This is a genomic window from Microbacterium sp. NPDC064584 (genome assembly GCF_040687315.1).
GTDB lineage: Bacteria > Actinomycetota > Actinomycetes > Actinomycetales > Microbacteriaceae > Microbacterium > Microbacterium lacus.
The window spans coordinates 1-57,671 of sequence record NZ_JBFBMZ010000011.1 but is presented as its reverse complement, the minus strand read 5'-3'; the positions used below and the strand labels follow the sequence as shown (position 1 = coordinate 57,671).

At 69.7% G+C, this 57,671-nt stretch carries 51 protein-coding genes and 1 riboswitch (1 of these 52 running past the window's edge); of the genes, 28 read left to right on the top strand and 23 right to left on the bottom strand.

All coding sequences use genetic code 11. The features are described 5' to 3' along the window. Together AB0P18_RS14870 and AB0P18_RS14865 are read left to right on the top strand one after the other, a co-directional pair. Positions 1–258 carry the end of a DUF1345 domain-containing protein gene (locus tag AB0P18_RS14870; RefSeq protein ID WP_363360675.1) on the top strand. 384 nt of this gene lie to the left of the window's left edge, so only the last 258 of its 642 coding nucleotides appear in the window; the start codon falls outside the window, past its left edge; the stop codon is at positions 256–258. 62 nt (positions 259–320) lie between these two features. Beyond that, a complete protein-coding gene (locus tag AB0P18_RS14865; protein WP_363360674.1) occupies positions 321–2,321 on the top strand; it encodes an ABC transporter ATP-binding protein in 2,001 nt (666 codons plus the stop codon). 9 nt (positions 2,322–2,330) lie between these two features. Here AB0P18_RS14865 and AB0P18_RS14860 read toward each other — a convergent pair whose 3' ends face one another. Genes AB0P18_RS14860 through AB0P18_RS14835 form a run of 6 tightly spaced genes read right to left on the bottom strand, consistent with a single transcriptional unit; the run spans position 2,331 to position 9,058 of the window. Further along, the gene (locus AB0P18_RS14860) at positions 2,331–3,302 is read right to left on the bottom strand and encodes a glycosyltransferase family 2 protein (protein ID WP_363360673.1); all 972 of its coding nucleotides are present in this window, start codon (positions 3,300–3,302) and stop codon (positions 2,331–2,333) included. Then, positions 3,299–4,444 carry a cysteine desulfurase family protein gene (locus AB0P18_RS14855; protein WP_363360721.1) on the bottom strand — a complete coding sequence of 382 codons (1,146 nt, stop codon included), beginning with the start codon at positions 4,442–4,444 and terminating at the stop codon, positions 3,299–3,301. The genes AB0P18_RS14860 and AB0P18_RS14855 overlap by 4 nt, the downstream gene beginning before the upstream one ends. A gap of 2 nt (positions 4,445–4,446) precedes the next feature. Next, positions 4,447–5,298 (bottom strand): carboxylating nicotinate-nucleotide diphosphorylase, encoded by an 852-nt coding sequence (gene nadC / locus AB0P18_RS14850; protein WP_363360672.1) that lies wholly within the window; start codon positions 5,296–5,298, stop codon positions 4,447–4,449. After that, positions 5,298–6,968: an L-aspartate oxidase gene (gene nadB / locus AB0P18_RS14845; RefSeq protein WP_363360671.1), complete on the bottom strand. Its 1,671-nt coding sequence runs from the start codon at positions 6,966–6,968 to the stop codon at positions 5,298–5,300. Before nadB ends, nadC begins: the two co-directional genes overlap by 1 nt. Then, a complete protein-coding gene (nadA, locus tag AB0P18_RS14840; RefSeq protein ID WP_363360670.1) occupies positions 6,965–8,299 on the bottom strand; it encodes a quinolinate synthase NadA in 1,335 nt (444 codons plus the stop codon). Before nadA ends, nadB begins: the two co-directional genes overlap by 4 nt. 27 nt (positions 8,300–8,326) lie before the next feature. Further along, positions 8,327–9,058 carry an NUDIX domain-containing protein gene (locus AB0P18_RS14835; protein WP_363360669.1) on the bottom strand — a complete coding sequence of 244 codons (732 nt, stop codon included), beginning with the start codon at positions 9,056–9,058 and terminating at the stop codon, positions 8,327–8,329. Between the two features lie 132 nt (positions 9,059–9,190). Here AB0P18_RS14835 and AB0P18_RS14830 point away from each other — a divergent pair, with 132 nt between their 5' ends. From AB0P18_RS14830 to gcvP, 4 genes are all read left to right on the top strand, one after another. Then, positions 9,191–10,366, top strand: coding sequence for a MarP family serine protease (locus tag AB0P18_RS14830; protein WP_363360668.1), 1,176 nt, complete (start codon positions 9,191–9,193; stop codon positions 10,364–10,366). Between the two features lie 68 nt (positions 10,367–10,434). Further along, positions 10,435–10,531, top strand: a riboswitch (glycine riboswitch). A gap of 153 nt (positions 10,532–10,684) precedes the next feature. Next, entirely contained in the window at positions 10,685–11,794 is a 1,110-nt protein-coding gene (gene gcvT, locus AB0P18_RS14825; protein ID WP_363360667.1) for a glycine cleavage system aminomethyltransferase GcvT, read from the top strand. Further along, positions 11,791–12,174 (top strand): glycine cleavage system protein GcvH, encoded by a 384-nt coding sequence (gene gcvH, locus AB0P18_RS14820; protein ID WP_344054401.1) that lies wholly within the window; start codon positions 11,791–11,793, stop codon positions 12,172–12,174. The genes gcvT and gcvH overlap by 4 nt, the downstream gene beginning before the upstream one ends. Next, complete coding sequence (gcvP, locus tag AB0P18_RS14815; RefSeq protein ID WP_363360666.1) at positions 12,171–15,095, top strand: aminomethyl-transferring glycine dehydrogenase; 2,925 nt, start codon at positions 12,171–12,173, stop codon at positions 15,093–15,095. The genes gcvH and gcvP overlap by 4 nt, the downstream gene beginning before the upstream one ends. A 101-nt stretch (positions 15,096–15,196) precedes the next feature. On the opposite strand, the gene AB0P18_RS14810 is transcribed toward gcvP, so the two are convergent. Next, the gene (locus AB0P18_RS14810; RefSeq protein WP_363360665.1) at positions 15,197–16,180 is read right to left on the bottom strand and encodes a hypothetical protein; all 984 of its coding nucleotides are present in this window, start codon (positions 16,178–16,180) and stop codon (positions 15,197–15,199) included. 189 nt (positions 16,181–16,369) lie between these two features. Then, complete coding sequence (locus AB0P18_RS14805; protein WP_363360664.1) at positions 16,370–17,224, bottom strand: CPBP family intramembrane glutamic endopeptidase; 855 nt, start codon at positions 17,222–17,224, stop codon at positions 16,370–16,372. Positions 17,225–17,371: 147 nt separating this feature from the next. Here AB0P18_RS14805 and AB0P18_RS14800 point away from each other — a divergent pair, with 147 nt between their 5' ends. From AB0P18_RS14800 to AB0P18_RS14790, 3 genes are all read left to right on the top strand, one after another. Continuing rightward, the gene (locus tag AB0P18_RS14800; protein ID WP_344054393.1) at positions 17,372–19,204 is read left to right on the top strand and encodes an ABC transporter family substrate-binding protein; all 1,833 of its coding nucleotides are present in this window, start codon (positions 17,372–17,374) and stop codon (positions 19,202–19,204) included. Positions 19,205–19,373: 169 nt separating this feature from the next. Next, entirely contained in the window at positions 19,374–20,891 is a 1,518-nt protein-coding gene (locus tag AB0P18_RS14795) for an ABC transporter permease subunit (RefSeq protein ID WP_344054391.1), read from the top strand. Position 20,892: 1 nt separating this feature from the next. Further along, on the top strand, positions 20,893–22,077 hold the full coding sequence (locus AB0P18_RS14790; protein ID WP_363360663.1) for an ABC transporter permease: 1,185 nt from the start codon (positions 20,893–20,895) through the stop codon (positions 22,075–22,077). 11 nt (positions 22,078–22,088) lie between these two features. Here the strand turns inward: AB0P18_RS14790 and AB0P18_RS14785 are convergent, their stop codons facing one another. Further along, positions 22,089–22,697 (bottom strand): PH domain-containing protein, encoded by a 609-nt coding sequence (locus AB0P18_RS14785; RefSeq protein ID WP_363360662.1) that lies wholly within the window; start codon positions 22,695–22,697, stop codon positions 22,089–22,091. Between the two features lie 32 nt (positions 22,698–22,729). On the opposite strand from AB0P18_RS14785, the gene AB0P18_RS14780 reads away from it, so the two are divergent. Both AB0P18_RS14780 and typA read left to right on the top strand, forming a co-directional pair. Further along, complete coding sequence (locus tag AB0P18_RS14780) at positions 22,730–24,535, top strand: ABC transporter ATP-binding protein (protein WP_363360661.1); 1,806 nt, start codon at positions 22,730–22,732, stop codon at positions 24,533–24,535. 101 nt (positions 24,536–24,636) lie between these two features. Beyond that, positions 24,637–26,550: a translational GTPase TypA gene (gene typA, locus AB0P18_RS14775; protein WP_344054383.1), complete on the top strand. Its 1,914-nt coding sequence runs from the start codon at positions 24,637–24,639 to the stop codon at positions 26,548–26,550. A gap of 12 nt (positions 26,551–26,562) precedes the next feature. Here typA and AB0P18_RS14770 read toward each other — a convergent pair whose 3' ends face one another. Beyond that, positions 26,563–27,111 carry an XRE family transcriptional regulator gene (locus tag AB0P18_RS14770; protein ID WP_363360660.1) on the bottom strand — a complete coding sequence of 183 codons (549 nt, stop codon included), beginning with the start codon at positions 27,109–27,111 and terminating at the stop codon, positions 26,563–26,565. A gap of 134 nt (positions 27,112–27,245) precedes the next feature. Between AB0P18_RS14770 and AB0P18_RS14765 the strand changes: the two genes are divergently transcribed. From AB0P18_RS14765 to AB0P18_RS14740, 6 genes are all read left to right on the top strand, one after another. Next, on the top strand, positions 27,246–27,950 hold the full coding sequence (locus tag AB0P18_RS14765) for an AzlC family ABC transporter permease (protein ID WP_363360720.1): 705 nt from the start codon (positions 27,246–27,248) through the stop codon (positions 27,948–27,950). A 13-nt stretch (positions 27,951–27,963) separates the two neighbouring features. Beyond that, positions 27,964–28,278 carry an AzlD domain-containing protein gene (locus AB0P18_RS14760; protein ID WP_363360659.1) on the top strand — a complete coding sequence of 105 codons (315 nt, stop codon included), beginning with the start codon at positions 27,964–27,966 and terminating at the stop codon, positions 28,276–28,278. A 28-nt stretch (positions 28,279–28,306) separates the two neighbouring features. Beyond that, the gene (locus AB0P18_RS14755; protein ID WP_344054377.1) at positions 28,307–28,699 is read left to right on the top strand and encodes a DUF6113 family protein; all 393 of its coding nucleotides are present in this window, start codon (positions 28,307–28,309) and stop codon (positions 28,697–28,699) included. Positions 28,700–28,703: 4 nt separating this feature from the next. Next, positions 28,704–29,024 (top strand): ferredoxin, encoded by a 321-nt coding sequence (fdxA, locus tag AB0P18_RS14750; protein ID WP_344054375.1) that lies wholly within the window; start codon positions 28,704–28,706, stop codon positions 29,022–29,024. A 6-nt stretch (positions 29,025–29,030) separates the two neighbouring features. Continuing rightward, positions 29,031–30,140: a succinyldiaminopimelate transaminase gene (gene dapC / locus AB0P18_RS14745; RefSeq protein WP_363360658.1), complete on the top strand. Its 1,110-nt coding sequence runs from the start codon at positions 29,031–29,033 to the stop codon at positions 30,138–30,140. 214 nt (positions 30,141–30,354) lie between these two features. After that, positions 30,355–31,650, top strand: coding sequence for a citrate synthase (locus AB0P18_RS14740; protein ID WP_344054371.1), 1,296 nt, complete (start codon positions 30,355–30,357; stop codon positions 31,648–31,650). Positions 31,651–31,668: 18 nt separating this feature from the next. Here the strand turns inward: AB0P18_RS14740 and ppk2 are convergent, their stop codons facing one another. Next, entirely contained in the window at positions 31,669–32,565 is an 897-nt protein-coding gene (gene ppk2, locus AB0P18_RS14735) for a polyphosphate kinase 2 (RefSeq protein WP_363360657.1), read from the bottom strand. A 51-nt stretch (positions 32,566–32,616) separates the two neighbouring features. Continuing rightward, entirely contained in the window at positions 32,617–33,573 is a 957-nt protein-coding gene (gene dapD / locus AB0P18_RS14730) for a 2,3,4,5-tetrahydropyridine-2,6-dicarboxylate N-succinyltransferase (protein WP_363360656.1), read from the bottom strand. Between the two features lie 62 nt (positions 33,574–33,635). Here dapD and dapE point away from each other — a divergent pair, with 62 nt between their 5' ends. From dapE to AB0P18_RS14715, 3 genes are all read left to right on the top strand, one after another. Next, the gene (gene dapE / locus AB0P18_RS14725) at positions 33,636–34,712 is read left to right on the top strand and encodes a succinyl-diaminopimelate desuccinylase (protein ID WP_363360655.1); all 1,077 of its coding nucleotides are present in this window, start codon (positions 33,636–33,638) and stop codon (positions 34,710–34,712) included. Beyond that, positions 34,694–35,920: a hypothetical protein gene (locus AB0P18_RS14720; RefSeq protein ID WP_363360654.1), complete on the top strand. Its 1,227-nt coding sequence runs from the start codon at positions 34,694–34,696 to the stop codon at positions 35,918–35,920. Before dapE ends, AB0P18_RS14720 begins: the two co-directional genes overlap by 19 nt. Before the next feature lie 93 nt (positions 35,921–36,013). Continuing rightward, complete coding sequence (locus tag AB0P18_RS14715) at positions 36,014–36,187, top strand: DUF3117 domain-containing protein (RefSeq protein ID WP_067875042.1); 174 nt, start codon at positions 36,014–36,016, stop codon at positions 36,185–36,187. A 48-nt stretch (positions 36,188–36,235) separates the two neighbouring features. On the opposite strand, the gene AB0P18_RS14710 is transcribed toward AB0P18_RS14715, so the two are convergent. Further along, positions 36,236–36,871 carry a class I SAM-dependent methyltransferase gene (locus AB0P18_RS14710; RefSeq protein ID WP_363360653.1) on the bottom strand — a complete coding sequence of 212 codons (636 nt, stop codon included), beginning with the start codon at positions 36,869–36,871 and terminating at the stop codon, positions 36,236–36,238. A 72-nt stretch (positions 36,872–36,943) separates the two neighbouring features. Between AB0P18_RS14710 and AB0P18_RS14705 the strand changes: the two genes are divergently transcribed. Further along, positions 36,944–37,333 carry a Sec-independent protein translocase TatB gene (locus AB0P18_RS14705; RefSeq protein ID WP_363360652.1) on the top strand — a complete coding sequence of 130 codons (390 nt, stop codon included), beginning with the start codon at positions 36,944–36,946 and terminating at the stop codon, positions 37,331–37,333. Between the two features lie 6 nt (positions 37,334–37,339). Here the strand turns inward: AB0P18_RS14705 and AB0P18_RS14700 are convergent, their stop codons facing one another. The 3 genes from AB0P18_RS14700 to AB0P18_RS14690 are packed head-to-tail and all read right to left on the bottom strand — an operon-like array spanning position 37,340 to position 40,355. After that, positions 37,340–38,503, bottom strand: a complete 1,164-nt coding sequence (locus AB0P18_RS14700) for an Mrp/NBP35 family ATP-binding protein (protein WP_363360719.1) — start codon at positions 38,501–38,503, stop codon at positions 37,340–37,342. A gap of 2 nt (positions 38,504–38,505) precedes the next feature. Further along, positions 38,506–39,045: a DUF1003 domain-containing protein gene (locus AB0P18_RS14695; protein ID WP_344054353.1), complete on the bottom strand. Its 540-nt coding sequence runs from the start codon at positions 39,043–39,045 to the stop codon at positions 38,506–38,508. Further along, the gene (locus AB0P18_RS14690) at positions 39,045–40,355 is read right to left on the bottom strand and encodes a CBS domain-containing protein (RefSeq protein WP_344054351.1); all 1,311 of its coding nucleotides are present in this window, start codon (positions 40,353–40,355) and stop codon (positions 39,045–39,047) included. The genes AB0P18_RS14695 and AB0P18_RS14690 overlap by 1 nt, the downstream gene beginning before the upstream one ends. A 72-nt stretch (positions 40,356–40,427) precedes the next feature. Between AB0P18_RS14690 and AB0P18_RS14685 the strand changes: the two genes are divergently transcribed. After that, positions 40,428–41,120, top strand: a complete 693-nt coding sequence (locus AB0P18_RS14685; protein WP_363360651.1) for a general stress protein — start codon at positions 40,428–40,430, stop codon at positions 41,118–41,120. Further along, entirely contained in the window at positions 41,117–41,794 is a 678-nt protein-coding gene (locus AB0P18_RS14680) for an alpha/beta family hydrolase (RefSeq protein WP_363360650.1), read from the top strand. The genes AB0P18_RS14685 and AB0P18_RS14680 overlap by 4 nt, the downstream gene beginning before the upstream one ends. 9 nt (positions 41,795–41,803) lie before the next feature. Here AB0P18_RS14680 and AB0P18_RS14675 read toward each other — a convergent pair whose 3' ends face one another. Genes AB0P18_RS14675 through AB0P18_RS14665 form a run of 3 tightly spaced genes read right to left on the bottom strand, consistent with a single transcriptional unit; the run spans position 41,804 to position 46,068 of the window. Further along, the gene (locus AB0P18_RS14675; protein ID WP_363360649.1) at positions 41,804–43,579 is read right to left on the bottom strand and encodes a gamma-glutamyltransferase; all 1,776 of its coding nucleotides are present in this window, start codon (positions 43,577–43,579) and stop codon (positions 41,804–41,806) included. Continuing rightward, positions 43,576–45,021, bottom strand: coding sequence for an aminopeptidase P family protein (locus tag AB0P18_RS14670; RefSeq protein WP_363360648.1), 1,446 nt, complete (start codon positions 45,019–45,021; stop codon positions 43,576–43,578). The genes AB0P18_RS14675 and AB0P18_RS14670 overlap by 4 nt, the downstream gene beginning before the upstream one ends. Positions 45,022–45,048: 27 nt before the next feature. Continuing rightward, positions 45,049–46,068 carry an endonuclease/exonuclease/phosphatase family protein gene (locus tag AB0P18_RS14665; protein ID WP_344054341.1) on the bottom strand — a complete coding sequence of 340 codons (1,020 nt, stop codon included), beginning with the start codon at positions 46,066–46,068 and terminating at the stop codon, positions 45,049–45,051. Between the two features lie 76 nt (positions 46,069–46,144). Between AB0P18_RS14665 and AB0P18_RS14660 the strand changes: the two genes are divergently transcribed. Further along, on the top strand, positions 46,145–47,008 hold the full coding sequence (locus AB0P18_RS14660; protein WP_363360647.1) for a PHP domain-containing protein: 864 nt from the start codon (positions 46,145–46,147) through the stop codon (positions 47,006–47,008). A gap of 69 nt (positions 47,009–47,077) precedes the next feature. Here the strand turns inward: AB0P18_RS14660 and AB0P18_RS14655 are convergent, their stop codons facing one another. After that, positions 47,078–47,491 (bottom strand): SHOCT domain-containing protein, encoded by a 414-nt coding sequence (locus AB0P18_RS14655; RefSeq protein WP_344054336.1) that lies wholly within the window; start codon positions 47,489–47,491, stop codon positions 47,078–47,080. Between the two features lie 60 nt (positions 47,492–47,551). Then, positions 47,552–49,033 carry a DEAD/DEAH box helicase gene (locus AB0P18_RS14650; RefSeq protein WP_363360646.1) on the bottom strand — a complete coding sequence of 494 codons (1,482 nt, stop codon included), beginning with the start codon at positions 49,031–49,033 and terminating at the stop codon, positions 47,552–47,554. 232 nt (positions 49,034–49,265) lie between these two features. Between AB0P18_RS14650 and AB0P18_RS14645 the strand changes: the two genes are divergently transcribed. Beyond that, on the top strand, positions 49,266–49,979 hold the full coding sequence (locus AB0P18_RS14645; protein ID WP_344054332.1) for a ferritin-like fold-containing protein: 714 nt from the start codon (positions 49,266–49,268) through the stop codon (positions 49,977–49,979). Positions 49,980–49,991: 12 nt separating this feature from the next. Here AB0P18_RS14645 and AB0P18_RS14640 read toward each other — a convergent pair whose 3' ends face one another. Then, positions 49,992–50,282 (bottom strand): hypothetical protein, encoded by a 291-nt coding sequence (locus tag AB0P18_RS14640; RefSeq protein WP_363360645.1) that lies wholly within the window; start codon positions 50,280–50,282, stop codon positions 49,992–49,994. A 2-nt stretch (positions 50,283–50,284) separates the two neighbouring features. Beyond that, positions 50,285–50,509 (bottom strand): DUF3107 domain-containing protein, encoded by a 225-nt coding sequence (locus tag AB0P18_RS14635; protein ID WP_344054328.1) that lies wholly within the window; start codon positions 50,507–50,509, stop codon positions 50,285–50,287. 159 nt (positions 50,510–50,668) lie between these two features. Here AB0P18_RS14635 and AB0P18_RS14630 point away from each other — a divergent pair, with 159 nt between their 5' ends. The 3 genes from AB0P18_RS14630 to AB0P18_RS14620 all read left to right on the top strand — a co-directional run. Then, positions 50,669–53,785: an ATP-dependent DNA helicase gene (locus AB0P18_RS14630; protein ID WP_363360644.1), complete on the top strand. Its 3,117-nt coding sequence runs from the start codon at positions 50,669–50,671 to the stop codon at positions 53,783–53,785. Then, on the top strand, positions 53,782–57,129 hold the full coding sequence (locus tag AB0P18_RS14625) for an ATP-dependent DNA helicase (RefSeq protein WP_363360643.1): 3,348 nt from the start codon (positions 53,782–53,784) through the stop codon (positions 57,127–57,129). Before AB0P18_RS14630 ends, AB0P18_RS14625 begins: the two co-directional genes overlap by 4 nt. A gap of 104 nt (positions 57,130–57,233) precedes the next feature. Next, a partial coding sequence (locus AB0P18_RS14620) for a leucine zipper domain-containing protein (protein ID WP_363360642.1) occupies positions 57,234–57,671 on the top strand: 438 nt, incomplete at its 3' end.

Here is a 57,671-nt window from a genome sequence, read left to right as displayed (position 1 = left end):
GCCGATTACATGCTGCGCGTGGCTCATCTGTACTACGGCGCCCCGGTCGGCGGGATCGACTTCAATCAGGATGATGATCCGTCGTACACCGACTTCGCGTACTTCTCGCTCGGGATCGGCATGGGCTATCAGGTGGGCGACAGCGCGGTGCGGACGAACCAGATCCGTCGGCTCGTGATCGCCCAGTCCCTCCTGGCGTACCTGTTCGGCGCAGTCATCATCGGCACGGTCGTGAACCTCGTGATCGATCTCTCCTAGCGCGATTCCGCCGTGAGCGTTCACGGCCCCGGGCGTCCGGGGCCGAAAGTAGGCTCGAGCCCATGAGCATGGGCGGGGGGCACGGCGGCGGATTCCGCCCGGTCGACATCAGCGCCCAGAAGAAGCTGAACGCCCAGGCGCCGCGCATCCCGAATCTCGGGCGCCGGGTGGTCGCCTTGTTCCGCCCCTACACCGGTCGCCTGATCGTGACGGCCGTGCTCGTGATCGCCGGCGCCGCGATCGCCGTCGTCCCCGCCCTGATCGTGCAGCAGATCTTCGACGAGGCGCTCTTCCCGCCGGGCGGCGCGGGCCCCGACCAGGCGCTCCTGTGGCGGCTCGTGCTCATCATGATCGGCCTGTTCGTGCTGTCCGCCGCCCTCGGGGTCCTGCAGACATGGTTCACCTCCACGATCGGCAACCGGATCACCGGCGACCTGCGGGTCCAGCTCTTCGACCACTTGCAGGCGATGGAGCTCGGCTTCTTCACGCGGACGAAGACCGGTGTGATCCAGTCCCGGCTGCAGAACGACGTCGGCGCGGTCTCCGGCGTGCTCACGAGCACGTTCACCAGCATCCTCGGCAACGTGGTGACGGTCATCGCGTCCCTCGTCGCGATGATCATCATCGACTGGCGCCTGACGATCATCGCGGTGGTCATGATGCCGTTCCTCGTGATCGTGCAGCGCCGGGTCGGCCAGGTGCGCGCGCGCATCGCGGGCGAGACGCAGGAGTCGCTCTCGGAGCTGACGGCGATCACGCAGGAGACACTGAGCGTGTCCGGCATCCTGCTGTCGAAGTCGTTCAACCGTCAGCGCACCGAGTCCGCGCGGTACGGAGCCGAGAACGTCAACCAGGTGCGTCTGCAGGTACGACGCGCGATGAGCGGTCAGGGATTCTTCGCGGTCGTGCAGGTGCTCATGGCGAGCGTGCCCGCGATCATCTACCTCGTGGCCGGGTACCTCATCACCGGCGGCAGCGACGTCATCACCGCGGGGACGATCGTGGCCTTCACGACGGTGCAGGCGCGTCTGCTGATGCCGCTCATGGGGCTCATGCGCGTCTCACTGGACGTGCAGACCTCTGCGGCGATCTTCGCGCGGATCTTCGAGTTCCTCGATCTCGTGCCCGCGATCAGCGACGCGCCCGGCGCGATCCCGGTGCAGGCGGCCCCGGGTCCGGTGGGCCGGGTGGAGTTCCGCGACGTCGTGTTCGCGTATCCGGATGCCGCTGCGCAGGCGCGACCGACCCTGCAGGGCGTGTCCTTCACCGCCGAGCCGGGCCAGCACGTCGCCTTCGTCGGACCCTCGGGGGCGGGCAAGACGACAGTTCTGTATCTGACGCCGCGCATGTACGAGGCGACGGGTGGGGCCGTGCTGTTCGCCGGTGCCGATGTGCGGGCGCTCACGCAGGAGTCGATCATCGACCACGTCGGCATCGTCTCGCAGGAGACCTACCTCTTCCACGCGACGATCCGGGAGAACCTCCTGTACGCGAAGCCGGACGCGACGCAGGAAGACCTCGAGGAGGCCTGCCGCGCAGCGAACATCCACCACATCATCAGCGGGTTCGAGCACGGTTACGACACGATCGTGGGCGAGCGCGGGTACCGACTGTCCGGGGGAGAGAAGCAGCGGATCGCGATCGCGCGGGTCCTGCTGAAGGACCCGCCCGTCCTGTTGCTCGACGAGGCCACCTCGGCCCTGGACACCGTCTCCGAGCGCGTCGTGCAGGAAGCCCTCGATGCGGCCGCGCGGGGCAGGACCACCCTGTCGATCGCCCACCGGCTCTCGACGGTCATCGGGGCCGACCTGATCCACGTGGTCGACGCCGGGCGGATCGTGGAGTCGGGGACCCACGCGTCGCTGCTGGCGGAGGGCGGTCTCTACGCCGAGCTCGCGGCCCAGCAGCTCGCGGCATCCCGGATCCTCGAGATCGAGGCCGACGACGAGCCGGCGCCGCGGCCCGCGCGAAGAGCGGATCGTGCGCCGGACGACCCGGCGACCCTGCCGGCGGACGATCCGGCGGCGGTGCTCACCGGCTCGCTGGCGTTGCCCGAGGCCTGAGCGGGGGCCTCACCAGAGGCGGGCGGCGGAGACGGCGGCGTTCGCCGCGTCGTCCAGGCCCGATGTGGACGCGGCGCCCCGATCCCAGATCTCCCGGGTGAACGCCCCGAGCGTGCGACGGTACGCGGGATCGGGGTGCGCGCGCGCGAGTTCGACGAGGCGCGGGATGTCCATCCGCAGGATCTGCCCGACGCGGGCACGCGCGGCGCGCGGGTGCCCGGTGTCCTCCAGGACGCGGAGGCCGGCATCCATCGCGTCCAGGCAATCGCGCAGCACGTCGAGCTGCGCCTCCCGTTGGGTGATCGACGACCCGTCCGGACGCACCCGCCAGTGCACGAGGACGTCAGGGATCGTGTCGAAGCGTCGCGCCCGAGCGTACATCTGCTGGGCCACGAGCTGATCCTCGTAGAGCCTGCCCTCGGGGAAGCGCAGGTGAGCGCGGTGCCAGAACTCGGTCCGGCTGATCTTCGACCACGCCACGACGTTGGCCGTCGCCTCGGGGTGGTCTTCGATCGTGGTGGCCAGCCGCTCGGGTGCCGTCGCGGCCGCGACCCAAGGCTGAACGGGACCGGGCGTGTACCCGCCGTCGCCGTCAGGGCGCAGGCGCACGTACGCGCCGAGCGCGAAATCGCTGCCGGTCCGCTCCAGGACACCGAGGAGCCGCTCGAGCGCGGAGGGGATCAGCACGTCGTCGGCGTCGAGGAACCCGAGGTACGGCGTCTGTACGAGGTCGAGAGCGCGGTTGCGGGCCGCGCCGAGGCCACCGCGTGCGGGGGCGCGGACGACGCGGAAACGCGGATCCTGCGCGGCGGCGCGGTCGAAGATGTCCGCGGTGGCATCCGAGGAGGCGTCATCGACGAGGATCGCCGACCAGTCCGCGCGGGTCTGCGCCCGGAGCGAGTCCAGTGCGGCGTCAGCGTAGTCCGCGACGTCGAAACCCGGGACGATGACCGTGACCGCCGGCCCGGTGGAAGTGCTCACGCGCCCGATTGTACGGCGGCGACCGAGGCCTGGACGGCCCGCGTCAGCTCGCCGGGGTCGACCCGGGTGTCGTGCCCGAACGTGAAGCGGACGGCGGTCTGGGCGAGCTCGGCGGGAATGCCCATCGCGACGAGCACGTGCGAGGGTTCGTCGCTTCCGGCCGCGCACGCCGATCCGCTGGAGGAGACCACGCCCCGCCGCTCGAGCTCGAGCAGCACGGCCTCACCGCTCGTCCCGGCGAACGTGAAACTCGCGGTCCCGGGAAGCCGGTGCACCCGGTCGCCCGTCAGGGTCGCCGTCGTGACGCCGGCGAGAACGCCGCCGATGAACGCGTCCCGCACACCGCTCACGCGAAGAGCGGATGCCGCCCGGTCGGCTTCGGCCAGTTCCAACGCGGTGGCAAGGCCCACGGCCCCGGCGACGTTCTCGGTTCCGCTGCGCCGGCCGCGCTCCTGCCCGCCGCCGTGCAGGACCGGCTCGATCGGGATGCGGCCGCGGACGGCGAGGAGACCCGTTCCCTTCGGGGCTCCGAGCTTGTGCCCGGCGAGCGAGATCGCGTCGACGCCGAGCGCCGCGGCATCCAGCGGCAGCCACCCCGCGGCCTGCACCGCATCGATGTGCACGGGGACGCCCCGCGCGTGCGCGGCGGCAGCGATCGCCGCGACGTCCTGGACGGTGCCCACCTCGTTGTTCGCGTAGCCCACGCTCACCAATGCGGTGTCCTCCCGGAGCGCGGCCGCGACATCGCCGGGGTCGATCCGCGCAGCACCGTCCACCGGCAGACGGCTGACGGAGGAGCCGTGGATGCGCGCGAGATAGTCGACCGACTCGAGGATCGACTCGTGCTCGATCGCACTCGTGATGACGTGGCTCGCTCCGCGGCGGACGTGCGCGGCGATCGCGATCCCCTTGACGGCCAGGTTGTTCGCCTCGGTGCCGCCCGAGGTGAAGACGATGTCACCCGCCCGCATTCCCAGGATGCGCGCGACCCGGGCGCGGGCGTCGGCCAGAGCGCCCGCGGCCGCCTCACCGACCGTGTGGTGGCTCGAGGGGTTCCCGTACCAGCGGGTCAGGAACGGCATCATCGCCTCGAGCACCTCCGGCCGCACCGGGGTGGTGGCCGCGTTGTCGAGGTACAGCATGCTCACGAGAGGCGAACGTCCAGCGCGAGGTCGAGGGCGCGCGCGGAATGCGTGAGTGCACCGACGGAGATGACGTCCACGCCGGTCTCCGCGATCGCGCGCACGGTCTCCAGGGACACGCCGCCGGAGGCCTCCACGATGACCCTGCCGCCGATCTGCTCGACGCCGCGGCGCAGATCCTCGAGCGAGAAGTTGTCGAGCATGATCGTGCCCACGCCCGCGGCGAGCACCGGCTCGATCTGATCGAGGCGATCGACCTCCACCTCGACGTGCGTCGTGTGCGGCAGGCGCGCGATCGCACCCTGCAGCGCGGCGGTGACGGACATCCCGGTCCGGGTCAGGACGGCGAGGTGGTTGTCCTTCGCCATGACCGCGTCCGAGAGCGAGTAGCGGTGGTTGTGACCGCCGCCGGAGCGGACGGCGTGACGCTCGAAGGCCCGGAGTCCCGGTGTGGTCTTGCGGGTGTCGGCGATGCGCGCGCCGGTGTGGGCGACCTGAGCGACGTAGCTCGCCGTCAGCGTGGCGATGCCCGTCATGCGCTGCGCGAAGTTCAGTCCGACGCGCTCGGCGGTCAGCACTCCGCGTGCGGGTCCGGTGACCACCGCGAGGACCGCACCGCGCTCGAACTCCGCGCCGTCCGCGATCGCGAGGTCCACCTGGATGGCCGGGTCGGTCAACGCGAACGCAGCGGCGAAGACCTCTCCGCCGCTGAAGACGCCGCGCTCCCGCGCGACGAGCTCGGCGACCGCGGTGGAGGCCTCCGGGATGAGCATCTCGCTCGTGATGTCGCCCCAGGGGGCGTCCTCCTCCAGGGCGGCGGAGACGGTGCGCTCGATCGTGGCGCGCGTGAGCATCAGCGGACCGCCTCGGTCGGCGCGGCAGAACTCCACGCATCGGGCGTGATGTCGGCCCCGATCGCGGCCGACGCGGCCGCATCCGACCGATTCCGTGGAGTTTCGTCAGGCTCCGCGCCGTCACGACGGAAGTGCGCGCCGACGGAGGCGGTGCGCGTCGCCGCTGCGGCGACGAGGTGCTGGGCGACCAGCAGCAGGTTCTCGTCCTCGAACTCGGCTTCGGCGGCGGGCGTCCGCTCCGTCGCGCGCCATGCCGCGAGGATCCCCGCCGCGCGGGCGAGGCCTTCGGCGTCCCGCACGAGTCCGGCGTCCTCCCACATGAGCCGCTGCAGGGCGGCCCGCGCGAACGGCGGGGCGTCCGCGGCAGGCGTCGCCTCGATCGGGGCGACCGGCGCGACATGCAGAGCAGGCCACGCTCCGGATGCCGCATCCGCGGCGATCGCATCGCCCGCCCGGGCACCGAACACGGCCCCCTCCAGCAATGAGTTCGAGGCGAGGCGGTTCGCGCCGTGCACGCCCGTGCGCGCCACTTCGCCGACCGCGTAGAGCCCCGCGACGCTCGTGCGTCCGTCGAGGTCGGTCACGACCCCGCCCATCAGGTAGTGCGCCGCGGGCGTCACCGGTATCGGCTGCCGCGCCCAGTCGAGTCCGCGTTCGCGCACGGCCGCGTCGATCGTGGGGAACCGGCGCGCGAGGAATGCCGCCGTCTCCTCCGGAGTAGGTCGCAGATGAGTCGCATCCAGCAGCACGGGGTGCCCGTCCTGACGCTCCATCTGTCGTGCGATCGCGCGGGCGACGACATCCCGAGGAGCGAGCTCACCGTCGGTGTGGGCATCGAATGCGAACCGGCGGCCCGATTCGTCGATCAGCGTCGCCCCTTCGCCGCGGACGGCTTCCGAGACCAGGAAGGACTCGCCGAGAGCGGAGCCACCACCCTCGAGCACCGTCGGGTGGAACTGGAAGAACTCGAGGTCGGCGACGGCAGCCCCGGCGCGCAGCGCGGCGGCGATCCCGTCGCCGGTCGCGACCGGCGGGTTCGTGGTGTGCGCGTACAGCTCGCCCGCGCCGCCGGTGGCGAGGACGACGGCATCCGCGTGCATGCCCTCGCGGACCCCGCGCACGACGGATCGATCGGTCGACGCCGGCACATCGCCGACGAGCAGCTCCACGCCCGCCACGCGTCCGTCGGAGACGATGAGATCGATCAGGAAGGCATGCTCGATCACCCGCACCTCGCTCGCGCGCAGGCGCGCCACGAGCGCCTTCTCGATCGCCGTGCCGGTCGCATCCCCGCCGGAGTGCAGGATGCGCGGGTACGAATGCGCCGCCTCCAGACCCTTCACGAACGCGCCGTCCTCACCGCGGTCGAACGCGACGCCGATGTCGATGAGCTCGCGGATGCGGGCGGGACCCTCGTCGACGAGGACGCGGACAGCCTCGGGATCGCTCAGTCCGGCCCCCGCGGTGAGCGTGTCGCGGATGTGGTCCTCGGCGCGGTCGTCGTCGAACATGACCCCCGCGATGCCGCCCTGCGCGTACCTGGTGTTGGCGTGCTCCAGGACGTCCTTCGTGACCAGGGTCACCTGCACGCCGTGCTGGACGGCGTGCAGGGCCACCGTGAGCCCGGCGATGCCGGAGCCCACCACGACCGCGTGCAGCGGCCCGCTCACGACGCGTTCTCCCACGCGGCCGCGGGCGCGGCCGGAGGCTTGGCGGCCAGCATCCGCTCGAGCGCGACCCGCGCGGGGTCGGCGACGTCCTGCGGCACGGTGATGCGGTTGCGCACCTCCCCGGCGACGAGCCCTTCCAGCACCCAGGCGAGGTACCCGGGGTGGATGCGGTACATCGTCGAGCACGGGCAGACCACCGGGTCCAGGCAGAAGATCGTGTGCTGCGGATTCGCGGCGGCGAGACGCTGCACGAGGTTCACCTCGGTGCCGATCGCGAACGTCGTCGGCTCGGATGCCGCTTCGATCGCGCGGCGGATGTAGTCGGTGGAGCCGGACTCGTCGGCGGCGTCGACGACGGCCATCGGGCATTCCGGATGCACGATCACCCGCACGCCCGGGTGCGCGGCGCGGGCGGCGTCGATCTGATCCACGGTGAAGCGCCGGTGCACCGAGCAGAACCCGTGCCACAGGATCACGCGCGCGTCCTCGATCTCCGCCTCCGTGGCTCCGCCGAGCGGCTTGCGCGGGTTCCACATCGGCATGTGCTCCAGAGGCACTCCCATCGCCTTGGCGGTGTTCCGGCCGAGATGCTGGTCGGGGAAGAAGAGCACGCGGCGCCCGCGGGCGAACGCCCACTCCAGAACCGTCTGGGCGTTGGAGGACGTGCACACGATTCCGCCGTGGCGACCGACGAAGCCCTTGATCGCGGCCGAGGAGTTCATGTACGTCACCGGGATGACCGGAACGAGTCCGTCGGCGTCAGGGGCATCCATATCGCCGTAGATCTCGGCCAGCTGCTCCCAGCACTCCTCCACCTGGTCGATGTCCGCCATGTCCGCCATCGAGCAGCCGGCGGCCAGGTTCGGCAGGATCACGGACTGCTCCGGGCGCGAGAGGAGGTCTGCGGTCTCGGCCATGAAGTGCACGCCGCAGAACACGATGGCCTCGGCATCCGGGTGTTCGAGTGCCGCATTCGCGAGCTGGAAGGAGTCTCCGACGTAGTCCGCATGCCGGATGACCTCCTCGCGCTGATAGAAGTGCCCGAGGATCACGACGCGGTCGCCGAGGATCGTCTTCGCGGCGATGATGCGCGCATCGAGCTCTTCCGGGCTCGCCTCGCGGTACGACGCCGGAAGCTCACCCTGCCGTGGCGCGCCCAGCGGGATCACGTCGCCCATCGACGACCCCGGGCCGTAACCGGGGCGCGCGTCGAACGTCCAGGGTCCGGCGGCGAGGTCCGTGTTGCAGGTCTCGGCCGTGGAGGCTCCGGCGACGATCGCCTGGATCTCGTGGTCGACCGACGGGTCCACGGGTGGGAGGGTGAGGGACATGACGGACTCGATTCGATCTGGGCGGGTTCAGGGGCGGGCGATGAGGGGGCCGCGGTCGGCGAGCTCGACGTCCTGGTTGTAGCGGTACAGCCGAGCAGGTCGGTGGCTGCCTGTGCGGAAGCGGTCGGTCGGGATCAGGGTCTCGGAGTTCTCGACCTGACGGCGGAAGTTCGCCGGGTCCAGTCGGCGGCCGAGGATGGACTCGTACACCTCGCGGAGCTCCGCGAGCGTGAACTCGTCCGGTAGGAGGCCGTGCGCGATCCGGCTGTATCCCGCCTTGTTGCGCAGGCGCCACAGCGCGTAGTCGACGATCTCGGTGTGGTCGAACGCGAGCGGGGGCAGGTGCGCGGCATCCACCCAGGTCACGTTCTCGGCGTCGTACGCGGGGACGGCTTCGTGCGAGGGGATCTCGTCGGGACGCACCAGCGCCCAATAGACGATCGAGATCACGCGCGTGGGGGAGCGGTCGACCGCGCCGAACGCGTAGAGCTGCTCGAGGTAGCTGGGGGCGATGCCGGTCGTCTCGGCGAGCGTCCGTGCGGCGGCGTCGTCCAGGCTCTCGTCCTGGTCGAGCCATCCACCCGGGAGGGCCCACAGGCCCTCGTAAGGATCACGCGTGCGCCGAACGAGCGGGAGGGCGATGACGGGATTCTCCTGTGCGGGATCGCGGCGGAGCGTGAAGATCACGGTCGACACGGCGACACGCGTCACGTCGCTGCTCTGCTCGGACGGCGCAGCGAGGACGACTGTTCGTGTCATGGTGACCATTACCTCCGGATGCGATCTTAGTGTCACTCTGACTCGAAGGGCAAATGGCGCGTCTTCGGCTCGCGCATAGCCGCCGCCCGTACGCTGAACCACCGGTGTGCGCGGATGACGGGAGGGGGAGGGATGCTGATCATCGACATCATCGCGATCGCCCTGCTGATCGTCGCTCTCGTGATCGGGCTGCAGCGCGGAATGTTCGCGAGCCTCGGCACCCTCATCGGCCTCGTGCTCGGCGGGCTCGCGGCGTATTGGCTCGCCCCGATCGTGAACGACGTCTGGCCGTGGCCGGACACGCGCGTCGTGGCCGTCGTCGCTCTCGTGATCCTGCTCGTCGTGGGTCTCTCCTTCGCGGGTGGCCTTGCGGGTGGCGCGATCCGCCGGGGCGTGGACCGCAGCGCGCCGCTGCGCGTGATCGACCGCATCCTCGGCGGAGCCCTCTCGGTCGTCGCGGCGGCCCTGGCCCTGACGATGGTGAGTGCGAGCATCGGAGGGACGGGGACACCAGGCGTCACCTCCGCGCTCGCGTCGTCGCAAGTGCTCCGCACGATCGAGGACCTCACGCCGCGCCCCCTCGCCGAGGCGCTTGCGCAGGCGCGCTCGGTCGTCGTGAACGACGCGCTGCCGATGCTCGGCGAACTGCTGGACCTGGACGTCCAGCCGACGGCCCCTCCGGTCGCGCTGGACGACCCCGTTCTCGCCGAAGCGGCGCAGTCCGTCGCGCGGGTCTCGGGTGTCGCTGCGGCGTGCGGCATGAGTGCGACCGGCTCCGGCTTCGCGGTGACTCCCGACCGCATCGTGACGAACGCCCACGTCGTGGCGGGGATGAGCACGGCTCTCGTCGAGCTGCCGGGCCGCACGGCGCTCGAGGGACGCATCGTCTACTTCGATCCGATCGACGACCTCGCCGTCGTCGCCGTCGACGGACTGGATGCGCGACCCCTCCCGGTCGTGACGCCCCTCGGACCCGGCACGGCCGCCGTCGTGCAGGGGTACCCCTGGGGTGGCCCCTTCGAAGCGGGAAACGCCGAGGTGCTCTCCAGCGGCGCGGTCCTCGTGCCCGACATCTACCGCGATTCGCAGGCCCTGCGCGAGATCTACGGCCTCGCCGCCGAGATCGTCCCGGGCAACTCGGGTGGACCGCTGCTGACCGCGGCCGGCGAGGTGGCCGGCGTGGTGTTCGCCCGTGCGGAGAACGATCCGGAGCGCGGCTACGCGATGACCACGACCGAGCTGCAGCCGGTGCTCGCCGGTGCAGAGGGCTGGACGGACGCCGTCTCCACGGGGCGCTGCACGAGCTGAGGCCGCAACCCCCGCGTGTCGGATGGGGCTCGGGCGCTATGCTGACAGGGCAAGTCAATACCGGCCACACAACCCGGGCGGGAGAGCCTCGACAGATCCTTGTCGGGCACCGAAGGAGCAAGCCTCCCCGCCAATCTCTCAGGTCACGCGTACCGTCCTGGTTCGGCCACTCTGGAAAGCGATCCTCGTGGATCCGCCGACGGTGAAAGTCCCGCATCCGTTCGTCTTCGGATGCCGCGATGAAACTCTCAGGCCCATGACAGAGGGGGAGTTCACAGGTGCCGCCCGGCGCCTGCCCGCCTGCGACCGGGGGAACTCATGACCCAGCCTCGATACACCGTCCTGCGTGAACGACACGAGAGCCTCGGTGCGTCTTTCACCGACTTCGGCGGGTGGGCCATGCCGGTCCGCTACAGCTCGGATCTCGCCGAGCACCACGCGGTGCGCACCGCGGCGGGCCTTTTCGACATCTCGCACATGGCCGAGTTCTTCGTCGACGGACCTGCGGCGGGCGAGTATCTCGATTACGCGCTCGCCGGCCGCCTCTCGACGATGCCCGTCGGCAAAGCGAAGTACTCCCTCGTGCTCGAACCGGGCGGCGGCATCATCGACGACGTGATCGTCTACCGTCTCGCGGAGGATCGCTTCCTGGTCGTGGCGAATGCCGGCAACCGCGAGCCGGTCGCGACCGCCCTCGCCGAGCGCGCGGCGGGCCGTGATGTGCGCGTGGACGACCAGACCGACGCCTACGCACTCATCGCGGTGCAGGGCCCGAACGCCCGCGCCGTGCTCGACGAGGTCGCGGTGACCGAGCTCGCGCATCCGCTCGATGAGCTGAAGTACTACGCGGCGGTCACGGCGACGTTCGAGGGCGCCCCGATGCTGATCGCCCGGACCGGCTACACCGGTGAGGACGGCTACGAACTGCTGATCCCGAACGATCGCGCGGAGCGGCTGTGGGACGCCCTGCTGAGGGTGGGCGCGGCGCACGGTCTGGTTCCTGCCGGTCTCGCCGCGCGCGACACCCTCCGGCTGGAGGCCGGGATGCCCCTGTACGGTCACGAGCTGTCGCGCGACATCGTGCCCGCGCAAGCCGGCCTCGGCCGTGCCGTTGCGCTCGACAAAGAGGACTTCGTCGGCGCCGCCGGCCTCGGTGCCGTCGTGCTTCCCGACGCACCGGTGCTCGTGGGCCTCGTCTCGGAGGGCAAGCGAGCGGGACGCGCGGGCTATGCCGTCACGGATGCCGACGCTCCGGTCGGCGAGATCACGAGCGGGGCGCTCAGCCCGACGCTCGGCCACCCGATCGCGATGGCATTCGTCCCGCAGTCCGTGAGCACCCCCGGTACGCAGCTGTTCATCGACGTGCGCGGGACGCGGATCCCGGCGACCGTCACCACCCTGCCCTTCTACAAGAGGAACGCATCATGACCGATCTCAACGCACTGAAGTACACCGCCGAGCACGAGTGGATCGCACTGGACGGCGACGTCGCGACCGTCGGCATCACGGACTACGCCGCCGACAAACTCGGCGATGTCGTCTTCGTCGAGCTCCCCGGGGTCGACACCGGTGTGTCCGCCGGTCAGGTCGTCGGAGAGATCGAGTCCACGAAGTCGGTCGGTGAGCTCTATGCGCCGCTGACCGGCGACGTCGTCGCCGTGAACGACGCGGCGGTGGACGACCCGTCGCTGGTCAACAGCGACCCTTTCGGTGAGGGCTGGCTCGTGAAGATCCGCGTCGACGCCTCGGCCCCGGCGGAACTGCTCGACCGCGAAGCCTACGTCGCGCTCACGGGCGGGCAGGAGTGAGCACCGCCCTCGACGCGCCCGGTCGCCCCGGCGACTTCGTCCGGCGTCACATCGGGACGGATGCCGCGGCGCAGGCACTCATGCTGAACGCGGTGGGGTACGACAGTGTCGACGCCCTCGTGCAGACCGCGGTGCCGGCATCCATCCACGTGCACCCCCGATCCACGAGCTCGATCCCGGCCGCCGCCACCGAAGCGGAGGCGCTCGCAGAGCTGCGCGAACTCGCCGCGCAGAACCGGGTCGCACGACCCATGATCGGGCTCGGCTACTACGACACGTTCACGCCTTCCGTGATCGCACGCAACGTCCTGGAGAATCCGTCCTGGTACACCGCGTACACGCCGTACCAGCCGGAGATCTCGCAGGGACGCCTGGAAGCGCTCATCAACTTCCAGACGATGGTGACCGACCTCACCGGTCTCGCGACGGCGAACGCATCGATGCTCGACGAGTCGACGGCGGTCGTGGAGGGCATGCTCGTGGCCCGGCGGGCTTCGAAGTCGGCGTCGGACGTCTTCCTGGTCGACGCCGACGCGCTCCCGCAGACCAAGGCGCTCCTGCAGCACCGGGCGGAGGCGGTCGGGATCAGCATCCGGTTCCACGCGTTCGAGCAGTCCGCCGTCCCGGCTGATCTCGACGTCTTCGGCGCGTTCATCCAGTACCCGGGCGCGAGCGGGCGCGTGTGGGACCCGTCCGAGAACGTTGCGGCCGTCAAGGCGCAGGGTGGCCTGGTCGTGATGGCCGCCGACCTGCTCGCCCTCACGCTCCTTCGCTCGCCCGGTGCCCTCGGCGCCGACGTCGCCGTCGGAACCACGCAGCGTTTCGGCGTCCCTCTCGGATTCGGCGGCCCGCACGCCGGCTACATGGCCGTGCGCACAGGGCTCGAGCGTCAGCTGCCGGGACGCCTCGTCGGGGTCTCGCAGGACGCCGCTGGACACCCCGCGTACCGTCTGTCGCTGCAGACGCGCGAGCAGCACATCCGCCGCGAGAAGGCGACGTCCAACATCTGCACCGCTCAAGTGCTGCTGGCCGTCATGGCGGCGATGTACGCCGTCTACCACGGCCCTGACGGGCTGCGCGCGATCGCGACCGATGTGGCGCAAAAGGCGGAGGCGCTCGCCGAGCGGCTGCGCTCGTACGGGCTGACGCTCGAATCCGATTCGTTCTTCGACACGCTGCGCGTGCACGTGCCGGGGTCAGCCCGCCGCGTGATCGAGCGCGCGCGCGAACGCGGATACCAGCTGTTCTGGGCGGACGACGCGACAGTCGGGGTCTCGGTGGACGAGACCACGAGCGCCGCAGACCTCGCCGCGGTGGCGTGGGCCTTCGGTCTTCCCGAGGCGGAGTTCGTCGGCGGCGGAGAGCAGGGCGACCGCGCGGTCCCGTGGGAAGCGGCATCCGCTCTCGCAGGCGTGTCCGCGGAGCTCATCCGTCGCGAGGACTACCTCACTCACCCGGTGTTCAACGTGCACCGCAGTGAGACGGCGATGATGCGCTACCTCAAGCAGCTGGCCGACCGCGACTACGCGCTGGATCGCGGCATGATCCCGCTCGGCTCGTGCACCATGAAGCTGAATGCGGCCACGGAGATGGCGGCCGTGTCATGGCCGGAGTTCTCCCGCGTGCACCCTTTCGCACCGGAGGCGGACGTGCGCGGGTACCTCGCGATGATCGAGCAGCTCGAGTCGTGGCTCGCGGAGGTCACGGGGTACGACGCGGTGTCGCTGCAGCCCAATGCGGGCTCCCAGGGAGAGCTCGCGGGGCTCCTCGCGATCCGCGGCTACCACCGGGCGAACGGCGACGTCGACCGCACGGTGTGCCTGATCCCGTCCTCCGCGCACGGCACGAACGCCGCCTCGGCGGTGCTGGCCGGCATGCAGGTGGTCGTGGTCGCGTGCGACGATGCGGGCAACGTCGATCTGGATGATCTGCGCGCGAAGATCGCGCTGCACGCGGATCGGCTCGCGGCGCTCATGATCACGTACCCGTCCACGCACGGCGTCTACGAGCACGAGGTGCTGGAGATCACCCAGGCCGTCCACGATGCCGGCGGGCAGGTCTACGTCGACGGCGCGAACCTGAATGCGCTGCTCGGCTTCGCGCGCTTCGGCGACCTCGGGGGCGACGTGTCGCACCTGAACCTGCACAAGACGTTCGCGATCCCGCACGGCGGCGGTGGGCCCGGTGTCGGACCGGTGGCCGCGAAGGCCCACCTCGCGGCGTATCTGCCCGGGCACCCGTTCTCGCAGCGCGCCGAGCACAGCGGGGGGCACGTGTTCGACGGTGGAGCGGTCTCGGGTGCGCCGCACGGATCGGCCGGCATCCTGCCGATCTCGTGGGCGTACGTGCGCATGATGGGATCACAGGGACTCCGCGACGCGACGGCGGCGGCTGTTCTCGCGGCGAACTACATCGCCGTGCGGCTCAAGGACCACTACCCGGTGCTGTACACCGGCGAAGGCGGTCTCGTCGCGCACGAGTGCATCCTCGACCTGCGGCCCCTGAAGGAGGAGACCGGCGTCTCGGTCGACGATGTCGCCAAGCGCCTGATCGACTACGGCTTCCACGCTCCGACCATGTCGTTCCCGGTCGCCGGAACCCTCATGGTCGAGCCGACGGAGTCCGAGGACCTCGGCGAGATCGAACGCTTCATCGAGGCGATGATCGCGATCCGCGCCGAGGCTCAGGCAGTCGCTGCCGGTGAATGGCCGGCATCCGACAACCCGCTCGTGAACGCGCCCCACACAGCGTCGTCGGTCATCGAGGGGGAGTGGACGCACCCGTACTCGCGCGAGCTCGCCGTGTACCCGGTGCACACGCTCGTGCGCACGAAGTACTGGCCGCCGGTGCGACGCATCGATCAGGCGTACGGCGACCGCAACCTGGTGTGCGCGTGCCCGCCGATCGAGGCGTTCGCCTGACCCGCGTCTCCCTTCGCTGAGACGACAACTGCACGTCGAAACTGTGGGTTCAGCCCATGGTTTCGACGTGCAGTTGTCGTTTCACGGTGAGGGCGGCGCGGTCATCGGAGTGAGCGCGCGTCGAGGAGGGCGGTGAGGGAGTGCAGCTCCTGCGACGATTCCGGCCGACGCTGCGGCAAGCCGGCGCGCCGAAGGATGCTGCGGAGCGGATCGACCCTGATGGCATCCGACCACCCCCAGTGGACGATGCGGCTCGCATGGCAGAGCAGGCGTCGATCCCGTTCCTTCTCCTTGCGGATCGCCTCAGCACCCGGCTGGAGACGGCCGTCGTACTTCAGCTCGCCGTCTGCCTCGCCGATGACACGCGCATGCTCCCACCACATGTCCGAGCGGTCGAGGAAGTCGCCCGTGCGGAATTCCTGTTGCAGGACCGGCTCGTCGAAACCGAGCCATTCGATGACGCCGCGGCTGATCGACTCCAGCGTCGTCTCAGCTGATGGCGATGCTCGGTGCAGCGGCCAGCGTGCGAGCCGCCTACCGCGCTTGCTGAGACGGCTCTCGTTCGTGGCGACGAGGACTTCGACGGATGCCGTCGGGTCTAGCCGAAGTGTCGCATCGGCGACAGACAGAGCGACGGCGGGATGGCGTGAACGGGCGATGTCGACGGTCGTGTCGATCAGCGATGTCACGAGTAGACCTCCGATCCGGACGATGTTGCGGTCCTGCGCCGTGGTGTGATGCCGTAATCCGCCCGAGAGCCGCGCATTCGCGTTCGGGAGGTCGAGGACATGCACGTCGCGGGGGTGCCCGAAAATCGGCGCACCCAGGAGCGCGGCGGCGGACTCGAGACAGAAGACCGCGTCCGGGTGGGTCATCGCCGTCGCATGCACCCGCGCTCGGTACTTCTCCCACGGTGGAAGCGCCGACCATGCCGAAGCGGGGGTCAGCACCCCGCGACGTACGCGGACGAGGCGACCATCAGCCACTTCGCGGTCAGCGTGGGCGATCGCGGCCGAGCGGATGAGCGGGATCGGAGATGGAGCGAGCCCGGGGTGGCCGGCATCCGCTTCGAGTGTGAGGACCATCCCCGCACTGTGGCGTCATCGTGGCCCTCACAGAGTCGGCTTCGGCCAGCCCGTGGACAACTGCGCCTCGCACAGACCTGTGCAGGAGCCGATCCCACGTGCCGTGAGACGACAACTGCACGTCGAGACTGTGGTGTTCACCGGCACTCTCGACGTGCAGTTGTCGTCTCAGCGGAAAAGTGGAGGGGGTCAGGACGAGGACGAGGGGGACGGGGTCGGGGACGGGGCGGGGGCGAACACGTCGGGCCAGAGACCTGCCGCGAGCGGGTAGCCGACGAAGGCGACGATGTCCAGGAGCGTGTGGGCGACCACGAGGGGCATCACACGGCCCCACCGCCGGTAGCACCAGCCGAAGACCAGGCCCATGACGAAATTGCCGACGATCGCACCGACGCCCTGGTAGGCGTGATAGGCACCGCGCAGTGCGGCCGTCGACAAGATGATCGCCCACCAGGACCACCCCAGTCGCCGCAGCCGGTCGAACAGGTACGCGATGAAGATGACCTCTTCGGTCAGCCCCGCGCGCAACGCGGCGAGCACGAGCAGCGGCACCGTCCACCACGCGGCGTCCAGCGGCGAGGCGACGACCGCGACATTCAACCCCAGCACCCGCGATATCGCGTAGAGGCCCAGCCCCGGCACGCCGATCGCGGCGGCGAGCAGGATGCCGCGCCCCAGGTCACCGCCGAACCGGGAGAAGTCCAGACCGACGCGGCGCAGCGCGTTCTGCCCGGGCTCCCAGAGGAGATAGACGACGAGCGCCACGAGGGCGAGCCCGAAGAACACGCCCAGGAACTGGTACAGGACGTTCCACAGGATCTCGGCATCCCGATTCGGATTCAGCTGCGTCTGCTGCTGCCCGATCGGGGTCGTGCGCAGCGACGCGCGCACGAGGGAGAGCACGGAGTACAGCGCGGACTGTCCGACGGTGACGGCCAGGACGATCCCGATCTCCCAGCGGAGCCGGGTTCGCGCCGCGGGATCAGTGACGAACCTCACATCGGAAGGGCCGCTCACCGTGCTCACCTTGTCAGATTGCCACATGTCGCGCGAGTTGAGTTAAGGCTCTGTAACGTTTTTGCGAGTCGTTATGAACAACAGGCGACGCGTGCTTATCGTTTCCCTTATCCGCGCCCCGGCAGATCTGTGCTGTCGCGTGCGCACAACCCTGCACAGGAGGAATCAGTGAGAATGAAGCGCATTTCGGCGGCGGTGGCTCTCACCGCAGTCGGCGCCCTCGTGATCTCAGGTTGCGCGGCCACCGAAGGTGGCGGCGACGACTCGGGTCTCGTCGAGGGATCGTCGATCACCGCCGCGTGGAACCAGCCGTTCTACTCGTACAACGGCAACACGTCGTTCGGTAACGCGACCGCGAACAACAACATCACGTATCTGACGCTTGACGGCTTCAACTACTACAACAACACCCCCGAGCTCGTGAAGAACACGTCGTTCGGCTCGTACGAGGTCGTCGAAGAGGACCCGCTGACGGTCAAGTACACCGTCGCGGACGGCGTGAACTGGTCGGACGGCACCCCCGTCGACGCGTCGGACCTCCTGCTCGAGTGGGCCGCGCTCTCGCGGGCCCTGGACACCCCGGACTTCGACCCGGCCGACTTCACCGACCCCGACACGGGTGAGTTCACCGACGCCTTCCCGACCGACGTCGTCTACTTCGACTCCGGCGCCACCCCCACCGCGGGTCTGGGCCTGGTCACCCAGACGCCCGAGATCGGTGACGACGGCAAGTCGATCACGATGGTCTACGACGCGCAGTTCGTCGACTGGGAGCTCTCCTTCCCGTCGCCGCTGCCCGCGCACGTCGTCGGTAAGAACGCCCTGGGTCTGGACGACAACGAAGAGGCCAAGCAGGCCGTCATCGACGCGATCCAGAACAAGGACGACGCGGCTCTGGCCCCGATCTCGTCCTTCTGGAACACGGGCTTCAACTTCACCGAGCTGCCGGATGACCCCGAGCTCTACCTGGCCACGGGTCCGTACGTGATCAGCGACTTCGTCGCCGACCAGTACGTCACCCTGACGGCGAACCCCGAGTACAAGGGCGACAACGCTCCGAACATCGAGGAGATCACGATCCGCTTCATCCCCGACCCGCTCGCAGCGGTTCAGGCGCTGGAGAACGGTGAAGTCGACATCATCTCCCCGCAGGCCACGGCCGACATCAAGACCGCTCTCGACGCGCTCGACGGCATCACGGTCCTGACCGGCGTCGAGGGCACGTACGAGCACCTCGACCTGCAGTTCGACCAGGGCAAGAACCCCGAGAACATCTTCTCGAACCCGAAGGTCCGTGAGGCGTTCCTCAAGACGGTTCCCCGCCAGGAGATCCTCGACAAGCTCATCGTCCCGATCGCCGGCGAGGACGCGCTCCTGCGCAGCTCGCAGATCTTCGTTCCGGGCGCCGAGGGCTACGACGAGTCCGTCGCGAACAACGGCTCGGAGGCGTTCGCGGACGTCGACATCGAGGGCGCGAAGGCGCTGCTGGCCGAGTCGGGTGTCACCGACACGTCGGTCTGCATCCTCTACGCGACCAACAACCCCCGCCGCGTGAACGAGTTCGCGCTCATCCAGGCGTCGGCCAACCAGGCCGGCTTCAACGTGACCGACTGTGGTTCGGACCAGTGGGGTGGCCTCCTCGGCACGCCGGGTGCGTACGACGCGTCGTTCTTCGGATGGCAGTCCACGAGCCTCGGCGTGACCAACTCGCTGCCGACGTTCCAGACCGGTGGTATCAACAACCTGAACTTCTACTCGAACGCTGAGGCCGACGCGATCGTCGAGCAGCTGAACGTGGAGTTCGACACCGACAAGCAGATCGAGCTCCAGCAGCAGCTGGACAAGATCCTGTGGGATGACTTCTACGGAGTCACCATCTTCCAGTTCCCCGGCGTCACCGCCTTCAGCGACCGTGTGGAGGGCATCGACCCGTCGATCCTCGCTCCCACGATCTTCTGGAACGCTTGGGACTGGGCAGTCACGGACAGCGGCTCTGACGAGGGCTGATCGCTGTAGCGGTCATCGCTGAGCTTCGGCTCCGCTGACCGCGGTGGGGTGCAGGTCCATCGGGCCTGCACCCCACCCGTTAGACTTCCCGCAGCGGTAGAGCGTGTGTCCGGTGATGACGCCGGCGCAGTCGTTCCCGCTGGATCATCGATTGGCAGGCGGCCACACCATGGCTTCATTCATCATCCGGCGATTGATCGCGTCGATCTTCGTGCTCTTCGCCGCAACGTTCCTGATGTACATCCTCACGACCTTCGCGGGCGATCCTCTCGAAGAACTGAGGCAGGGGAACGCCCCGAACAAGGCGGAGCTCATCGAAGCCCGCACCAAGCTCCTCAATCTCGACGTCCCCCCTCCGCTGCGCTACTTCCTCTGGCTCGGCGCTCTGTTCCGCGGGGACTTCGGGGTCAGCGTCCAGAACCAGCCGGTGAACATCCTGCTGGGCAACGCGATCACGTCGACGCTGACGCTGGTCACCACGGCAACGGTCGTCGCGATCATCCTGGGTCTCACGGTCGGCATCATCTCGGCCCTGCGCCAGTACAGCGGCTTCGACTACAGCGTCACGCTCATCTCGTTCCTGTTCTTCTCGCTGCCGATCTTCTGGGTCGCGGTTCTGCTGAAGCAGTACGGCGCGATCCAGCTGAACAACTGGCTCGCCGAGCCGACGATCGCGATACCCGTGATCATCGTCGTCTCGCTCATCGCCGGTGTGCTGTGGATGTCGCTCCTCGGCGGGAAGGCGAAGAAGAGATTCATCGTCTTCGGCATCGCCGCCGTCGCGACGGCCGCAGTGTTGATCTACCTCTCGGCGACGCAGTGGTTCGCCGACCCGAGCATCGGGATCGTGGTCTACAGCGCATCGGCGATCGGCATCGCCTTCGGCATCACCGCGATCTCCACGGGTCTGCGCAACCGCCGTGCGCTGTACGCGTCGCTCGTCGTCGCGGTCCTGGGCATCGCGCTGTACTTCCCGATGATCAACTACATCCTCAACGGCATGACGCTGTGGTTCTTCCTCCTGCTCATGGTGCTGGCGATCGTCGTGAGCGGACTGATCGGCTTCTTCATGGGCGGCGCAGACCGCGGCCCGGTCGTCCGCACGACGGCGATCGTCGGGTTCCTCACGGCCGCGCTGATCGCGCTGGACAAGTACATGTCGTACTGGGCGGTGTACGCGAACTCCAGTCGCGTGCGCGGCCGGCCGATCGCGACGGTCGGCGCCTCCACGCCCGGTCTCGGCGGGAACTTCTGGGTGCAGGGCATCGACCTGTACACCCATCTGCTCCTGCCGACGATCGCGATCATCCTGATCTCGTTCGCGGGCTACACGCGCTACTCGCGTGCCAGCCTGCTCGAGGTCATGAACCAGGACTACATCCGCACGGCCCGGGCCAAGGGCCTCACCCAGCGCACCGTCGTCGTCCGTCACGCCTTCCGCAACGCGCTGATCCCGATCACGACGATCATCGCGTTCGACGTGGGCGCGATCGTGGGCGGGGCGGTGGTCACCGAGACGGTCTTCGGCTGGACCGGCATGGGCCGTCTGTTCGTCGACGGCATCAACCACGTCGACCCCAATCCCGTGATGGCGTTCTTCGTCGTCACCGGCACGCTCGCCGTGCTCTTCAACCTCATCGCGGACCTGGTTTACGCGGCCCTGGACCCGAGAATCAAGGTGGGCTGACATGAACACCACAGTCACTCAAGAACCAGACGTCAACGACGCGGCCGCGGTCGCCGAGATCTCGATCGAGCAGAAGGAGACCGAAGGTCTCAGCCAGGGCCAGATCGTCCGGCGCCGGTTCTTCCGGCACCGCGGCGCGATGGTCGCGATGGTCGTGCTCATCTTCATCGTTGTCCTCGCCTTCACGTCTGTCGGAGTGGACCTCTGGGGATTCAAGATCCCCGGTTGGTGGACCTACTCCTGGACCCAGATCACGCCGAAGCTGAACAACGGCGTTCCAACGCTCAGCCTCTTCCCGCTGCAGTTCGGGGAGCACCCGTTCGGGCAGGACGAGGTCGGTCGCGACATCTTCGCGGTCGTGATGCGCGGCGCCCAGCAGTCCCTCATGGTGATGGTGATCGCCGGTGTCGTCGCCACCGTGATCGGCGTCGTCATCGGCGCGGTCGCCGGCTACTACGGCAAGGTGACCGACTCGGTCCTCATGCGCTTCACGGACATCGTCATCACGATCCCGCTCATCGTGATCGGTGCGGTGCTCGGGAAGACGTTCGGCAGCCTCGGCGCCGCCGTCCTCGGTATCGTGATCGGCGTGTTCGCATGGACCACGATGGCCCGACTCGTCCGCGGAGAGTTCCTCTCGCTTCGCGAGCGTGAATTCGTGGATGCCGCGCGGGTGTCCGGCGCGCGGGACCGGCGCATCATCTTCCGCCACATCCTCCCCAACGCGGTCGGCGTGATCGTCGTGAACGCGACGCTCCTGATGGCGGGCGCGATCCTGCTCGAGTCGGCGCTGAGCTACCTCGGCTTCGGCGTGCAGCCGCCGGACACCTCGCTGGGCAAGATCGTCTCGGACAACCAGGCGGCTTTCTCCACGCGGCCCTGGCTGTTCTGGTGGCCCGGTATCTTCATCATCGCGATCGCCCTGTGCGTCAACTTCATCGGCGACGGGCTGCGCGACGCGTTCGACCCGCGTCAGAAGAAGATGCCCAGCGAACGCGCGATGCGCCGTGCCGGTCGTGCGAGCGGTCCTGTCGCGCCGATCCTGGACACCACCGAGCCGACCGGTCCGCAGAGTGTGACGGTCCCGATGGAGGCGGTCTACACCGGCGACGTCGTGAACTACCACGATCCGCGTCCGGAGAAGCCGGGCGATGCCCAGGACGAGCCCCTCAATCCGGAGCGGTGACGGTGACGCTGCTAGACCAGCAGGCCGATCGCCGTCGCCGCAGCCAGCACCGCGATCGCCGTGATCGTGCCGTAGTGCCACGTCACGGTCTGCGCCTCGGGGTCTTCGCCGCGGGCGAAGGCTCCGGCCGCGGACAAGGATTCCCAGTGTCCGCGGATCGCCTGCGCGAGATTGCCGGACGGCGTGCTGAGCGCGTCGCTCGGGCGCAGGCTCTCGTGCTCTCCGCGGGCGCTCGTCCCGACTCCGTCGAAATCCTTCGCCGAGAGTCCGAACGCGCGGTGACGTCCGGGAGCGGGTGTGGCCCACACCGGCACCTTGCCGCGCGAGGTGTGGATCGTCAGCGAGTAGCGGGTGTCGATCGCTCGGATCGCCGGCCAGGGGATGAAGAACGTGCGGAACACGTTCACGACGGTGACGCCGTGCTCCTGCATCCGCAGACTCGGACGCCAGAACAGCGCCCACGCGACGACGGCGACCAGGATGATCGGCCAGACGTAGCGGATCGCGGATGCCGCATCCCCCCAGAACAGCGCTATCACACCGAACGCGCACACCACCACGGTGCTGACAGCGAGCGTGCGGCCGAACGCCGGCCGGTACGAAACCTCCTGGAACGCCATGACCTCAAGCTTTGCAGATGGGACACATCGGAATGACTGACACGACGGGCATCGAGGCCGAGATCGCGGCGTCGCACAAGGCCCTCCCCGAGAAGATCCTCGAGGTCGACAACCTGGGCGTCGAGTTCTGGGTCGAGGGCGAGTTCTACCCGGCTGCGGTCGACATGAACTATGTCGTGCGCCGCGGCGAGGTCCTCGCGATCGTGGGCGAATCCGGCTCCGGCAAGAGCACGAGCTCGATGGCGCTCTTGGGCCTTCTTCCCGAGAACGCCCGTGTGACCGGGTCGATCAAGCTGCTGGGGCGTGAGCTGCGCGGCGTCGACGACGCGACGCTGCGGTCGCTCCGCGGCAACGAGATCGCGCCGATCTTCCAGGAGCCGATGACGGCGCTGAACCCGGTCTACACGATCGGCTTCCAGATCATGGAGGCGCTGCGTTCGCACGATCGCGGCATGGCGCCGTCCGTGGCCAAGGAGAAGGCGATCGAGCTGCTGCGTCTGGTCGAGATGCCGACGCCGGAGAAGTCCTTCAACAAGTACCCCCACCAGCTCTCCGGTGGTCAGCGCCAGCGCGCGATGATCGCGCAGTCGATCTCGTGCGACCCGCTGCTGCTGATCGCCGACGAGCCGACGACCGCTTTGGATGTCACGGTGCAGGCCGAGATCCTCGACCTGCTGCGCAACCTCCACAAGCGCCTGGACTCGGCGATCATCCTGATCACGCACGACATGGGCGTGGTCGCGGACCTCGCCGATCGCATCATGGTGATGAAGAGCGGTGTCGTCGTCGAGTCGGGAACCGTCGAGCAGATCTTCCACGATCCGCAGCACCCGTACACGCAGCAGCTGCTGGCTTCCGTTCCGCACCTCGGTCTCGGAGTCCTTGAGGAGTCCGAGGTCGAACAGGCCGAAGTCGCGAGCGACACGTCAGCCGTCCCCGCGGTCGCCGCGATCCGCGAGCGCGCGACGGATGCCGCGGCCGAAGAGGTCGTCGAGACGCGCACTCCGGTCCTGTCGTTCGAGGATGTCGCGATCGACTATCCGAAGCGCGGGCGGGTGCCGGCGTTCCGGGCCGCCGAGCACATCGATCTGCAGATCTATCCCGGCGAGATCGTGGGTCTCGTGGGGGAGTCGGGATCGGGCAAGACCACTCTCGGTCGCGCCTCCATCGGGCTGCTGCCGATCGCGGAAGGCAAGCTCACCGCCGTCGGCACCGACATCTCGCACCCGTCGCGGAAGGATCTCTTCGCGATCCGTCGGCGCACCGGCATCGTGTTCCAGGACCCGGCGTCGTCGCTGAACCCGCGCATGCCGATCGGCCAGTCGATCGGCGAGCCGATCCTGCTGGCGGGAGAGGCGAAGGGCAAGGACCTCGACAAGCGGGTGGAGACGCTCCTCTCGCAGGTCGAACTGCCCCGTTCGTACCGCAACCGCTTCCCGCACGAGCTCTCCGGTGGTCAGCGACAGCGCGTCGGCATCGCCCGCGCCCTGGCGCTGGCCCCCGAGCTCCTGGTGGCCGACGAGCCCACGTCGGCGCTGGACGTCTCGGTTCAGGCCCGCTTCCTGGATCTGCTGCAGGAGCTGCAGCAGGAACTCCAGTTCGCATGCCTGTTCATCAGCCACGACCTGGCCGTCGTGGACATCCTCGCGCACCGCATCGCGGTGATGCACCTCGGCAAGCTCGTCGAGGTCGGCACGCGCGACGAGATCCTCCGCGGGGCCACCGATGCCTACACGCAGCGACTCATCGCCGCGGTGCCCGTGCCCAATCCCGAGGAGCAGCGCATCCGCCGCGAGGCTCGCGCGGAGCTGCTGGCGCGGACGGCTTCCGGCGCCTGAACGACGGCGGCCGCCGCGCCGCCGGAGGGACGCTCAGGAAGCGCCCGGTAGACTGGGGGATGCCCGGCTCCGGGCGCTTCCCCGTTCTGCAAGGATTTTCCATGGCGCGCGCCCTCCGTTCAGACCTCCGCAACGTCGCGATCGTCGCCCACGTCGACCACGGCAAGACGACGCTGGTCGACGCGATGCTCCGACAGACCGGCTCGTTCGGCGAGCACGCTCACGTCGAGGAGCGCGCGATGGACTCCAACGATCTCGAGCGCGAAAAGGGCATCACGATCCTCGCCAAGAACACGGCGATCACATACTCCGGCGTGCACGCGACCGACGGGCCCGTCACGATCAACGTGATCGACACTCCGGGCCACGCCGACTTCGGCGGCGAAGTCGAGCGCGGTCTGTCCATGGTCGACGGTGTCGTGCTGCTCGTCGACGCGAGCGAGGGCCCGCTGCCCCAGACGCGCTTCGTGCTGCGCAAGGCTCTCGAGGCCAAGCTTCCGGTGATCCTGCTGGTCAACAAGACCGACCGCCCGGATGCCCGCATCGCCGAGGTGGAGGAGGAGGCGCACGACCTGCTGCTGGGGCTCGCGTCCGATCTGCACGAGGACGTCCCCGACCTCGACGTGGATGCGCTGCTGGACGTGCCGGTCGTGTACGCGAGCGGCCGCGCGGGCGCGGCATCCCGGACCCGCCCCGAGAACGGCGCGCTCCCCGACAACGACGATCTCGAGCCGCTCTTCGAGGCGATCCTCGAGCACGTGCCCGCCCCGTCGTACGATGACGACGCGCCGCTGCAGGCGTGGGTCACGAACCTCGACTCGAGCCCCTTCCTCGGCCGCCTCGCTCTGCTGCGCGTGTTCAACGGCACGCTGAAGAAGGGCCAGACCGTCGCCTGGGTGCGCGCCGACGGAACCGTCAGCAACGCGCGGATCACGGAGCTTCTGAAGACGAGGGCGCTCGAGCGCTACCCCGCCGAGAGTGCCGGACCCGGTGACATCGTCGCGATCGCCGGCTTCGAGGACATCACGATCGGCGAGACGATCGCCGATCCCGAGGACGTCCGCCCGCTGCCGCAGATCCACGTCGACGACCCTGCGATCTCGATGACGATCGGCACGAACACGAGCCCGCTCGTGGGCAAGGTCAAGGGGCACAAGCTCACCGCGCGCATGGTGAAGGACCGTCTCGATCGTGAGCTCGTCGGAAACGTCTCGCTCAAGGTCGTCGACATCGGCCGGCCCGACGCGTGGGAGGTGCAGGGTCGTGGCGAGCTGGCTCTCGCGATCCTCGTGGAGAACATGCGCCGCGAGGGCTTCGAGCTGACCGTCGGCAAGCCGCAGGTGGTCACGAAGAAGGTCGACGGCAAGACGTACGAGCCGTTCGAGCACCTCACGATCGACGCCCCCGAGGAGTACCTCGGCGCGATCACGCAGCTGCTGGCTGCGCGCAAGGGCCGGATGGACAACATGACCAACCACGGCACCGGCTGGGTGCGCATGGAGTTCATCGTGCCGTCCCGTGGACTGATCGGCTTCCGCACCGAGTTCCTGACGACCACGCGCGGCACCGGCATCGCGAACGCGATCTCGCACGGCTACGAGCCGTGGGCAGGCCACATCGTGACGCGTCAGAACGGGTCGATCGTGGCGGACCGGTCCGGCGTCGTGACGCCGTTCGCGATCATCGCCCTGCAGGAGCGCATGTCGTTCTTCGTCCAGCCCACCCAGGAGGTGTACGAGGGCATGGTGATCGGTGAGAACTCGCGCGCCGATGACATGGATGTGAACATCACCAAGGAGAAGAAGCTCACCAACATGCGCTCGTCGACGTCGGACTCGTTCGAGTCGATGACGCCGCCGCGCCAGCTTTCGCTCGAGGAGAGCCTGGAGTTCGCGCGCGACGACGAATGCGTCGAGGTCACTCCGGAGATCGTGCGCATCCGCAAGGTGAACCTCGATGCGACCGAGCGCGCCCGCGCGACCTCGCGCCTGAAGCGCCAGGACGCCGGCGCCTGACCCTCTTCGGGCTCAGTCGGAGTCCGAGAGGAGCACGGCGCTCGTGTGCGGCTCGAGCGCCTCGAACACGTGCGGAGCGTCGCCCGGGTAGCGCAGATAGTCGCCCGGCATCAGTTCGAACGGCTCGCCGGTGGGACCCGCGACAGCGCGCCCGCTCACCACGACCAGGTGCTCCACTGTTCCGCGTGGGTGCGGTGCCGAATGGCGGGGTTCGCCGGGTTCGGCGCGCACGATGTACAGGTCGCGTCGCACTCGCGGACTGCCCGCACTGAGCAGCAGGGCCTCGTAGGGGGAGTCGGCCGAGCGGATGCCGGTGCTCTCACCCGCCCGCACCAGGCGTGGCCGAGGCGCGGTGTCTTCGACGAAGACCGAGAACGGCACCTCGAGCGCGGTCGCGATCGCCCAGAGCGTCTCGACGGACGGATTGGCCCCTCCCGCCTCCAACTGCGACACCGTGGCCTTCGACACTCCCGCTCGACGGGCGAGCTCCGCTGCGCTCACGTGCAATCGCTCGCGCTCACGCCGCATCGCGCGGGCGATCCGCTCTCCCAGTTCATCCATCAGTTCATTCTGCTGCACTTTCGTTCGGTTTGACGAACGGAAGTGTCACGACGCAAGATGGGGCCGTGCCATCGTCTCCTGCGCCCGCCGATGACGAGCGTTCCTCTCCGGACGAGGCGTCGGCCCGTGCCGCGATCCGGCAGGGGCTCGGTGTCGCCCTCGCGACCAGCGCGTACGGCGTCTCGTTCGGAGCGCTGGCGGTCGCTGCGGGTCTGGACATCTGGCAGACCGCTGTGCTGAGTCTCGTGATGTTCACGGGAGGATCGCAGTTCGCCTTCGTCGGTGTGATCGCGGCGGGCGGACTGCCGGCGGCACCGGCGGCGATCGCCTCGGCATCCCTCCTCGGAGTCCGCAACATCGCGTACGGCATGCGGATGTCGCCCGTCATCGGGACCGGGTTCTGGCGCCGCCTGGGCGCCGCCCAGTTCACGATCGACGAGTCGACCGCGGTCTCGCTCGCGCAGACCGACGCCCGCGCGCGCACGCTCGGGTTCTGGGTGACGGGCGTCGCGATCTACATCGGCTGGAACATCTCGACCCTCGCCGGCGCGCTCCTGGGCGACGTCCTCGGAGATCCGAAGGCGTACGGATTGGATGCCGCGGCGGCGGCGGCGTTCCTCGCTCTGCTCTGGCCACGTCTGAGGCGTCGGCAGCCCATCGCGGTCGGGGTCGCCGCCGCCGTCGTCGCGACGATCCTGACCCCCGCGCTCATGCCCGGCGTTCCGGTCCTGATCGCCGCCGTGGTCGCGGTCATCGTCGGCTGGTTCGACTGGCTGGGCGGTGGGCGTCCGCCGGCGGATGAGCCCGGAGACGTTCCGGAGAGGATCGGACTGCCGTGACGGAGGCGATGTCATGACCCTGTGGACGGCGATCCTTATCGCCTCGATCGTGTGCGTCGTGTGGAAGACGCTCGGCTACCTCATCCCGCAGCGATGGCTGGATGCACCGCGTCCGATGCGGATCGCCGATCTGCTGACGGTCGCCCTCCTCGCCGCTCTCGTGGCCGTCCAGACTCTCGGCGCCGGCCAGGCCGTCGTGATCGATGCGCGGGTCCCGGCGGTGCTCGTGGCCGCAGGGCTCCTGCTCCTGCGTGCGCCCTTCCTCGTCGTCGTCGCGGCGGCGGCTCTCGCGGCGGCGCTGCTGCGCCTGTGGGGATGGGCCTCGTGACGTTTCGCCGTCGCATAGGCTGTCCGGCGTGCAGTCTTCGCTTTCGCGGATCGCGACCTGGCTCGTCGCCTTCCTGGTGGGGGCGGTGTACGGTCTGGCCGGCACGATCGCCCACTCGTTCCGTCTCGGCTGGTTTCCGCTCGGCCTCGTCCTCGCCGTCATCGGCAGCGCCGCGCTCCTCGCGGCCGTCCGTCTGCTGACCGGCGATCGCTGGAGCGCACTGGCGGCGGGACTCGGGATGATCGCCGCGACGATCGCGTTCTCCGGCCGGGGCCCGGGTGGGTCGGTCATCGTCGCGCAGACCGATCTCGCCGTCGTCTGGACCGTCGCGGTGCCGATCCTCGTCGTGATCGCCGTCGCCTGGCCGAGCAGACTGCGGCCGGTCGCGGGGGATACCGGCTCCGGGAGCGACCTAGACTAGACCCGTGACGTATGTGATCGCTCTCCCGTGCGTAGATGTGAAGGACCGCGCCTGCATCGACGAGTGCCCCGTCGACTGCATCTATGAAGGCGATCGGATGCTCTACATCCATCCGGACGAGTGCGTGGACTGCGGCGCGTGCGAGCCCGTGTGTCCCGTCGAGGCCATCTACTACGAAGACGACCTCCCGGACGAGTGGCAGGACTACTACAAGGCCAACGTCGAGTGGTTCCAGGACGTCGGATCGCCCGGTGGCGCCGCGAAGGTCGGCGTGATCCATAAGGACCACCCCGTGATCGACGCGCTCCCGCCGCAGGCGCCGTAGCAGCCCATGGGCGTCGCCGACCTCGCCGACTACCCCTGGGACGCCGTCGCGCCGTACGCGGAGCGCGCCCGCGCCCATGTCGACGGGATCGTCGATCTCTCCATCGGCTCGCCGGTGGATCCCACACCCGCCGTGATCGCGCGGGCGCTGTCGGATGCCACCGATGCGCACGCCTATCCGCAGACGCTCGGTACCCCGGCGCTCCGCGAGGCGATCGTGGCGTGGTACGCCCGCCGCCGCGGGGTGAGTGCGTTGACGCCGGCGAACGTCCTGCCGACGATCGGCTCGAAGGAGCTCGTCGCGCTGCTTCCTCTGCTCCTGGGCATCGGACCCGGCGACACGGTCGTGCACCCGCGTGCCGCCTACCCGACATACGAGGTCGGCGCACGCCTGGTGGGGGCGACGCCATTCGCGTCCGACGACCCGTCGGAGTGGCCCGACGGCACTCGACTGGTCTGGCTGAACTCGCCCGGCAACCCCGACGGGCGGGTGCTGGATGCCGCCCTCCTCCGCACTGCCGTGGGTCGGGCACGCGAGCTCGGTGCGGTCCTGGCCGGCGACGAATGCTATGCCGAACTCGGCTGGGACGGACGGTGGGCCGACGAGGCGATCCCGTCGGTTCTGGATTCCCGGGTCACCGGGGGCGACGTACGCGGGGTCCTGTCGGTGTACTCGCTCAGCAAGCAGTCCAATCTGGCCGGCTACCGCGCCGCGTTCCTCGCGGGCGACACCGAGATCGTCGCCCGTCTGCTCACCGCCCGCAAGCATCTCGGGCTCATGCTGCCCGCGCCCGTGCAGACCGCGATGATCGCGGCGCTCACCGATGACGAGCACGTCGCTTCCCAGAAGGAGCGGTACCGGCGGCGCCGCGACGTGCTCCGGCCCGCGCTGCAGGAGGCCGGCTTCCGCATCGACCACAGCGAGGCGGGGCTGTACCTCTGGGCGACCGAGTCACGCGACGCGTGGGAGAGCGTCGGCCGTCTGGCCGACCTCGGCATCCTCTCCGGTCCCGGTCACTTCTACGGCCCGCATTTCCCCGAGCATGTCCGGCTCTCCCTCACAGCGACGGACGAGCGCATCGCCGCTGCCGCAGAGCGACTCCGATCGGCGGGATGAACACCGCGGGTATCAACGGCGTGCATGAGAGGATTCCTCTACCGGATGCCGGATGCCTTTGGTCGTGTCCGCAGTATGCCGAACACGCCAGTAGGCTGTAGAGGCGCGGTGGCGCGGCATCCCACGCCATCACGCCGGCTCTCGGAAACGCCTCTCCATGCGATCCGCAGGGCGTCGAGACCCCCGGAACGACCAGGAATCGCGAGGAGGCGCCGTGAGCGAATCGGGCACCCAGCAGGACAAGGCCACCCTCACGATCGGTGACCGCACCGCCGAGTTCCCGCTGCTGCGCGGCACGGACGGGGTGCCGAGCGTCGACATCTCGACGTTCACCCGGCAGACCGGCCACACAACGCTGGACTACGGATTCGTCAACACGTCGGCGACGAAGTCGGCGATCACGTTCATCGACGGTGACCAGGGGATCCTGCGCTACCGCGGATACCCCATCGAGCAGCTCGCGAAGAACAGCAGCTATCTCGAGGTGGCCTGGCTCCTCATCTACGGCGAGCTGCCTACGGCGGACGAACTGGCCGCGTTCGACGACCGCATCCGCCACCACACCCTCCTGCACGAGGACCTGAAGCGCTTCTTCACCGCGCTGCCGCACACGGCCCACCCGATGTCGGTGCTGTCCTCGGCCGTCTCCGCACTCTCGACGTACTACGAAGACCAGTCCGACCCGCACAACCCCGAGCACATCGAGCTCAACACGATCCGGATGCTGGCGAAGCTGCCGGTGATCGCGGCGTACGCGCACAAGAAGAGCATCGGGCAGGCATTCCTGTACCCGGACAACTCGCTGAGCTTCGTCGACAACTTCCTGAAGCTCAACTTCGGCGTGCTGAGCGAGATCTACGACGTCGATCCTGTGATGAGTCGTGCCCTGGAGCGGCTGCTGATCCTGCACGAGGACCACGAGCAGAACGCGTCGACCTCCACGGTGCGCCTGGTCGGGTCGACCGGCGCCAACCAGTTCTCCTCGATCTCGGCAGGCATCAACGCCCTGTACGGGCCCCTGCACGGCGGCGCGAACGAGGCCGTGCTCGAGATGCTGGCCCGCATCCGCGACTCGGGGGAGAGCGTGCAGCGCTTCGTCGAGCGCGTGAAGAACAAGGAGGACGGGGTCAAGCTCATGGGGTTCGGCCACCGGGTCTACAAGAACTACGACCCGCGCGCGAAGCTCGTGAAGGAATCGGCGGACGAAGTGCTCAGCGCTCTCGGCGTCAGCGACCCGCTCCTGGATCTCGCGAAGGAGCTCGAGCAGCTCGCCCTGGAGGACGACTACTTCAAGGAGCGGCGCCTGTACCCGAACGTCGACTTCTACACCGGCGTCATCTACAAGGCGATGGGCTTCCCGACGCGCATGTTCACCGTCCTCTTCGCGATCGGCCGGCTGCCCGGTTGGCTCGCTCACTGGCGCGAGATGCAGTCCGACCCGCAGACCAAGATCGGGCGCCCGCAGCAGCTCTACGTCGGCGCCGCACAGCGCGACTACCCGGGCGCATAGGGCGGGGGCGGCGGGGTCTCAGATCCCCGCCTTCTCCTCTTCCTTCTCGGCGATGTCCGCGGCGTCCGCCTCGCGATCCTTCTTGCTCTTCTTGGAGGCGACGCGCTCGTCCTTGTGGCGCTTCTCCAGCTCTTTCGCGTAGTCCGGGACGGTCGAGGTCATGTCACGGGGCGGTCGTTCGTACCCGCCGGATGCCGGACGTTCGGGCACGATGACCTCTTCGCGCTCGACGACCTCGTACGGGATCTGGGAGAGCAGGTGCGCGATCGTGTTGATGCGACCGCGGCGCTTGTCCTCGTTGTCGACCTCCCACCACTTCGCCTCGGGGATGTCGGTGTGCACGAACATCGTGTCCTTCGCGCGGGAGTAGTCCTCCCACTTCGTGATGGACAGGACATCGTTCGGACTCAGCTTCCAGCGACGCATCGGGTCGTCCGCGCGGTCGCGGAAGCGCCGCTCCTGCTCCTTGTCGGACACGCTGAACCAGTACTTGATGAGGATGATGCCGTCCTCGACCAGCATCCGCTCGAAGATCGGCGTCTGATGCAGGAAGCGGTGGTACTCCACACTCGTGCAATAGCCCATCACGTGCTCGACGCCGGCGCGGTTGTACCAGGACCGGTCCATGAGCACGATCTCGCCCGCAGCCGGGAGGTGGGGGACGTAGCGCTGGAAGTACCACCGTGTCTTGTCGCGCTCGCTCGGTGTGTTCAGGGCGACGATGCGGGTGACGCGCGGGTTCAGGTATTCCGACACGCGCTTGATCGTGGATCCCTTGCCGGCGGCATCGCGGCCCTCGAAGATCACGACGATGCGTGCGCCCGTCGCCTGGACCCACGCCTGCATGTCCACGAGCTTGGCCTGCAGAACCATGAGCTCGGATTCGTACAGCTTCTTCGCCATTCGCGCGGCCATGGGACTCCCTTGCCTGTCTCACGCCGCCCCACCGGCGGTGCTGGCTCGACTTTACGCGTGCAGGGCGTCGTTCAGGGTGACTCCCACGCCGACCCTCCGGACGGCCTCGATCGCGCCGGTGAGCGAATTGCGCCGATACAGGATGCCGTCGCGCCCGGAGAGCTCCGCGCCCTTCACGCTGCGACGCGCGCCGTCGTGGCCGGCCGGCTCGTCGGCCAGGACGATCTTCGAACCGGCCGTCACGTACAGCCCCGCCTCGACGACGCAGTCGTCACCGAGCGAGATGCCCACGCCCGCGTTCGCCCCGAGGAGGGTGCGCGCGCCGATGGCGACACGGTGGGCCCCGCCGCCGGACAAGGTGCCCATGATCGACGCGCCGCCGCCGATGTCGCTGCCGTCGCCGACGACGACGCCCTGCGAGATGCGGCCCTCGACCATCGACGCGCCGAGCGTGCCCGCGTTGAAGTTCACGAACCCCTCGTGCATCACGGTGGTGCCGGGGGACAGGTACGCGCCCAGGCGGACGCGCGACGCATCGGCGATCCGGACACCGGGGGGGCTCACATAGTCCAGGAGTCGCGGGAACTTGTCGAGCCCCTGGATCTGGATGCCGTCGCGCAGGAGGAACGGCCGCAGACGTGCGGCGTCGTCGGGATGCATCGGTCCGGCGTTCGTCCACGCGACATTCGGGAGGTGCCCGAAGATGCCCTCGAGGTTCACGGCGTTGGGCGCCACGAGACGGTGCGACAACGCGTGGAGCCGCAGGTACGCGTCCGACGTCGAGGACGGTGCGGCGTCAAGATCGATCTCGATCGTGATCGTGTCGACCGTGACCGCGCGGCGCGGGTCGGGCACCGCATGGCGGTCGAGGTCGTCGGGGGGCATCGCGGGATCCAGACCCAACGGGATGCGCCCGATCTCGGGAGAGGGGAACCAGGTGTCCAGTACCGTCCCGTTCTCGGCGGTCGTCACCAGCCCGGTGCCCCACACCCAACGCTCGTCGCTCATGTCACCACGGTACCGGCACCCGGACCCGGGGCCCGTCCCGGCCCCGACGCTAGGATCGAAGGATGCCGACGCTGGATCTGACCGCGAGCTCGATCGACATCACCCGGGCGATCTGCGACGTGCCGAGCGTGTCCGGCGACGAGACGACCCTGGCCGATCTCATCGATGCGGCCGTGCGTCCGCTCGATCACCTGGAGGTCTTCCGGGACGGTGACACGATCGTTGCCCGCACGATGCGGGGGCGACCGCAGCGCGTCGTGATCGCCGGTCACATCGACACGGTGCCGATCAACGACAACCTGCCCACCCGAGAAGAGCACGTCGACGGCGAGGCGGTCCTGTGGGGGCGCGGCACGGTCGACATGAAGGCAGGGGTGGCGGTGCAGCTCAAGCTCGCCGCAGAGTTCACCGACCCCCGGATCGACATCACCTGGATGTGGTACGACCACGAAGAGGTCGACGCCGACCTCAACGGACTCACGCGCCTCGCCCGGACTCGGCCGGATCTGTTCGCCGGCGACTTCGCGATCCTGGGCGAGCCGACAGGCGGCGCGGTCGAGGGCGGCTGCAACGGCAACATGCGCGTGATCGTGCGCACGCACGGCGTGCGTTCGCACAGTGCGCGTGCATGGATCGGCGAGAACGCGATCCACCGCGCGGCGCCGGTGCTCAGTCGCCTCGCCGAGTACCGTCCGCGAGAGGTTCCGGTCGACGGACTCGTGTACCGGGAGGGGCTCAACGCCGTCCGCATCGGCGGGGGTGTCGCGGGCAACGTGATCCCCGACCTGTGCGAGATCGAGGTGAACTACCGCTTCGCGCCGAGCAGGTCGACGGAGGATGCCGAACGCCATGTGCGGGACGTGTTCGCGGGCTTCGAGGTCGACGTGATCGACGTCGCCGCCGGTGCGCGGCCCGGGCTGGATGCCTCCCTCGCGCAGGAGTTCGTGGCCGCGGTCGGCGCCGAGGCCCGACCGAAGTACGGCTGGACGGACGTCGCCCGATTCTCGGCGATGGGTGTACCCGCGGTCAACTACGGACCCGGCGACCCCCACTTGGCGCATCACGACCAGGAGCGCGTGCCGCTCGCTCAGATCGTCGACGTCGAGCGCGGACTGCGGGCGTGGTTGAGCGCGCCCTGACATCCGCGGCGGGTGCCGGCCGATGGGCTTCGGTCCCGGCGGCGCTGCGGATCGGCATCCTGTATCTGGGTGCGCGCGTCGTGACGACGGCGCTCCTCCTGCTGGCGGGTCAGCTGTCCGGCCCGGCGTCCCGGTTCGGCCAGGGCGCTGATCTGGGGCGGTTCGCACTCGGGTGGGATGCCCAGTGGTACTGGTATCTCGCGGAGAACGGCTATCCCTCCGAACTGCCGCTCACCGAGTCCGGCCAGGTCGCGGAGAACCAGTGGGCTTTCATGCCGGTCTACGCATACCTCGGGAAAGCGCTGGGTCTGCCGCTTGGATCCTGGGGTGCCGGAGCGGTCGTCATCTCCCTCGTCGCCGGTTACCTGGGCTGCCTCGTGCTCTACCGGATCGTCCGCATGCGGGCCGAGGAGGATGCGGCGATGTGGGCCGTCGTGTTCTTCGCGTGCGCACCGCTCGCGGCGATGTTCCAGGTCGGCTACGCCGAGGCGCTGTTCCTGCTGTGGCTCCTCCTCGCACTGTGGTCGGTGATGCGGCGCCGGTATGCGTGGCTGTATGCGCTCGTGCCCCTCATGGCCTTCACCCGCCCGGGGGTGCTGGCATTCGCGCTGTTCCTCGCCCTGTTCGGAATCTGGCGGTGGTTCTCCCGGCGCTCGGAGCCCCTGCGCGTCCGCGAGGTCGTCCACATCGTCGCGCTGGGGCTCCTTGCGGCCGTGACGGGGTTCTCCTGGCAGGTCATCGCCGGCGCGGTCACCGGGGATCCCGGCGCGTACCTGGCCACCGAACTCGCCTGGCGGCGCAACTGGTTGGGCGATGCCTCCGCCGGGTTCGTGCCCTTCGAAGGATTCGTGCAGGGCGCCGGCTTCTGGTTCGCCTCGTGGGGTCTCGGAGCCATCACCGGCTACATCGCCCTCGCGGCATCGATCGTCGCGGTCGCCGCGCTGCTGCTCTTCGAGCCGCATGTGCGTCGGATGGGTCCGGAGATCCGGCTGTGGTCGGCCTCCTATCTGCTGTACTTGTTGGCGGTGTTCTTCCCGCAGTCGAGCATCTTCCGGCTCCTGCTGCCTCTGTCGCCCCTGTGGGGTGCTGTGGCGGTGCCCCGATCGGCCTGGTGGCGGGTGTCGATCCTGGGGCTGTGCCTGCTCGGACAGTGGTGGTGGATCTACAACATGTACGGACTCGGCAACACGTACTGGCAGATTCCCTGACGGCGATGCGACGCCGGCGAACACGCGCGCGTTAGCCCGTGTCCGACCGGCGGGATAAACTTGACATGCAGACTACGACGAAAGGGAGCCACGATGGCAGCCATGAAGCCGAGAACCGGAGACGGGCCGATGGAGGCCGTGAAGGAAGGTCGCCTCATCATCGTGCGCGTTCCGCTCGAGGGTGGGGGGCGCCTGGTCGTCTCCGTGAACGACGCTGAGGCCAAGGAGCTCTACGACGTGCTGGGCGGAGTCGTGAACCCCGCCTGAGCATCTCTCACGCCTGACGGCCGGTCTTCGGACCGGCCGTTCGTGTTCTCATTCCGAGGGGCGCGTCGTGAGCTGAAGGAGTCCTTCACCCACGATGGAGAGCGCGCCGATCACGGCGGGCGAGGACTGCGTCTCGTGGATGAGCGACCGGTACGCGGCGGTGACGCGGTCGCGTCGCACCGGATCCGCCACTGCACCGTTGCCCAGGACCCGCGGCACGAGCACCGTTCCGCCGGCGCGCACGAGGCGGAGACCATGCTCGACGTACTCGATGACACCCTCGGGATCGGCATCCACCAGCACGATGTCGTACGACGCCTCGTTCATGCGCGGCAGGACATCCGCGGCGCGGCCCGTGATGAAGCGCGCGCGGGCTGCGGGGATGCGGGCTTCGGCGAAAGACTGCCGGGCGGCACCCAAGTGCTCGGGTTCGCTGTCGATCGTCGTGAGCGTCGCACGCGGCGAGCCGTACAGGAGCCACAGCCCCGACACCCCGGCACCCGTGCCGATCTCGACGATGTTCAGGGCACGCGACGCGGCGGCGATCACCGCGCACTGCGCGCCGACCGGCGCGCTGATCGGCGATGCCCCCAGTTCGAGTGCGTGTGCTCGGGCGCGGACGATGTGGTCGGGTTCGACCGTCGCCTCCGCGGCGAAGCGGTGGTTCGCGTCGTGCTCGGCCATAGGTGCTCCTTCCCCCTCAGCGTACGGGCCGGTGCGGCGTCGACCGCTCAGGCGCGGCGGTAATCTGAGTGCATGTTCTTCGGGCTCACGATCGAGAAGCTTCTGCTGATCGGATTGGTCGCGGGGCTCCTGATCGGACCCGAGCGGCTGCCGCGCTATGTGGAGAGCCTGACGAAGTTCGCCAAGAAGGCGAAGGAGTACGTCACGACCGCGAAGACGCGGATGAAAGACGAGATGGGCGCGGACTTCGACGACGTCGATTGGCGCACGCTCGACCCGCGTCAGTACGATCCGCGCCGGATCATCCGCGAAGCGCTGCTGGATGACGCGCCGGTCCCGACGGTGCGCGCCGCCGGTGCGGCTGCGGCCGTCACCACGGCGGCGGCGTTCACGAAGCCGCAGAGCGCGATCATGCCCTTCACCGCCGAGAACCCGCCGCCGTTCGACGACGAAGCGACCTGATCCGGCTCACCCCGCGCTGAAGGGGAGCGAGCGACGCGCAAGCCCTCGGGGCTGCGCGGCGAGAATCGCAGCCAGGGCATCGATCTGCTGCGCCGAGGGGTCGTCGGGGTGTGCGATCACCACCGGGCGGCCGTCGTCGGCATCCGCGCGGAGCGCGGGACTCAACGGGACGGACGCCAGGAGCGGCACGTCGTGCGCCGCATCCGACAGCGTCTCGGCGACCCTCAGGCCCCCGCCGGAGCCGAAGAGGTCCATCACCGTGCCGTCAGGGAGCGTGAGCGCGGCCATGTTCTCGACGACACCGATCACGCGCTGCCCGGTCTGGCGTGCGACGAGACCGCTGCGCACCGCGACGTCCGCGGCGGCGCTCTGCGGCGTGGTGACGACGATCACGTCGGCGTGGGGGAGAAGCTGCCCCACCGAGATCGCGATGTCACCCGTGCCGGGCGGCATGTCCAGCAGCAGTACGTCCAGGTCGCCGAAGAAGACATCGGTGAGGAACTGCGTGACCGTGCGGTGGAGCATGGGGCCGCGCCACGCCACGGCACCGACGGGCGCGTCGCCCGCGCGGGACTGCAGGAACATGCCGATCGAGATGACCTTCACGTCGTACGCGATCGGCGGCAGCATGAGGTCGTCGAGCCGGGTCGGCTGCGGCACCGCGCCCTCGGCATCCACGAGCCCGAGAAGTCCGGGGATCGAGAAGCCGTGCACGTCGGCATCGACCAGACCCACCGAGAGTCCTCGCGCAGCGAGTGCGACGGCGAGGTTCGCGGTGAGGGTGGACTTGCCCACCCCGCCCTTTCCGCTCGTGACCGCGATCACGCGCGTGAGCGAGTCGGGGCCGAACGGCATCTGCCGCGCGGGACGCCCCTTGCGGAGTCGCTCGGTCAGGTCGCGTCGTTCAGCCGGTGACATGACCCCGATCTCGAGTTCGACGTCGTCGACGCCCGAGACGGACGCCGCCGCAGCACGCACGTCCGAGGCGATGCGCTCGGCGGCGGGGCAGCCGACGATCGTGAGCGCGATCCCGACCCGGGCGCGACCCCGGTCGACCGCGATGTCGCGGAGCATGCCGAGCTCGGCGAGCGGGCGGCGCAGTTCGGGATCGCTCACGGCGCCGACGGCGCGTCGGACGGCGTCCTCGAGGGCGGACGCGTGCGGTTCGATGGTCACCGCTCTGTCGTGTCCGCGTGCACGCGTGGGGTCGCCGCGCGATCGTCCAGCTGCTCCAGGAGCGCTTTGATCTCGTTCCGCAGCACCTCTTTGGTCACGATGTCCTCCGACACGTCGGCGACCACCATGCGCAGCGCCACGATCTCGCGAGCGAGGTACTCGGTGTCGGCGAGGTTGCGCTCGGCCCGCTGGCGGTCCTGCTCGATCTGGACGCGGTCGCGGTCGTCCTGCCGGTTCTGGGCCAGCAGGATGAGCGGCGCAGCGTACGAGGCCTGCAGCGAGAGGATCAGGGTCAACAGGGTGAAGTTCGTCGAGCGCGGATCGAATTGCAGCGGCACCGGGGCGAACGTGTTCCAAGCGAGCCAGACGGCCACGAAGACCGTCATGCCGATCAGGAAGCCGGACGTGCCCATTCCGCGGGCGAACGCCTCGGAGAACCGGCCGAAGCGGTCCCGTGAGGGCTGCGGGTTGCGACTGAGCATCCCGGTGCGGCCGCGGGGCGCGTCGAGCGAGGGCAGACGTGAGCTGCGGGCCATCATCGCCTCCTCGGCACTGCGGCCGTCGTCACCGGCACGGCCGGCACACGCGGGTCATCCCCGTCGGACTGTTCGTCACCGCCGTACGATCTCCAGTCGTCCGGCAGCAGGTAGTCCAGGACGTCGTCCACGCTCACCGCACCCACCAGGCGACGGGCCTTGTCGACCACCGGGAGCGAGACGAGGTTGTAGCTGGCCAGCATCCGGGCCACTTCGGCCGCGGTGGCGGTGGCCGGCACCGGGTCGAGGGTGTCGTCGATGATCGCCCCGAGCCGCTCGTGCGGCGGGTACCGCAGCATCCGCTGGAAGTGCACCGTCCCGAGCAGACGCCCGGTGGGCGTCTCGTAGGGCGGGAGGGTGATGAACACGGATGCCGCCAGGGCAGGATGCAGCTCGTGACGGCGGATCAGCGCGAGGGCTTCGGCGACCGTCGCATCGGCGGACAGCACGATCGGCTCGCTCGTCATGAGACCGCCGGCGGTGTCGGGTCCGTACTGCAGCAGCGCGCGGACGTCCTCGGCCTCTTCAGGCTCCATGAGCTCGAGGAGCTGTTCGGAGCGGGCATCCGGGAGCTGGCCGAGGAGATCGGCCGCGTCGTCCGGTTCCATCGCGTCGAGGATGTCGGCGGCGCGCTCGTCGCCGAGCTGTTCGAGGATGTGCACCTGCTCCTCTTCGGGCATCTCCTCCAGAGCGTCGGCGAGGCGCTCGTCGGACAGCTCCTCGGCGACCTCGATCATGCGCTCGTCGGACAGGTCGAGGAGGCTGTTCGCGAGGTCGGCGGGACGCAGGTCGGAGAACGTGGCGACCAGCTGCTCGGCGGACTGGGACTCGCCGGGCAATTGCTGCTCGTGCACCTCCGACCAGTTCGCGAACGTGGTCGGGCCCTTCGCGAACGGCGATGCGCTCGTGCGGGGACGCCGGAGGAAAAGCTGTCCGACGTCCCACTCGCCGAGACGGTTGCGCTCGATCGCGACGTCCTCGATGACTGCGGTGCCGGATCCGTCGGCGAGGAACACGCGTCGCCCGACGAGTTCCGTGAGCACGCGCACCTCACCGCCGCGCTGCTGGAAGCGGCGCACGTTGATCAGCCCGGTCGTGATCACCTGCCCGGTGGCGATCGAGGTGACCCGGCCGATCGAGACGAACACGTGCCGGCGGCCCGGGATCTCGACGACGAGTCCCACCACGCGCGGCGGATCCTCCTTGCGATAGATCACGACGACGTCGCGGACTTTGCCGAGGCGATCGCCGGCGGGGTCGAAGACGGAGCACCCCGACAGGCGTGCGACGAAGACCCTCTGCGTGCTCACACGATCCAGCGTAGCCCGGTGCGCTCGGCACGCAGAGAGGGTCCGCTGAGGTTCGGGTGGGAGGATGGGGCCATGAGCATGAACGGTGGGCGGTTTCCGCAGAGCGTCGGCGATCTCGGGCAGACCGTGGCGAGCTTCCCGACGTACGAGGCCGCGCAGAAGGCCGTCTCGCGTCTGATCGCCGGAGAGGTTCCGGCGCGGGACATCGCGATCGTCGGTCAGGGGCTGCGCTCGGTCGAGAAGGTGACGGGCAAGCTCGGCTACGCCACCGCCGCGCGGGCCGGCGCCACGAACGGTGTGCTGCTCGGACTCCTGTTCAGCGCGATCCTCGTGATCGGCTCGCCGTCGGTGCCGATCCAGGCGTTCGTGGGCGTGATCTTCGTCGGAATCGCCCTGGGCATGCTGCTCAGCATCGTCACGTACTCGTTCGTGAGGCGCCGTCGCGACTTCGCGTCGGTGATGCAGGTCGTCGCCGACCACTACGAGCTCATGATCGCGGCCTCGAGCGTCCAGCGCGCGCGGCAGGTCCTGGGCGGATCCGCGGACGACGCTCCGCCCGCCGCGGCGCCCGCGGCGCCGGTTCCGGAGGCCGATGCCGAGCCGCCCCGCTACGGTGAGCGCATCCGGCCGGCCGCCTCCGGCCCGCAGCCGCCGGTCGAGGCGCCGGCCGAGCCGCAGGAGCGGCCCGAGCCGACCGTGCCCGCCGACCGGCCCGAGCCGGACGCCGAGCCGCCGGCCGGCGGCCGTCCGGACGCACAGTCTTGACCGGGCCCGACCCGGCTCGCCTGCGCGTCGAGCTGCCGTCGGGTCCGGTGGACGTGTCCGTCGACCACGAACCCGTCGAAGACCCCTGGGCGGCGCTCGTGATCGCGCACGGCGCCGGGGCGGGCTTCCGGCATCCGTTCCTCATCGGCTTCTCCAGAGGCATGCGCGCCGAGGGCGTGTCGACCGTGCGGTTCAATTTCGCGCACGTCGAAGCGGGCAGGCGCATGCCGGGTCCGGCCTCGCACGCGGTCCTCGCGTGGAGCGCCGTGATGGCGTACGCGCAGGCCCATGCGCCGGGTGTGCCGGTGTGGGCGGCGGGGAAGTCCTACGGTGGCCGGATGGCATCGATGGCGGCCGCCGAGGGTGCGATCGCGCCCCGCGGCCTGGTGTACCTGGGCTATCCGCTGCACCCGCCCGGTGACCCGACGAAGTCGCGGGCCGCGCACCTGCCTGCAGTGGTGATGCCACAGTTGTTCGTGGAGGGCACGAAGGATCCGTTCGTGGATCCGCACGCCCAACTCGAGGAGGCTGTCGCGTCGTGTCGGGACGCGCAGATCGCGTGGGTCGACGGCGGCGGACACTCGTTCGAGGTGAAGGGGCGCAAACGCCCCGCGGATGAAGTGGGTGCTGCTCTCGCACCGCTCGTGGCGGGATTCCTGCGCGAGCGCAGCTGAGCTGCGGGATCAGCGTCCCGCCGCGTAGCCCTGCATCCCGCGCGGGTTGGCCGCCGCCCACACCAGACCGTCGTGGTTCCGGCCGACCGCCGAGACCCTGCCGAGCGACCAGTCGCCGGCGCGGGTCACGTCGTGCCCGCGTGCGCGCAGACCGTCGATCACGGCGTCGCCGAGGCGGTCCTCGACGACGACGCCGGCCGGTGTCCAGCCGCGCGGCCAGAACGAGTCCACGAGCGCCGTCGTGTGCAACGACGGCGCATCGATCGCCTGTTGCGCCGAATAACCGCCGACGATCATCCGCAGGAGGACGGGAACCTGCCACTGCTCCTGCTGATCACCGCCCGGTGTCCCGAGCGCCATCACGGCTCGGCCGTCCCGGAGGACGAGCGTCGGCGTGAGGGTCGTCCGCGGGCGGCTGCCCGGTCGAAGCGCCGCGGGGGAGTCGGCATCCAGCCACATCATCTGCAGCCGGGTGCCGAGGCAGAACCCGAGTTCGGGGATCGCGGGGGAGGACTGCAACCACCCACCGGACGGGGTCACGGCGATCATGTTGCCCCATCGATCGGTCACGTCGATGTGACACGTGTCACCGCGCGTCGGCTCGCCGACGCCCGCGGCTGCGGGCTCGCCGGCCGGGCGGCGCAGCGGGGGACGGAAGGGCGCGCGGCCGGGAAGGTGCCCCGGACGCCACTCGCGAGACGCTTCGTCACCGATCTGTGCGCGGCGAACGGCGGCGTAGTCGGCCGAGAGGAGTTCGGTGAGGGCGAGATCGCCGTCGCCGTAGTACGCGTCGCGGTCGGCGAGGGCGAGCTTGAGAGCCTCGAGGATCGTGTGCGCCCCGCGTTCGGTGGACGGGTCGATCTCGTCGTACCCGTCCAGGATGCGCAGGGTCTGCAGCAGTGCAGGCCCTTGCGTCCACGCACCCGCTTTCGCGATCGTGTGACCGCGGACGTCGACGGTGACGGCTGCTTCGTAACCCGCGTCGAACGCCGCGAAGTCGGCTGTCGCGATGACCGCCGCGTGGTCGGCGCCGTCCGAATGGCGGTGAGGCTCCGCCAGGAACCGGGCCGCGCTGCGGGCCACGGCGCCGGTCTTCCACTCCCGGCGCGCGGCGTCGATGCGCGCCGCGCGGTCCGCTTCACCGTCGCCTCGGATGCCGCTCCCGGCGTCCACGAGCGAGTCGAGCACGGCGGCATAAGCCGGATTGCGCACGATCGTGCCCGCGGCGGGCACCCGATCATCCGGCATCCACAGCGACGCCGAGCTCGGCCAGTGCGTCCTGAAGAGGTCGGCGACCCGCGCGATCGTGCCGGCGGCCTGCGCGAGGAGGGGGTGACCGTCGCGGGCGTAGCCGATCGCGTAGGCGAGGACGTCGCCGAGTTCCCACGTCCCGTGGTCGCGCAGGAGGGTCAGCCAGGCGTCCACCGCGCCGGGCACCGCCGCCGCGAGCCCCCCCGCCCCGGGGACGAGGTCCAGGCCCTCGGCGCGGTAGTGCGCGATCGTGGCGGCTGCGGGTGCGGGTCCCTGCCCCATGAGCACCACCGGCGTTCCCGGGTCCGTCGCCGTGGCGAAGATCCCGACGAGATCGCCGCCGGGACCGTTTAGGTGCGGCTCGACGACGTGCAGCACGAAACCGCCCGCGACGACGGCGTCGAACGCGTTGCCGCCGCGCTCCAGGACCGCCTGGGCGCTCGCCGTCGCGAGCCAGTGCGTGGACGCGGACATGCCGAACGTCCCGGTGAGCGTCGGTCGTGTGGCGAAGGGTTCGGGCGGGGTGAAACTCACGCGCTCTGCCGAGCGATCCACGCTTCGACCTCGTCCGCGGTCCGCGGGATCGCGGCCGAGAGGTTCACCGGGCCGTCCTCGGTCATGAGGATGTCGTCCTCGATGCGCACGCCGATGCCCCGGTACTCCTCGGGCACGGTCAGATCGTCGATCTGGAAGTACAGACCGGGCTCGATCGTGAAGACCATGCCGGGCTCGAGCGTTCCGCCCGCGTAGAGCTCGCGCCGCGCCTGTGCGCAGTCGTGCACGTCGATGCCGAGGTGGTGACTCGTGCCGTGGACCATGTAGCGGCGGTGATGGTGACCGGTGGCCGGGTCGAGCGATTCCGCCGGCGTGACCGGCAGGAAGCCCCACTCGTGCACGCGCTCGGCGATCACCCGCCACGCCGCGGCGTTCAGCTCGCTGAACTTCGCACCCGGGCGGGCGGCCGCGAACGCGGCGTCGGCGGCTTCGCGCACCGCCTCGTACACGCGACGCTGCACGTCGGTGAAGGTGCCGCTCACCGGAATGGTGCGAGTGATATCGGCGGTATAGAGACTGTCGACCTCGACGCCCGCGTCGATCAGGATGAGGTCGCCCGGGCGGACGGCCCCGTCGTTGCGGGTCCAGTGCAGATAGCACGCGTGCGGTCCGGACGCGGCGATCGTGTCGTACCCCTCCCAATTGCCGTCGCTGCGGGCGCGCTGGTGGAAGACGCCCTCGACGATCCGCTCGCCGCGCGGGTGGGCGATGATCCGAGGCAGGTCGGCGAGGATGTCGTCGAAGCCGTCGGCTGTCACATCGACCGCGAGCTGCAGCTGCGCGACCTCGTAGTCGTCCTTGCGCAGGCGCAGCTCGGAGACGAACCGGGTCAGGTCGGCATCCGCATCGACGACGAGGTCGTCGGGGGATGCCGAGAACGCGTCGATGTGATCGGTCGGAATCTGCAGGTCGGCCGCGACAGCCGCCCGGGAGGGGCGGGGGCCGATCCAGAACTCCCCGATGGACGCGTCGGCGTAGAACTCCGCCGTGGTGCGGTCGGCGCGCTCGCGGAAGTACAGCGTCACGTCGTGGCCGCCCGCTGGGAGCGGGTCGAAGACGAGGACGGAATCGGGCACCGCATCACAGGCCCACCCGGTCAGGTGCGCGAACGCCGAGTGCGCACGGAAGGGGTAGTCGGTGTCGTTGCTGCGCACCCGGTACGGCCCCGCGGGAACCACGAGCCGTTTGCCGGGGAACGCCGCGGACACGGCGTCCCGCCGACGTGCGGCGTACGGCGCCTGCTCGCGCGGAGCGGGCAGCACCTCGGGGCGGTCGGCCCAGCCGTCCGAGATCGTCTCGAGGAAGCCGTCGCCGAAGCCCTGGCGGCGGTTCACAGTGCTGTTCTCGGGGATCTGCCCGGATTCTGCGGGGATGGTCTCAGTGGCTTCGGTCGTGCCGGTCGCCTCGCCTGCGGTGCTCATCGCACCAGTCTCGCACCGGGGTGGGACTCAGTCGACCGGTTCGAACTGGACGATCAGCGGGCGATGGTCGCTGCCCGATGCGTCCATGGACTGCAGGACCAGGGATCCTGTCGCCCGCCAGTGGCTGGAGGCCATGACGTGATCGATCGGCGCTCCGGCGAGAGCCGGGATCTGCGCGGTCCACGTCCCTACTCCGCCGTTGCCGGTCTCGCTCGCGCCGTCGAGGCACCGTCCGAGTGTGCCGCCGTCCACACCGAGGTTCGTCATGTGATCGATCGTGGCGTTGAAGTCGCCCGCCATGATCACGTTGTCGTCGACGCACTGGTCGGCGAGCCACTGCAGGTCGGATCGCCAGTACTGCATGTAGCTCTGGCGGGGGGCGACGGCATGGGCGGCGACCACGATCGGCCCGTCGCCGTTCGTGGGCATCGCGACCGCGCTCGGGACCGTGGAGGTGTTGCTCGACCCGTCCAAAGAGGACTCGATCACGGCGTAGTCACCGAGCTCCGGCGAGATCAGGAGCGTCGTCGAGCCGGCATCCCACTGCGTCTCGGGGTAGTCCGTGTAGTGCGCCCACATCGGGTGCCCCAGCTCGCGCATCGCGACGGCGACGGCCCCTCCGGTTTCGATCGTCGTCTCGGGCAGGGTCACGATGTCGGCATCCATCGCGACCGCGATCTGCGCGACGGTGTCCGCGGAGGTCGCCGAGCCCGCCGTGTTCCATGTCATCACCCGGATCGTGTTCTCGGTCTTGGCGGGCAGGGCGTCCGTGCCGGTCCCGCGGGAGGTGAGGACCGCGGCGTTGCCCACCGCGCCCACGAGCGCGATGACCGCGACCGAGAGGGCGAGCGCGCGCAGCGGGCGCGCGATCGCGAGCAGCAGCGCGACGACGGCGATCACCGCGAACGCGACCGCGAGCAAACCGCGGAAGGACACGATCTGCGCGATCGGGAAGGTCCGCTCGAGGCGGAAGAAGGCCGGCCAGGTGAGGATCGCCGCCGCGATCGCGAAGATCACGGTCGCGAGGATCCCGAGCAGGCGCAGCACCCCGCGACTCTATGTCAGCAGTCTGAGAGGTCGGCGCGAGCGGCTCGCGTCCGGCCGCCCGCGCTACGCTTCAAGGATGCCGGGAACGCGACGCTTCGAGGGGCCGAGCGATCTCCACCTGCACTCGATCCACTCCGACGGCACGGAGTCCGCGGCGGGGGTCATGGCGGCCGCGCACGCGCACGGCCTGCGCACCGCGGCGCTCACGGACCACGACACGACCTCCGGGTGGTCCGAGGCCGCGGAGGCGGCAGGGTCCCTCGGCATGACCTTCATCCCCGGTATGGAACTGTCGGCGAAGCACGAGTGGCGGAGCGTCCATGTCCTGGCCTACCTGTTCGATCCCGACGACGCGGGGCTCCGCGCCATGACCGACCGGATCCGCGCGTCCCGCACGGATCGCGCCCGGACGATGGCGGATCGCATCTCGCGCGACTTCGACCTGCACTGGGACGACATCCTCGCCCAGACCTCCGACGGCGCGACGATCGGGCGACCGCACATCGCCGACGCCCTCATCGCGAAGGGGCACGTGCGCGACCGGACCGAGGCGTTCGAGGACATCCTCAGCCCGCGCGGGGAGTACTACGTGGCGCTGTACGCCCCCGATCCGGTGCTGGCGGTCGAAACCGTCGTGGCCGCGGGCGGCGTGCCGATCATCGCGCACCCGGCCGGGCGCGCGGGCCTTCTGCCTGAGGGCGTGATGCAGCGGATGCTGGATGCCGGCCTCGGCGGATTCGAGCTCGGCCACCGCGAGAACCTCGAGCCCGGCATCCGGACCCTGCGCAGGATCTGCGAGGAACGCGACCTGATCGTCACCGGCTCGAGCGACTATCACGGGCTCGGGAAGCCGAACCGGCCGGGGGAGCACACCACGAGCGACGACATGGTGGCACGCCTGATCGCCCGTGCGCGCGGGACGACACCGGCCTACGCCTGAACTGCCGCCCTCCGATGGACGACGAAGGTCCCGCCGCGATGCGACGGGACCTTCGTGGACGGGCTGGGGTCAGCCGAGTGCTTTGGTCTTGATGCTGTCGAACTCCGCCTGAGTGATCGCTCCGGAATCCAGCAGCGCCTTGGCCTTCGCGATCTCCTCCGCCGGGCTCGAGGTCGCGACCGACTTGATGTACTGGTCCTGAGCGGCCTTGTACTCACGCGCCTGCGCCGCGCCGCGCTCCTGCATGCCCTTGCCGCGGGCGATCAGGTACACCAGCAGGGTCAGGAACGGGACGAAGATCAGGAAGATGATCCAGACGGCCTTCCACCACCCGCTGAGCTTGTGGTCGCGGAACAGGTCGCCGACCACGGCGAACAGGGCGATCAGGTAGGTGAAGAAGACGAACGCCCACAGGAACCACCAGATCAAGTCCCCGATGGAGCCCCAGAATCCCTGGTACTCCACTGCTTCAATGATTCTCATTGCTGCCTTTCGTGCGAGGTATGCGGCACGGTCGCCGCGCCGATCACACTAGCGCGTGGCTCAGGCGCCGGCGGCCGCGCCGCTCGGGCGGGAGCCGCCGCGGCGGCGACGGCGGCGTCGCGGCGCCGCATTGCCGTCGTGGTGCTCGCTGCCGCCGCCGTCGTGCGTGCCCTGCCCGTCGGCACCGTCGTCCGCACCGTGCTCGGCGGGGACGACGGGAGCGGACTCGGCCGTGCGTGCCTGGTCCGCCTCGCCGCCCTGACCGCCACGGCGACGGCGGCGGCGCGGTGCGCCGTCGCGGTCGCCCGACGCGGCGGGAGCGGCATCCTGCGTCTTGACCGCTTGCGTGCGCGGTGCCGTGACGAGGCGACCCTTCGTGCCGGCGGGGATGTCGAGATCGGTGTACAGGTGAGGGCTCGACGAGTAGGTCTCGACCGGCTCGGGCTGGCCGAACTCGAGGGCGCGGTTGATGAGCGCCCATTTGTGCAGGTCATCCCAGTCGACGAACGTCACGGCGATGCCGGTCTTGCCGGCCCGGCCCGTGCGGCCGGCTCGGTGCAGGTAGGTCTTCTCGTCGTCCGGGATCGTGTGGTTGATCACGTGCGTGACGTCGTCGACGTCGATGCCGCGTGCGGCGACGTCGGTCGCGATCAGGACGTCCTTCTTGCCGGCCTTGAACGCGGCCATCGAGCGCTCGCGCGCCTCCTGGCTCATGTCGCCGTGCACGGAGGCGGAATTGAAGCCGCGGTCGCCGAGCTCGTCCGCGAGGCGCTGCGCCGCGCGCTTCGTGCGCGTGAAGATCACGGTCTTGCCGCGGCCCTCGGCCTGCAGGATGCGCGCGATCACCTCGTCCTTGTCGAGCGAGTGCGCGCGGTAGACGAGGTGCTTGATGTTGGCCTGCGTGAGACCCTCGTCGGGATCGGTCGCGCGGATGTGGATCGGGTTCGTCATGAACCGGCGTGCGAGCGCCACGATCGGGCCGGGCATCGTCGCCGAGAACAGCTGCGTGTGACGGATCGCCGGGACCTTCGAGAAGATCTTCTCGATGTCGGGGAGGAAGCCGAGGTCGAGCATCTTGTCTGCCTCGTCGAGGACCACCTCGGTGGCGTGCGACAGGTCGAGCAGGCGCTGGTTGTTCAGGTCGATGAGTCGCCCGGGGGTGCCGACGACGATCTGCGCGCCCGCCTTCAGCTGATCGATCTGACCCTCGTAGGCCTTTCCGCCGTAGATGGCGACGACGCTCGTGGAGCGACCGCGCGTGAGCATGTCGATGTCCTCGTACACCTGGACGCACAGCTCGCGCGTCGGGACGACGATGAGGGCCTTGACACCGTGCGCGGGGTCGGGTCCGAGGCGCTGCACGACGGGGATGCCGAAACCGAAGGTCTTACCCGTGCCGGTCTTGGCCTGGCCGATGATGTCCTGGCCGGGAAGTCCGAGGGGGATCGTCTGCTCCTGGATGGGGAACGCGTCGACGATCCCCTTCTCGGCGAGGGTCTGGACGATGTCCTGGTCGACGCCGAGTTCGGCGAACGTGGTCACGATGTGGGCCTGTCCGGCAGTGAGATGCTGCCTCGTGGTGCCCGGGCGCGGGATCATTCGCCGCGCGGGCGGGGGTGGGATCCACGCCCTTTCTCTGCCACAGGCGCGGGAGCCCCGATCCGATGCCGGGGACGACGTCCAGGATACCGGCTCGCGTGCGCGGATGCCGTATTCACCGGTCGCGGGGCAGCGCACCTCCGCGCGCAGGATGCCGCACACCTATGCTGAGGGGGTGGTGAAGTGGTTCTGGCAGCAGCGCCCGGCTGCGCGAAAGCTCCAGCTGCGATCTCGCGACCAGGTCGGCGATGCGCATCGCGTGGACTTCGAAGAGCTCGCGCCCGAGATCGACACGTTCCTCGGACAGGCGGCCTACCTCCAGCTCGGGTACTTCGAGACGCTGTCCGAGCTCATCGCCTCCACTCCCGAGCTCGCCGAGAAGGAGTCGCTGTCGCGCGCTGCCGGCGCGGCGCTGCGCAAGCACGAGGAGATCGTCGCCCTCATCCGGGAGCGCGGCGACGATCCCACCAGCATCATGCTTCCCTTCCGGGAGCCGCTGGACGCCTTCCGCCGCGCCACTCACGGAGTGCGTCCGCAAGAGACGATGCTGTCCGTGCACATCACCGCGGGCATGCTCGACGACTTCTATCTCGCGCTGTCCGCCAGCTACGGCGAGACGGGTCGGCGGGTCGCCCGCATCCTGCAGGCGGACGATGACCGACAGGCGATCGTGGACATCATCGGCGCGACGATCGCGAGCGACCAGGAGTGGAAGTCGCTTCTGGCGATGTGGGGACGACGTCTCGTCGGCGACACCCTGCTGATCGCGCGGGCGGCGCTGCGACCCACGACGCTCCGGATCGCCGACGAGCAGAAAGTCGAGCCGGTGTTCACCGATCTGATGGGTGCCCATTCGCGCCGGATGGACGCGATGGGTCTGGCCGCCTGAGGCCGGACCGGATCAGCCGATCTTCAATCGCGCTCGCTCACGGGCGTCGTGCGTCGTCCGCGAGCGGGCGAGGAGCGAGAGGACCGGGTAGACCACCACGGCGGGCACGAGGAACGCCGAGAGCCAGAGCCAGACGCTGTCCAGGCCCAGACCGCTCCAGGTGAGGATCATCCACGCGGCGCCGGCGACGACTGCGCCGAGCACGGGCCCGAGAGCCGTGCCCCGAGTGGCCCGACCGGACGCGAGGAAGTGCGCGGCCGTGCCGATCGCGGCGCCGACGATGAGGGCGAGGAGGATCTGCACGATCAGGCGACGAAGCCGACCCGACGGGTCTCTTCCGTGCCGAGCTCGACGTAAGCCAGGCTCGCGGTGGGGACGATGTAGCTCGTGCCCTTCGCATCGACGAGGGTGAGGTGCGTCGCACCCGCATCCAGAGCCGTCGCGACGGCCTTCTTCACGTCGGCCGCGCTTTCGTTCGTCTCGAAGTTGAGCTCACGGCCGGTGTTCGTGATGCCGATGCGGATCTCCACGTGAATAACCTCCTGCGGCGGGGCCGTGCCCCGTGGCCTCGTGCGCCCGGAACCCCGGCGCGCATGGCAACTCTACGACACGGCCCCACCCCGTCCGGCCGTGGTCGACACGCTCTCGGCGAACGCCGGGTGTCGGCGGTTCCGGCTAGCGTCGAAGGCATGGAGCAGAGGTCGGGTGAGCGCGCGGCGTTCGATCCCGATCCGCACCAGGCCGCGGTGATCGGGCTTCCCGCGACGGCGTCGGGAGTCGTCGTCGGCGTCCCCGGCAGCGGCAAGACCGCCACGATCATCGCCCGGCTCGCGTCCCTCGTCCACGCCGGCTTGCATCCGGATTCCGTCCTGGTCCTGACGCCGTCGCGGCAGGCTGCGACCGCGCTGCGGGACCGTCTCGCGATCGCCGTCGGGCAGGCGACCTCGGGCGCGATGGCCCGCTCGGTGGCCTCCTTCTCGTTCCAGCTCGTCCGAGCGGCATCCGTCGCGGCGGGGGACCCCCCTCCGCAGCTGCTCACCGGGGGCGACGAAGACCAGATCATCCACGATCTGCTCGACGGCGACGCGGAGGACGAAGCCGCGGGACGAATCCGCTGGCCGGACGCGTTGCCGGCCGCCGTGCGGTCGACGGCCGGCTTCCGCGCCGAAGTGCGGGCCTTCATGGCCGAGTGCACGACACTCGGGATCGACCCCGCCCGGCTGCGGACGCTGGGCGCGGCGCACCGCGTGGAGGCGTGGCCGGCGGTCGCGGATTTCTACGCCGACTACCTGCAGGTGCGCGCCGACATGCGCGGGGCTCACCGGGATGCGGCGAGCCTCGTGCGCGAGGCGGTGGGCGTCGTCCGCACGGCCGAGCCCGCGCTCGTCCCGCCTCAGCGCGTCATCCTCGTCGACGACGCGCAAGAGCTCACGCTGGGTGGCGTGGAGCTGCTGGAGGCCTGTCGGGCGCGGGGCATCGCGGTGCTCGCCTTCGGTGATCCCGATGTCGGCTCGGGAGCCTTCCGAGGAGCGACGGCCGAGAACTTCTCGCGTCTCGCGATGAGCCTCGGGCCGGTCTCGGTGCTGCGCCACGTGCACCGTGGCACGGCGTGGCAGGCCGAGACGGTTCGCCGGGTGACCGAGCGCATCGGTGCCGTCGGAGTCGTCGCCCATCGGCGGGCGGCCTCGGATGCCGTCGCCGACACGTCCGTCCGCGCGTTGACACTGCGTTCACCGGCGGAGGAGATCGACGCGATCGCGCGACTGCTGCGCGAACGCCACGTGCACGACGGCGTGCCCTGGTCGCAGTGCGCCGTGATCGCCCACGACACGCGCCAGATCACCCAGCTCGAATCCGAACTGGCCGCGCGGGAGGTTCCGACGCGCTCGAGCGGGCCGGGCCGGCCATTGGGGACGCTGGCCCCCGCGCGTGATCTGCTGAGACTTCTCGACCTCGCCGCGCGCGACGAGTGGACGTTCGAGGATGCCGCGGACGCGCTCGGGGGCATGACCACTCGTCTGGATGCGATCGAGCTGCGCCGGGTGCGCTCGGCACTCCGTCACGTCGCACTCCGGGCGCAGGACGGCGTTCCTGAGGCGACGTCCGGGCGCGACCTGCTGCTGTCCGCGATGCGCAACCCCATCGAGTTCGATCTCGTCGACACGCGCGAAGCCCGTCGCGCCGCGGTGCTCGCCCGCACGCTCGCGGTGCTGCGTGACGAGATCGCGCGCGGGGCGAGCGCCCACGAGCTGCTGTGGACCGCATGGGAGCGCAGCGGTCTCGAGCGTGCCTGGAGCCAGACGGCCGCCGGACTCGGTCCGCTCGCCGAGCAGGCGCACCGCGATTTGGACGCCGTCGTCGCGCTCTTCCAAGCCGCCAAACGCTTCGCGGAGCGCTCGATGGACGCCGATCCCCGGGTCTTCGTGCGCAGCATCCTGGACAGCACCGTCGCCGAGGATCGCCTGGACGCCCCGCTCGGAGGTGAGGTCGTGCGCGTTCTCACGCCCGCGGGTGCTCTGGGAACGGAGTTCGACACGGTCGTGGTCGCCGGGATGCAGGAGGGGGTGTGGCCGAACACCCGTCTGCGCGGCTCGCTTCTGGACACGTGGCGACTCGCGGATGCCGCCACCCGTGCCGATGGCGGGGCGGCGTCGAGCCTGGACCGACGTCGTCAGGCGATGCACGACGAGCTGCGGCTCCTCGCCCGAGCGCTTTCCCGTGCGCGTGCGCGATTGGTCGTCACGGCCGTCGACGATGACGACACCGGACCGAGCGTCTTCTTCGAGCTGCTGCCTGATCCCGAGCCCTACGCCGTGGAGCACCCGCTGTCGCTGCGCGGCTTGGTGGCGGCACATCGGCGCACCCTGACGACCGCGCCGACGGGATCGCGCGCAGTCCACGCGGCGGAGCAGCTCGCGGTGCTCGCCGATGCCGGGGTCGCGGGTGCCGCCCCGTCGCAATGGTTCGGTGTCGCTCCGCCCACTTCGACCGGACCGCTCCGCGATCTCGCGGTCGAGGACGTGCGGGTCTCGCCCTCGCGCCTGCACACGCTCGAGGAGTGCGAGCTGAACTGGGTGATCGGCGATCTGGGCGGCGATCCGGGTGGAGCCACGGCGGGTCTCGGCACGATCATCCACGCTGCGCTCGAACATGCGTCGGACACGGACGAGTCGACGCTGTGGGCCGAAGTCGAATCGCGGTGGGGTGAGCTGACGTTCGAGGCGGAGTGGCGCGATCGCGCCGAGCGGGCGCGGGCCCGGGACCTGATACGACGGCTCCACCTCTACCTGCGGCGGTTCGACGCGGCGGGCGGCACTCTGATCGGCGCGGAGCCCCACTTCGAGGTCCCGATCCCTCTGGAGGACGAGGAGCCGACGGCGCACGGCGCGATCCTTTCGGGGTACATCGACCGTGTGGAGCGCTCGCCGGAGGGGAGCGTGGTGATCGTCGACCTGAAGACCGGCAAGCGCGAGCCGCAGACGGACGCGAAGGTCACCGACAACCCGCAGCTCGCGGCGTATCAGCTCGCCTTCGAGGCGGGCGCGATCCCCTCGGCCGCAGGGCTTCCGGCCGGCGGCGCGAAGCTCCTCGTCCTGCGCCCCACCGCAGCGCGGGCGGACTACGCCACGCCCTGGCAGGCACCGTTCGACGATGAGAGCCGCGCGGCATTCCTGACGCGTCTGCGCGCGGCGATCGGGGTGATGCGCGGGACGTCCTTCAGGGCCGCCTACGAAGAGCACTGCCGCGACGAGCACTCCTACGGACTGTGCCGCATCCACACGATCGCCGCGGTGAGCGCCTCGTGAGCGGCTCGACCGCTCCGGCGCCGGTCGCGACCGCGTCGCTGTCCGCCGCGGTGATCGCCGCGGCGCTCGGCCAGTTTCCGCCCACACCCGCGCAGACCGCCGTGATCGAATCACCGCTGGAGCCGGCGCTCGTCGTCGCGGGCGCGGGCAGCGGCAAGACCGAGACGATGGCCGGTCGGGTCGTCTGGCTCGTGGCTAACCGGCTGGTGCGGCGCGACGAGATCCTGGGTCTCACGTTCACCCGCAAAGCCGCCGGCGAGCTTGCGGAGCGGATCCAGGTGCGGCTGCAGCGACTCGCGGAGTTCGAGCGATGGGGGCTGCTGGGGGCGCTTCCGCAGCTGCACGGCGCCGGGCATCTCGACGTGTTCGGCGAACTCGAGCGCTCCGGAGCGCACGGTGCGAAGGCCGTCGCCGCACGTGCGGAGATCATGGCGAAGCTCGCCACGGAGGTCGGTGCGCGACCGGAGGCTCCGGACGAGGACGCCCTCCTCCATCGGCCCGTCGTCTCGACCTACAACAGCTTCGCGGATCAGATCGTCCGTGAGCACGCCGTCCGCATCGGTCGCGACTCCGACGCGGTGATGCTGTCCGAGTCCGCGGCGTGGCTGCTGATGCGTCGCGTGGTTTTCGCCTCCGACGATCCTCAGCTCGAGACGAGGACCGAAGCGATCCGCAGCATCATCGATGCGGCGCTGCGCATCGCGCGGGACGGTGTGGACAACCTGGTGTCCTTCGACGACCTCGCCGCCTTCCCCGCGCGCTTCCACGACGTCGTGGACCGCCCGTCCGTGCGCCGCGGCACGATCGTCTATGCCGACGTCGCCGAAGCGGACGACAAAGTGGCCGCCCTCGAGATGCTCGTTGGCCTCGCGCGCGAGTATGCGCAGGAGAAGCGCCGTATCGGCGTCCTCGACTTCTCCGACCAGGTCGCGGGGGCGGTCGAAGTCATCCGTGCGCACCCGGCAGTCGTCGCGGAGCTCCGCGAGCGCTACCGGGTCGTCCTCCTGGACGAATACCAGGACACCTCGGTCATCCAGACCGAGCTGCTCGCGACCCTGTTCGCGGACACCGCGGTCATGGGGGTCGGCGACCCGCATCAGGCGATCTACGGCTGGCGGGGGGCGAGCGCCGGCAACCTTGGCGGCTTCGCCTCTGCATTCGCGTCGGCGGGGGAGTGCGCGCAATATTCGCTGCTGACGAGTTGGCGCAACAGCGCACAGGTACTCAGGGCGGCCAACGCCGTGCTGGCGCCGCTTGCGGCGTCCGCCGCGATCTCGGTCGACGAGCTGTGCGCGCGGCCGGGTGCACCGGACGGCGAGGTGGAACTCGTCTTCGAGAGTGATCTGGATGCCGAGACCGAACGCGTCGCCGCGTGGTTCGCGCACGTCCGCACCGAGCGCGGCCGCCGCGGCCGGAGCACGACCGGCGCGATCCTGTTCCGGAGCAAGAAGCACATGGTGCGTTTCGGCGATGCGCTCGGACGCCGCGGCATCCCGCACCGGATCCTCGGACTCGGCGGGCTCCTGTCCACCCCGGAAGTGGTCGACGTCGTCAGCGCGCTCCGCGTGCTGAGCGACCCGTCGGCCGGGTCCGCGCTGATCCGGCTCCTCGCAGGGCCGCGGTGGGGCATCGGCCTGCCGGATCTGCGCGAACTCGCCGCGCTCGCGCGCCGTCTCGCGCGGCACGACGCGGCGCTGCAGCCTCTGGCCCCGGAGGTCGTCGAGCGCATCCGTTCCAGCGCCGACGACGATGGCGGGTCCCTCCCGGACGCTCTGGACTTCTTCCTGCGTCACCGTGAGGATCACGGGTGGCTGCAGGGCTTCACTCCAGACGCGCGCGAGCGCTTGCGGGAGGCGGCATCCGTCTTCAGCGGCTTGCGCCGCGCGGTGGGTCTTCCCGTTCCCGACCTTGTTCGACTCATCGAATTGGAGCTGAGGCTGGACATCGAGCTGGCCGCCAATGAGTCGCGGGGGCCGGCCCGCATCGCCTCGGCGCAGCTGCGCGCGTTCGTGGACGAGCTGCACGGATTCCTCGCGGCCGACGAGACGGGCTCGATCGCGAACCTGCTCGCCTGGCTCGACCATGCCGAGCAGCGGGATGAGTTCGCGCCGCGGACCGAACCCCCCGAGGACGACGTGGTGCAGCTGCTCACGATCCACGGGTCGAAGGGCCTCGAGTGGGACGCGGTCGCCGTCGTCCGGCTCGTCCGCGACGAGCTGCCCAGCGCGCCGCGCGACACGAAAGGCTGGTTGGGTTTCGGCATCCTGCCCTACTCCTTCCGGGGGGACGCGCGCTGGCTGCCTGCGCTGCAGTGGGAGCGGGATGCCGCGCCCACGCAGCAGGACCTCAAGGCCGCGATCGATGACTTCACCGCCGCGAACCGGGCGCGCCAGCTCGCCGAGGACCGGCGCCTGGCGTACGTCGCCGTCACGCGCGCCCGTGATCATCTGCTCCTCAGCGGCTCGAACTGGTCCGGGACGAAGCGCCCGCGGGCGCGGAGCGTGTTCTGGGACGAGATCGCCGCTGCGCTCCAGGTCGAGGTCTCCGAGGACGAGCCGGGGGAGGATCCGTACCTCGGCGAGCGGCGCGCCCTGCAGTGGCCGATCGATCCGCTCGGCGCGCGCCGCGCGGCCGTGGGGCGAGCGGTGAGCGCCGTCGAAGCGGCTTCGGACGCGCCGCGCGCCGAACCCGACCGGGATGCGGCGCTCCTGCTCGCCGAACGCGAGGCGCGTCAGCATCCGCCGCGGGAAGGCGCCCCGACACGCATCGCCGCTTCGCGGTACAAGGACTTCGTTTCGGACTACAACGGGACCGTCGCGCAACTCGCGCGACCGCTACCCGAGCGGCCGTATCGGCAGACGCGCCTCGGGACGCTCTTCCACGCGTGGGTCGAGCACCGGTCCGGACTCGTCGGCACCGCCGGGTCTCTCGATGACGCGCTGTGGGAGGCCGATGGCGAAGACGAGGCAGAGAATTCGCCCGAATCAGACGCTGCACTCCTGGCAGCGCTGCAGGCCACGTTCGCCGCGTCCGAATGGGGTGGGCTGCGACCGATCGAGGTCGAGACCGAGATCGACTTCACCGAGACGGACACGCTGGACGGACGGCCGCACGTCATCATCTGCAAGCTCGATGCGGTGTACCGGCGCGAAGACCGCGGCGGACGCATCGAGATCGTGGACTGGAAGACGGGCGCTCCGCCGCGCACAGCCGCCGAGACGCAGGAGCGGATGCTGCAGCTCGAGCTGTACCGACGGGCATATCACGCGAAGCACGGAGTCGCCCTCGACGAGATCGACGTCGCGCTCTACTACGTCGCGCACGATCTCGTGCTCCGGGCCTAGATGTACTCGGCTGAGACGTTGGTGACGTTTCGGGGGTTGCGCTGAGGAGAACCTCCGGGGCTTAGTGGAAGTGCTTACGTTCCCTAATCTCCCCGGAGGTTCCCATGGCCCACGGTAGTGCTCGGTTGAATGTGTACGGACGGACCCTGTTGATAACTCGGGTCGTGCACGATGGGCGCCCGGTCGCGCACGTCGCACGAGAGCTGGGTATCTCACGTCAGTGCGCGCATCGTTGGGTGTCCAGGTTCCGTCTGGAGGGAGCGGCCGGGTTGGTGGATCGGTCGTCCCGACCGCGAACCATGCCGCGACGCACGCCGGTCGAGGTCGAGCAACGGGTCCTGCAGCTGCGGGTCCAGCTGCGACAGGGTCAGGACCGGATCGGGTCCGCCGCCGGGGTCCCCGCTCGGACGGTCGGGGCGATCCTGCGTCGACACGGTGTCCCGCGGCTATCGGAATGCGATCCGTTGACCGGCCGGGTCATCCGCGCCTCGAAACAGACCGCCGTCCGATACGAACGCGCCCGCCCGGGTGAGCTGGTCCAC

Bases quoted from the DNA above. Each gene is read 5' to 3' on its own strand.
- AB0P18_RS14685 (WP_363360651.1), top strand. From the start codon at position 40,428: ATGAGCATGAACGGTGGGCGGTTTCCGCAGAGCGTCGGCGATCTCGGG.
- AB0P18_RS14800 (WP_344054393.1), top strand. From the start codon at position 17,372: ATGAAGCGCATTTCGGCGGCGGTGGCTCTCACCGCAGTCGGCGCCCTC.
- AB0P18_RS14705 (WP_363360652.1), top strand. From the start codon at position 36,944: ATGTTCTTCGGGCTCACGATCGAGAAGCTTCTGCTGATCGGATTGGTC.
- dapC (WP_363360658.1), top strand. From the start codon at position 29,031: ATGGGCGTCGCCGACCTCGCCGACTACCCCTGGGACGCCGTCGCGCCG.
- AB0P18_RS14855 (WP_363360721.1), bottom strand. From the start codon at position 4,444: ATGCTGTACCTCGACAACGCGGCCACCACCCCGGTGCGGCCGGAGGTG.
- AB0P18_RS14830 (WP_363360668.1), top strand. From the start codon at position 9,191: ATGCTGATCATCGACATCATCGCGATCGCCCTGCTGATCGTCGCTCTC.
- AB0P18_RS14630 (WP_363360644.1), top strand. From the start codon at position 50,669: ATGGAGCAGAGGTCGGGTGAGCGCGCGGCGTTCGATCCCGATCCGCAC.
- dapE (WP_363360655.1), top strand. From the start codon at position 33,636: ATGCCGACGCTGGATCTGACCGCGAGCTCGATCGACATCACCCGGGCG.
- AB0P18_RS14760 (WP_363360659.1), top strand. From the start codon at position 27,964: ATGACCCTGTGGACGGCGATCCTTATCGCCTCGATCGTGTGCGTCGTG.
- AB0P18_RS14710 (WP_363360653.1), bottom strand. From the start codon at position 36,871: ATGGCCGAGCACGACGCGAACCACCGCTTCGCCGCGGAGGCGACGGTC.
- AB0P18_RS14865 (WP_363360674.1), top strand. From the start codon at position 321: ATGAGCATGGGCGGGGGGCACGGCGGCGGATTCCGCCCGGTCGACATC.
- AB0P18_RS14770 (WP_363360660.1), bottom strand. From the start codon at position 27,111: ATGGATGAACTGGGAGAGCGGATCGCCCGCGCGATGCGGCGTGAGCGC.
- AB0P18_RS14670 (WP_363360648.1), bottom strand. From the start codon at position 45,021: ATGAGCACCGCAGGCGAGGCGACCGGCACGACCGAAGCCACTGAGACC.
- ppk2 (WP_363360657.1), bottom strand. From the start codon at position 32,565: ATGGCCGCGCGAATGGCGAAGAAGCTGTACGAATCCGAGCTCATGGTT.
- dapD (WP_363360656.1), bottom strand. From the start codon at position 33,573: ATGAGCGACGAGCGTTGGGTGTGGGGCACCGGGCTGGTGACGACCGCC.
- AB0P18_RS14795 (WP_344054391.1), top strand. From the start codon at position 19,374: ATGGCTTCATTCATCATCCGGCGATTGATCGCGTCGATCTTCGTGCTC.
- gcvH (WP_344054401.1), top strand. From the start codon at position 11,791: ATGACCGATCTCAACGCACTGAAGTACACCGCCGAGCACGAGTGGATC.
- AB0P18_RS14780 (WP_363360661.1), top strand. From the start codon at position 22,730: ATGACTGACACGACGGGCATCGAGGCCGAGATCGCGGCGTCGCACAAG.
- typA (WP_344054383.1), top strand. From the start codon at position 24,637: ATGGCGCGCGCCCTCCGTTCAGACCTCCGCAACGTCGCGATCGTCGCC.
- nadA (WP_363360670.1), bottom strand. From the start codon at position 8,299: ATGTCCCTCACCCTCCCACCCGTGGACCCGTCGGTCGACCACGAGATC.
- AB0P18_RS14695 (WP_344054353.1), bottom strand. From the start codon at position 39,045: ATGGCCCGCAGCTCACGTCTGCCCTCGCTCGACGCGCCCCGCGGCCGC.
- AB0P18_RS14835 (WP_363360669.1), bottom strand. From the start codon at position 9,058: ATGACACGAACAGTCGTCCTCGCTGCGCCGTCCGAGCAGAGCAGCGAC.
- AB0P18_RS14790 (WP_363360663.1), top strand. From the start codon at position 20,893: ATGAACACCACAGTCACTCAAGAACCAGACGTCAACGACGCGGCCGCG.
- AB0P18_RS14805 (WP_363360664.1), bottom strand. From the start codon at position 17,224: ATGTGGCAATCTGACAAGGTGAGCACGGTGAGCGGCCCTTCCGATGTG.
- gcvT (WP_363360667.1), top strand. From the start codon at position 10,685: ATGACCCAGCCTCGATACACCGTCCTGCGTGAACGACACGAGAGCCTC.
- AB0P18_RS14655 (WP_344054336.1), bottom strand. From the start codon at position 47,491: ATGAGAATCATTGAAGCAGTGGAGTACCAGGGATTCTGGGGCTCCATC.
- AB0P18_RS14785 (WP_363360662.1), bottom strand. From the start codon at position 22,697: ATGGCGTTCCAGGAGGTTTCGTACCGGCCGGCGTTCGGCCGCACGCTC.
- AB0P18_RS14810 (WP_363360665.1), bottom strand. From the start codon at position 16,180: ATGGTCCTCACACTCGAAGCGGATGCCGGCCACCCCGGGCTCGCTCCA.
- AB0P18_RS14715 (WP_067875042.1), top strand. From the start codon at position 36,014: ATGGCAGCCATGAAGCCGAGAACCGGAGACGGGCCGATGGAGGCCGTG.
- AB0P18_RS14660 (WP_363360647.1), top strand. From the start codon at position 46,145: ATGCCGGGAACGCGACGCTTCGAGGGGCCGAGCGATCTCCACCTGCAC.
- nadC (WP_363360672.1), bottom strand. From the start codon at position 5,298: ATGCTCACGCGCGCCACGATCGAGCGCACCGTCTCCGCCGCCCTGGAG.